The sequence below is a fragment of the Hymenobacter sp. APR13 genome, from assembly GCF_000737515.1.
Lineage (GTDB): Bacteria > Bacteroidota > Bacteroidia > Cytophagales > Hymenobacteraceae > Hymenobacter.
The window spans coordinates 3,257,772-3,315,442 of the sequence record NZ_CP006587.1; the positions used below are offsets into that span (position 1 = coordinate 3,257,772).

At 64.1% G+C, this 57,671-nt stretch carries 43 protein-coding genes (2 of these 43 cut by a window edge); 20 read left to right on the forward strand and 23 right to left on the reverse strand.

All coding sequences use genetic code 11. The annotated features are described in order from the left end of the window. Nucleotides 1–109, reverse strand: the beginning of a protein-coding gene (locus N008_RS13625; protein ID WP_044016736.1) for a helix-turn-helix domain-containing protein. 758 nt of this gene lie to the left of the window's left edge; the window shows 109 of its 867 coding nt (coding positions 1–109); the start codon lies at nucleotides 107–109; its stop codon lies off the left edge, out of view. 160 nt (nucleotides 110–269) lie between these two features. Then, on the reverse strand, nucleotides 270–725 hold the full coding sequence (locus N008_RS13630) for a hypothetical protein (RefSeq protein WP_044016739.1): 456 nt from the start codon (nucleotides 723–725) through the stop codon (nucleotides 270–272). Between the two features lie 65 nt (nucleotides 726–790). Here N008_RS13630 and N008_RS13635 point away from each other — a divergent pair, with 65 nt between their 5' ends. From N008_RS13635 to N008_RS13655, 5 genes are all read left to right on the forward strand, one after another. Further along, the gene (locus N008_RS13635; RefSeq protein ID WP_044016741.1) at nucleotides 791–2,008 is read left to right on the forward strand and encodes a helix-turn-helix domain-containing protein; all 1,218 of its coding nucleotides are present in this window, start codon (nucleotides 791–793) and stop codon (nucleotides 2,006–2,008) included. Between the two features lie 287 nt (nucleotides 2,009–2,295). Continuing rightward, entirely contained in the window at nucleotides 2,296–2,817 is a 522-nt protein-coding gene (locus N008_RS13640) for a hypothetical protein (protein WP_044016743.1), read from the forward strand. Nucleotides 2,818–2,893: 76 nt separating this feature from the next. Further along, nucleotides 2,894–3,448, forward strand: a complete 555-nt coding sequence (locus N008_RS21705; RefSeq protein ID WP_052381544.1) for a YceI family protein — start codon at nucleotides 2,894–2,896, stop codon at nucleotides 3,446–3,448. A gap of 80 nt (nucleotides 3,449–3,528) precedes the next feature. After that, a complete protein-coding gene (locus N008_RS13650; RefSeq protein WP_044016745.1) occupies nucleotides 3,529–3,870 on the forward strand; it encodes a hypothetical protein in 342 nt (113 codons plus the stop codon). A 244-nt stretch (nucleotides 3,871–4,114) separates the two neighbouring features. Next, nucleotides 4,115–4,456: a hypothetical protein gene (locus tag N008_RS13655; protein ID WP_044016748.1), complete on the forward strand. Its 342-nt coding sequence runs from the start codon at nucleotides 4,115–4,117 to the stop codon at nucleotides 4,454–4,456. Between the two features lie 153 nt (nucleotides 4,457–4,609). Here N008_RS13655 and ggt read toward each other — a convergent pair whose 3' ends face one another. Next, on the reverse strand, nucleotides 4,610–6,355 hold the full coding sequence (ggt, locus tag N008_RS13660) for a gamma-glutamyltransferase (RefSeq protein WP_044016749.1): 1,746 nt from the start codon (nucleotides 6,353–6,355) through the stop codon (nucleotides 4,610–4,612). Between the two features lie 165 nt (nucleotides 6,356–6,520). On the opposite strand from ggt, the gene N008_RS13665 reads away from it, so the two are divergent. After that, nucleotides 6,521–8,569: an alpha-amylase family glycosyl hydrolase gene (locus N008_RS13665; protein WP_156109319.1), complete on the forward strand. Its 2,049-nt coding sequence runs from the start codon at nucleotides 6,521–6,523 to the stop codon at nucleotides 8,567–8,569. Nucleotides 8,570–8,706: 137 nt separating this feature from the next. Here N008_RS13665 and N008_RS13670 read toward each other — a convergent pair whose 3' ends face one another. Further along, the gene (locus tag N008_RS13670; RefSeq protein WP_052381545.1) at nucleotides 8,707–9,180 is read right to left on the reverse strand and encodes a YdeI/OmpD-associated family protein; all 474 of its coding nucleotides are present in this window, start codon (nucleotides 9,178–9,180) and stop codon (nucleotides 8,707–8,709) included. A 132-nt stretch (nucleotides 9,181–9,312) separates the two neighbouring features. Further along, nucleotides 9,313–10,392, reverse strand: a complete 1,080-nt coding sequence (locus tag N008_RS13675; RefSeq protein ID WP_044016751.1) for a glycosyltransferase family 4 protein — start codon at nucleotides 10,390–10,392, stop codon at nucleotides 9,313–9,315. Between the two features lie 193 nt (nucleotides 10,393–10,585). On the opposite strand from N008_RS13675, the gene N008_RS13680 reads away from it, so the two are divergent. Further along, complete coding sequence (locus N008_RS13680) at nucleotides 10,586–13,021, forward strand: glycoside hydrolase family 31 protein (protein WP_156109320.1); 2,436 nt, start codon at nucleotides 10,586–10,588, stop codon at nucleotides 13,019–13,021. A 346-nt stretch (nucleotides 13,022–13,367) separates the two neighbouring features. Here N008_RS13680 and N008_RS13685 read toward each other — a convergent pair whose 3' ends face one another. After that, nucleotides 13,368–15,824 carry a reprolysin-like metallopeptidase gene (locus N008_RS13685; RefSeq protein WP_052381546.1) on the reverse strand — a complete coding sequence of 819 codons (2,457 nt, stop codon included), beginning with the start codon at nucleotides 15,822–15,824 and terminating at the stop codon, nucleotides 13,368–13,370. A gap of 375 nt (nucleotides 15,825–16,199) precedes the next feature. Then, a complete protein-coding gene (locus tag N008_RS13690; protein WP_044016754.1) occupies nucleotides 16,200–17,090 on the reverse strand; it encodes a hypothetical protein in 891 nt (296 codons plus the stop codon). A gap of 249 nt (nucleotides 17,091–17,339) precedes the next feature. On the opposite strand from N008_RS13690, the gene N008_RS13695 reads away from it, so the two are divergent. Both N008_RS13695 and N008_RS13700 read left to right on the forward strand, forming a co-directional pair. Further along, on the forward strand, nucleotides 17,340–18,320 hold the full coding sequence (locus N008_RS13695; RefSeq protein WP_044016756.1) for a fasciclin domain-containing protein: 981 nt from the start codon (nucleotides 17,340–17,342) through the stop codon (nucleotides 18,318–18,320). Between the two features lie 157 nt (nucleotides 18,321–18,477). Continuing rightward, nucleotides 18,478–20,043: an alpha/beta hydrolase family protein gene (locus tag N008_RS13700; protein ID WP_044016758.1), complete on the forward strand. Its 1,566-nt coding sequence runs from the start codon at nucleotides 18,478–18,480 to the stop codon at nucleotides 20,041–20,043. 148 nt (nucleotides 20,044–20,191) lie between these two features. On the opposite strand, the gene N008_RS21710 is transcribed toward N008_RS13700, so the two are convergent. From N008_RS21710 to N008_RS13720, 4 genes are all read right to left on the reverse strand, one after another. Beyond that, nucleotides 20,192–21,220 carry an esterase/lipase family protein gene (locus N008_RS21710; RefSeq protein ID WP_052381548.1) on the reverse strand — a complete coding sequence of 343 codons (1,029 nt, stop codon included), beginning with the start codon at nucleotides 21,218–21,220 and terminating at the stop codon, nucleotides 20,192–20,194. A 194-nt stretch (nucleotides 21,221–21,414) separates the two neighbouring features. Next, nucleotides 21,415–22,326 carry a T9SS type A sorting domain-containing protein gene (locus N008_RS13710; RefSeq protein ID WP_081910798.1) on the reverse strand — a complete coding sequence of 304 codons (912 nt, stop codon included), beginning with the start codon at nucleotides 22,324–22,326 and terminating at the stop codon, nucleotides 21,415–21,417. A 219-nt stretch (nucleotides 22,327–22,545) separates the two neighbouring features. After that, a complete protein-coding gene (locus N008_RS13715; RefSeq protein WP_044016763.1) occupies nucleotides 22,546–23,457 on the reverse strand; it encodes a T9SS type A sorting domain-containing protein in 912 nt (303 codons plus the stop codon). 230 nt (nucleotides 23,458–23,687) lie between these two features. Continuing rightward, nucleotides 23,688–24,530 (reverse strand): rhomboid family intramembrane serine protease, encoded by an 843-nt coding sequence (locus N008_RS13720; protein ID WP_052381549.1) that lies wholly within the window; start codon nucleotides 24,528–24,530, stop codon nucleotides 23,688–23,690. A gap of 432 nt (nucleotides 24,531–24,962) precedes the next feature. On the opposite strand from N008_RS13720, the gene N008_RS13725 reads away from it, so the two are divergent. Continuing rightward, nucleotides 24,963–25,649, forward strand: a complete 687-nt coding sequence (locus N008_RS13725) for an FkbM family methyltransferase (protein WP_052381550.1) — start codon at nucleotides 24,963–24,965, stop codon at nucleotides 25,647–25,649. 15 nt (nucleotides 25,650–25,664) lie between these two features. Here the strand turns inward: N008_RS13725 and N008_RS13730 are convergent, their stop codons facing one another. Further along, nucleotides 25,665–26,507 (reverse strand): hypothetical protein, encoded by an 843-nt coding sequence (locus N008_RS13730; protein ID WP_044016764.1) that lies wholly within the window; start codon nucleotides 26,505–26,507, stop codon nucleotides 25,665–25,667. Nucleotides 26,508–26,678: 171 nt separating this feature from the next. On the opposite strand from N008_RS13730, the gene N008_RS13735 reads away from it, so the two are divergent. The 4 genes from N008_RS13735 to N008_RS13750 all read left to right on the forward strand — a co-directional run bounded on the left by N008_RS13735 (nucleotide 26,679) and on the right by N008_RS13750 (nucleotide 31,025). Beyond that, nucleotides 26,679–26,972 (forward strand): hypothetical protein, encoded by a 294-nt coding sequence (locus N008_RS13735; RefSeq protein WP_044016766.1) that lies wholly within the window; start codon nucleotides 26,679–26,681, stop codon nucleotides 26,970–26,972. Between the two features lie 73 nt (nucleotides 26,973–27,045). After that, on the forward strand, nucleotides 27,046–28,368 hold the full coding sequence (locus tag N008_RS13740) for a serine hydrolase (protein WP_044016767.1): 1,323 nt from the start codon (nucleotides 27,046–27,048) through the stop codon (nucleotides 28,366–28,368). Then, nucleotides 28,365–28,979 (forward strand): M15 family metallopeptidase, encoded by a 615-nt coding sequence (locus N008_RS13745; protein ID WP_044016769.1) that lies wholly within the window; start codon nucleotides 28,365–28,367, stop codon nucleotides 28,977–28,979. The genes N008_RS13740 and N008_RS13745 overlap by 4 nt, the downstream gene beginning before the upstream one ends. Nucleotides 28,980–29,237: 258 nt before the next feature. Next, nucleotides 29,238–31,025: a glycoside hydrolase family 10 protein gene (locus N008_RS13750; RefSeq protein WP_044016771.1), complete on the forward strand. Its 1,788-nt coding sequence runs from the start codon at nucleotides 29,238–29,240 to the stop codon at nucleotides 31,023–31,025. A 140-nt stretch (nucleotides 31,026–31,165) separates the two neighbouring features. On the opposite strand, the gene N008_RS13755 is transcribed toward N008_RS13750, so the two are convergent. The 5 genes from N008_RS13755 to N008_RS13775 form a co-directional block, all read right to left on the reverse strand. Then, complete coding sequence (locus N008_RS13755; protein ID WP_156109321.1) at nucleotides 31,166–31,675, reverse strand: hypothetical protein; 510 nt, start codon at nucleotides 31,673–31,675, stop codon at nucleotides 31,166–31,168. A 16-nt stretch (nucleotides 31,676–31,691) separates the two neighbouring features. Continuing rightward, nucleotides 31,692–32,126, reverse strand: a complete 435-nt coding sequence (locus tag N008_RS13760; protein WP_044016775.1) for a Fur family transcriptional regulator — start codon at nucleotides 32,124–32,126, stop codon at nucleotides 31,692–31,694. A 156-nt stretch (nucleotides 32,127–32,282) separates the two neighbouring features. After that, on the reverse strand, nucleotides 32,283–33,572 hold the full coding sequence (locus N008_RS13765; protein WP_044016777.1) for a hypothetical protein: 1,290 nt from the start codon (nucleotides 33,570–33,572) through the stop codon (nucleotides 32,283–32,285). Between the two features lie 43 nt (nucleotides 33,573–33,615). Further along, a complete protein-coding gene (locus N008_RS13770; protein ID WP_044016779.1) occupies nucleotides 33,616–35,175 on the reverse strand; it encodes a SusD/RagB family nutrient-binding outer membrane lipoprotein in 1,560 nt (519 codons plus the stop codon). Nucleotides 35,176–35,275: 100 nt separating this feature from the next. Beyond that, on the reverse strand, nucleotides 35,276–38,401 hold the full coding sequence (locus tag N008_RS13775; RefSeq protein ID WP_044016781.1) for a SusC/RagA family TonB-linked outer membrane protein: 3,126 nt from the start codon (nucleotides 38,399–38,401) through the stop codon (nucleotides 35,276–35,278). 359 nt (nucleotides 38,402–38,760) lie between these two features. On the opposite strand from N008_RS13775, the gene nagB reads away from it, so the two are divergent. The 4 genes from nagB to N008_RS13795 all read left to right on the forward strand — a co-directional run bounded on the left by nagB (nucleotide 38,761) and on the right by N008_RS13795 (nucleotide 46,917). After that, on the forward strand, nucleotides 38,761–40,683 hold the full coding sequence (nagB, locus tag N008_RS13780) for a glucosamine-6-phosphate deaminase (protein ID WP_044016783.1): 1,923 nt from the start codon (nucleotides 38,761–38,763) through the stop codon (nucleotides 40,681–40,683). Nucleotides 40,684–41,022: 339 nt separating this feature from the next. Then, on the forward strand, nucleotides 41,023–44,217 hold the full coding sequence (locus N008_RS13785; protein WP_044016784.1) for a SusC/RagA family TonB-linked outer membrane protein: 3,195 nt from the start codon (nucleotides 41,023–41,025) through the stop codon (nucleotides 44,215–44,217). Nucleotides 44,218–44,256: 39 nt separating this feature from the next. Next, the gene (locus N008_RS13790) at nucleotides 44,257–45,588 is read left to right on the forward strand and encodes a RagB/SusD family nutrient uptake outer membrane protein (RefSeq protein WP_052381551.1); all 1,332 of its coding nucleotides are present in this window, start codon (nucleotides 44,257–44,259) and stop codon (nucleotides 45,586–45,588) included. A gap of 162 nt (nucleotides 45,589–45,750) precedes the next feature. Then, nucleotides 45,751–46,917, forward strand: coding sequence for an acyltransferase family protein (locus tag N008_RS13795; RefSeq protein ID WP_081910951.1), 1,167 nt, complete (start codon nucleotides 45,751–45,753; stop codon nucleotides 46,915–46,917). Nucleotides 46,918–47,048: 131 nt separating this feature from the next. Here N008_RS13795 and N008_RS13800 read toward each other — a convergent pair whose 3' ends face one another. From N008_RS13800 to N008_RS13815, 4 genes are all read right to left on the reverse strand, one after another. Then, nucleotides 47,049–48,677, reverse strand: a complete 1,629-nt coding sequence (locus tag N008_RS13800) for a 3-(methylthio)propionyl-CoA ligase (protein WP_044016786.1) — start codon at nucleotides 48,675–48,677, stop codon at nucleotides 47,049–47,051. 95 nt (nucleotides 48,678–48,772) lie between these two features. Further along, entirely contained in the window at nucleotides 48,773–49,462 is a 690-nt protein-coding gene (locus N008_RS13805; RefSeq protein WP_156109322.1) for a hypothetical protein, read from the reverse strand. Nucleotides 49,463–49,569: 107 nt separating this feature from the next. Beyond that, nucleotides 49,570–50,151 carry a beta-class carbonic anhydrase gene (locus N008_RS13810; protein WP_044016790.1) on the reverse strand — a complete coding sequence of 194 codons (582 nt, stop codon included), beginning with the start codon at nucleotides 50,149–50,151 and terminating at the stop codon, nucleotides 49,570–49,572. 87 nt (nucleotides 50,152–50,238) lie between these two features. Further along, complete coding sequence (locus N008_RS13815) at nucleotides 50,239–53,463, reverse strand: glycoside hydrolase family 3 N-terminal domain-containing protein (protein ID WP_231569713.1); 3,225 nt, start codon at nucleotides 53,461–53,463, stop codon at nucleotides 50,239–50,241. 323 nt (nucleotides 53,464–53,786) lie between these two features. Between N008_RS13815 and N008_RS13820 the strand changes: the two genes are divergently transcribed. Next, complete coding sequence (locus tag N008_RS13820; protein ID WP_044016791.1) at nucleotides 53,787–55,091, forward strand: carboxypeptidase-like regulatory domain-containing protein; 1,305 nt, start codon at nucleotides 53,787–53,789, stop codon at nucleotides 55,089–55,091. 116 nt (nucleotides 55,092–55,207) lie between these two features. Here the strand turns inward: N008_RS13820 and N008_RS13825 are convergent, their stop codons facing one another. Continuing rightward, the gene (locus N008_RS13825; RefSeq protein WP_081910802.1) at nucleotides 55,208–55,957 is read right to left on the reverse strand and encodes a superoxide dismutase; all 750 of its coding nucleotides are present in this window, start codon (nucleotides 55,955–55,957) and stop codon (nucleotides 55,208–55,210) included. A gap of 170 nt (nucleotides 55,958–56,127) precedes the next feature. Then, nucleotides 56,128–56,844 carry a 3-ketoacyl-ACP reductase gene (locus tag N008_RS13830; RefSeq protein ID WP_044016793.1) on the reverse strand — a complete coding sequence of 239 codons (717 nt, stop codon included), beginning with the start codon at nucleotides 56,842–56,844 and terminating at the stop codon, nucleotides 56,128–56,130. 267 nt (nucleotides 56,845–57,111) lie between these two features. Here N008_RS13830 and N008_RS13835 point away from each other — a divergent pair, with 267 nt between their 5' ends. Then, nucleotides 57,112–57,671, forward strand: the start of a protein-coding gene (locus tag N008_RS13835; RefSeq protein WP_044016795.1) for a DUF885 domain-containing protein. It continues 1,291 nt past the right edge of the window; 560 of the gene's 1,851 nt are visible here — the first part of the coding sequence; its start codon is at nucleotides 57,112–57,114; its stop codon lies beyond the right edge, outside the window.

The window sequence follows — 57,671 nt, forward strand, 5'->3', positions numbered from 1 at the left end:
GGCTGACGCCGGGGAAGTTGGCCACGTGCCGCTCCAGCCGCTCCAGGTACCACGGCCGCCGGCCCGGCCCCTGCGGAAACGACTGCAGCGTGAGAACGGGCAGAGACATAGGCGGGAAACAGGAGGGTTTTGAAGAAGGTGGAAAGGTACGTCATGCAGAGGCGCAGCCGACGCATCTCGCGTGCTGATGTTGAGTTGCGTTGACAACGTCAGCACGCGAGATGCGTCGGCTGCGCCTCTGCATGACGTTCTTTAGCCGTGTCTGCCGCCTACTCGAACCGCCGCAGGCGCTTTTTGCTGAGCTCGTAGCTGATGATGGCCGGGATGTAGAACGTGACGTCGGCCAGCAGCTTGGCCACCACGATGCCCGCTCCGAAGCTGCCCAGCCAGCGCGGCATGTAGTAGAGCAGCGCCGGTCGGATCAGCAGGCTGTCGAATACCTCGGCCACGCCAAATTCCACGGCCAGCGCCCGCACGTTCTGGCCCAGCGTGCGCCAGCGGTACGGCCGGCCGCTGGCCTGCAGCGTGCGGCGCGTCTGCCACACATCCTGCCCCAGTAGCCAGCCAAAGTACGCCACGTTGCCGGCCCAGGTGCCCGCCAGCGCGGCGCTTAGGCCGCTGCCGGTGGCGCGCAGGGACAGGGCCGCCGCCAGCAGCGTGGCCCCCACCGACAGCACCTCGGCGGGCAAGTAGCGGCGCAGCCATTCCCGAATCTTCTGTTTCATAAGCCAGTGGAAATAAACGGCTATTTTGGCGACCCGGCCCAACTACCGTCTTTTTTCCTGCCCGTATGCAGATACCGTTTACGCCTTTGGTAGTCGTGCTGCTGGCCGTGGTGGCGCAGGCTGTGTTTGCGGCCGGCCTGCTGTGGCTGGCCCCAGCCAACCGCCTGCCCAACCGCTTTCTGGCCCTGCTCATGCTGGCCATAGCCCTCTGGCTGCTCGACGGCTTCTTCCGCGAAGCCAACATCTACGGGCAAAATGCCAACTGGTATTTCGCGCCCATCTACTACTCGTTTGCCTTCGGGCCGCTGCTGTACTTCTACGTGCGCAGCCTCGTCAACCACGATTTCCGGCTGCAGCGGCGGCACGTGTGGCACTTTGCGCCAGTGCTGCTGCAGGCGGGGCTGTACTGGTGGCTGCGGCTGCAGCCGTACAGCACGCGCCTGTGGTTCTGGGAAGCCGTGCATCAGCCCTACACCTACCGGGTGGAGTTTATCGGCACCTGGGTTTCGCTCACGGTATATCTGGGGCTGAGTTTGCGGCTGCTGCAGCAGTACCGCCGCTGGCTGCCCGACAACTTTTCGGAGGTGTCGAAGCTGCGGTTGCAGTGGCTGCGGGTGCTGCTGGTGCTGGTGGGTGTGGTGAGCGCGCAATGGCTGCTGGAAGTGGTGCTGCGCGAGTTTTTCGGGCTGTATTATGCCTACGACTACTCCACCGAGCTGCTGGGTGTGGTGGTGTTTCTGGTAGGCGTGGTAGGGCTGCGTCAAGCCGATATGCGCGCCGTCCGCTTTGAGCCGGAACTGGCGGCCTTGGAGTTGCAGCCCGTTTTTACGTCGCTGCCCGTTCCCACGCTGCCTCAATCAGATGCGGCTCCGGTGGCCATGTTGGGTGCAGAAGCCGCATCCGACACTCCGGCTCTTTCGGCCCCGGCCGCTCCGGTGGCGGATGCGGCTGTGGTGGCGCGCATCCGGCAGGCGCTGGAACAGGAACGGCTTTACCTCAACCCCACGCTCACGCTGGCCGAGCTGTCGGCGCATACCGGCTTGGCCCCGCGTCTGATTTCGTTCACGGTCAACAACGGCTTCGGCCAGAGCTTCAACGACCTAGTGAACGGCTACCGCGTGGCCGAGGTGAAGCGCCGCCTCGCCACCTCCGACGCCCGGCGTCTCACGCTGCTCGGCATTGCCTTCGAAAGCGGCTTCAACTCCAAAACCACCTTCAACCGCATCTTCAAGCAGTTCACCGGCACCGCCCCGCGGGACTGGAATGCTGGGGTGGCGGAGTAGAGTTGATTGTCATTGCGAGGCCGAAGGCCGTGGCAATCCTTCCTCTCGTGGCAGACACTTTCCTTGCAGCAAAGCCCTCCGGCGTTAGTGTGCTACACTACTGTCAGAGGGCTTTTCGATTAGGGTTGCTTGTCTCACGGAGAGGAAGGATTGCTTCGTCGTGCCTCCTCGCAATGACAGCACCAACTGGCCCCACATCATGATGTGGGGCGTCCCGCGGCCGGATTCGGGGCGTTTGGGAGGCGCCAGCCCGCCACCTTTGGGTCATTCATCAACCCCGATGACCCATGAAAACGCTGCTGCTTCTGCTGGCCCTGGCCGCCCCGATTGCCCCGCTGCTGGCCCAGTCCACGCCCCCCGCCACCGCCTGGACCGACCACACCCGCGTGCTACCCGACAAGCTCCGGCAGGTGCCGGTGGGTGTCACGCTCTGGCACACGCCCAACCCCAACTACCCCGAGCCCAACCCCGACAAGCCCGGCGCCTACGTCTGGAAGCACAGCACTATGCTGCGCTCGGAGGTGGGCGAGCTGGAAGTGGTGGAGTGCGGCAGCTTTATCTGGTACGATGAAACCGGCTGGAAGCAGAATATGGTAGAGACGCCCGCGCAGTTTGCCGAGATATTCCAGTGCCCCGGCGGCCGCCTGCAGCCCGGCCGCACCTACATCTTCGCCAAAAACTACCGCTACGCTGACAGCGCCCGCCAGCTCTACGGCGGCGACGCCCTTTGGTACATCCTGGCCCGCGACAAAGCCGGCAAACTCTACAAAGGCCTCGGCCTGCTCGAAACCGAAGCCACAGTGCGCTAGCCCTGTGGTGCCACGAGTTGCCGAAGGCCTCGTGGTACCACTGCCCACTAGCTCACCCATATACTCCCCCGAAACCATGAAACTTCTCCTTGCCTTTCTGACCTTCTGCACGCTGGCCGCCACCCAGCCCGCCGCTACTTCCTACCAGCTGCTGCCCGCCGCCCTCACCTGGACCGGCTACGCCGAAGTGGGCACCTACGCTCCCAGCGGCACCGTGCAGCTCCGTCGTGGCAGCTTCCTCTACGACGGCCGCACCCTGCGTCAGGCCCGCCTCGAAGTGGACATGCGCACCATCGCGCAGGAGCAAGCCCAGCTGGCCGAGCACCTGCGCGGCGAAGATTTCTTTGATGTGGCGAAGTACCCGATGGCCGTTTTCGAGCTGCAGCAGCTTAGCCAGGGGCAGGCCCGCGGCCAGCTCACGCTACGCGGCGTCACGCGGCCCGTGCAGTTTCCGCTCACGCTGGAACGCCGCCCCGACGGCCGCCTGCGCCTGCGCGGCACCGCTACCCTCGACCGCACCCAGTTCGGCATCAACCACAACTCCAGTAGCTTCTTCCAGAACCTGGGCTCCTACGCCATCCGCAACGAGTTCCATCTGACATTCGACGTGCTGGCCGAAGCGGCGAAGTAGGAGCAGACTCGACTGGCAGAACGCCCGGCGGCGCCTTGCGTATCGTATAGCATCCTTCCACTTCCTAACCTCCCTACACTATGAACCACGCAGCCCGCATCGAAGAAACCATCCAGAACATCTACGACACCTTCTCGCACCCCGGCAAGCACCCTGTAGAGGCCGGCCTCGGCGCCATCGACAGCTGGATTCAGGCCCTCGACGGCCTCGGCGGCTCGGCGCTGCTGGGCATCCAGAGCGAGCTGCGCGATTTGCGCGCCCACGTGCAGAACGACGACCGCCCCGCCATGGCCGCCTCCCTGCAGCGCCTCGGCGAGCACACCTCCCTCACGGCCCGCGACCTGCACGACGGCACCGGCGACCAGCTGCGCCACCTCGGCCAGACGCTCATCACCGCCGCCGGCAACCTGAAAATGGCGTAGGTGGTTAGTGTTAATTTTCTGATAATAAAATAGATGAGTGTAAGATTCGGGCCGGCCTTGCTCCTGTGGGAGCGAGGCCGGCCTTGCCTTTGGCGGGCCAATCCCAACGCAGGGCCTGTTGCGGGCCGCACCATCGGGGGGCAGATATGTTTCAGGAATGCTTGTTCAAATAATTGATAATCAACATTAAAGCCTTGGGCAGGTAATAGGCCTGTTCAATCTCACCAACCAAACCCCTACTACCATGGATTCTACCTCATCAACCGGCACCACCCAACTCGACGCTACCCTGCAGGCCCTCGGCGGCGGCCTGAGCGCTGCGGCTCCGGCCGCCGGCGGCAACATCGACAGCTGGATTTCCACCCTGAACGGCGCCGGCAGCCCCGCGCTGAGCGCCATTGCCTCGGAGCTGGAAAACCTGAAAAGCGCCATCGGCAGCGGCGACGGCGGCCAGATCAGCCAGTCGCTGCAGACGCTGGGCGAGCACACCACCAAAGCCGCCGCCAGCGCCACGCCCGACGCTCAGGCCAAGCTCCAGCAGCTCGGCCAGACCCTGAGCTCGGCCGCTACGTCGCTGAAAGGCTAAGCGCCACTGCGTCAACACGCAAAAAAGAAGGCTGCTCCAATTACTGGAGCAGCCTTCTTTGTGTTTTTAGAAAATCCCGAAATGCTTTGGTTCTGCAGCTTGGCTTCACCTGTTGCCGCGTTATCAGGCTGAAGCGCCGCATTGGTTTTCAGGCTAATACCCGGCTGCCGTGTCGTCGCCGCGGGGGTCGGCGCCGCCTTCCAGCTTGCCGCCGGGCAGCACACGAATCACCTCGACGCGGCCCCAGGCGTTGCGCGGTTTCAGCACGTAGCCGCGGGCGCGGAGCGTGTCTTCGGCGGCGGGCAGCAGGGCGCCGGCTTCCACATCAATCTGGTCGGGCAGCCACTGGTGGTGCAGGCGCGGCGCGGCTACGGCCTGCTGGGCATTCATGCCGTAGTCGAGCACATTGAGGCTGGCCTGCAGCACGCTGGTGATGATGGTGCTGCCGCCCGGCGTGCCCACCACCAGGGCCAGCTTGCCGTTTTTGGTGAAGATGGCCGGCGTCATCGAGGACAGCATGCGCTTACCGGGCGCAATGGCGTTGGCCGTGCCGCCCACCAGCCCGTAGGCGTTAGGCACGCCGGGCTTGCTGCTGAAATCGTCCATTTCATTGTTCAGGATAAAGCCCGCCCCGGCCACCACCACCTTGCTGCCGTACGCCCCATTCAGCGTGGTCGTGCAGCTCACGGCGTTGCCCTGCGCGTCCACGATGTTGTAGTGCGTGGTCTGGTCCGACTCGTACGCCGGCAAGCCGGAGCCGGCCGCCACCTGGGCGCTGGGCGTGGCGCGGCGCGGCTGGGCAGTACGCATCCGCTCCTGGTTGTACTTTTTGTCGAGTAGCTGGGCCACCGGCACCTTGCCGAAATCCGGGTCGCCGAGGTAGGTGGCGCGGTCGGCGTACACGCGGCGCTGGGTTTCCGTAATCCAGTGCGTGGCCTGCGGCGAGTGCCAGCCCAAGCCGCGCAGATTCACGTTTGGATCCAGCATCTGCAGCATCTGCAGCATCTGCAGCATCTGGAGCAGCGCCACCCCGCCCGAGCTGGGCGGCGGAAACGTCAGCACGTCGTGGCCGCGGTACTGGCCGTGCAGCGGCGTGCGCCACTTAGGCTGGTAGCCGGCCAGGTCGGCTTTGCTGATGATGCCCTGCCCACGCTGCATTTCGGCCACGATTAAGTCGGCCGTAGCACCTTCGTAGAAACCGGCGCGGCCCTGGTCGCGGATGCGGCCCAGCGTGGCGGCCAGGTCGGAGTGCCGGATCAGGTCGCCGGCCACCCAGGGCGTGGGCCGGAGGTAGGAGCTGCCGGGTGTGAACCGGGCGAAATCGGCGCGGGTGCGGTTCAGGCCAGCCGCTTCCTTTTCGGTGAGCTTCACGCCCTGGGCGGCCAGGTCGACGGCGGGCTGCACCACCTGCGCCCAGGTCAGCTTGCCCAGCTTTTTGTGCAGCTCCACCATGCCCGCCACGGTGCCCGGCACGCCGGCCGCGCGGTGGCCCAGGGTGCTCAGGTCCGGAATGAGGTTGCCCTGCGCATTGAGGTACATGTCGCGCGTGGCGGCGGCGGGGGCGGTTTCGCGGAAGTCCAGTGCGCCTTCCTGGCCGTCGGCGCCGCGGTAGAGCAGGAAGCCGCCCCCGCCGATGTTGCCGGCCACGGGCAGCACCACGGCCAGCGCAAACTGCACCGCCACGGCCGCGTCGTAGGCGTTGCCGCCCTGGCGCATGATGTCCACGCCAACCCGCGTGGCCTCGGGGTGCGCCGACACCACCATGGCTTTATCGGCCACCACGGGCGTGCCGGCCGGAATGGGGGCGGCCAGCGTGGCAGTATCGGGGGCCGTCTGGGGCGGAGTGGTGGAGCAGGCCGCGAGGGCCAGCAGCGCCAGCGAGTGAAAAATACGCTTCATAAGCGGCAAGGTAAAGCAGATTGACTGGGGTTTGACTGGCATAGCGCGAACTTGCCGACGCGGGTTGCCGGCTGGCTGGCCCGGCCACAAAGTTCGCCCGGCAGTGGCCGCGCAACCCAACTTCGCGTTACATCAGTAGATTTGACCGAAATAAACTACCGCGCTATGGCTCCTGAAATGCTTGTTCCGGCTCTGAAAACGCCACATCTGCCGCTGGTGCAGCAAGATGCCTGGCTGACGCCCTACGAACCCGTACTGCGCCAGCGCCTGCAGCGCCTCGACGACCGCCTGCAGGAAATTCAAAGCGAATACGGCTCGCTGAGCAAGTTTGCCACTGCCCATCAGCAGCTCGGCCTCAACTACGATGCCCGCCGCCGCGGCTACTGGTACCGCGAGTGGGCGCCCGCCGCTGAGGCCCTGTTCCTCATCGGCGACTTCAACGGCTGGGACCGGGAGGCCACGCCCCTGCAGCGCCAGCCCGATGGCGTGTGGGAGATTTTCCTGGTCGACAAGCAGTATAAGGAGCACCTCACGCACGGCAGCCGCTACAAAGTGCACGTGCGCAGTGCCCACGGCGCCAAGGACCGCCTGCCCGCCACCGTGCGCCGCGCCGTGCAGGACGAGAACACCCACGACTTTGCCGCCCAGGTCTGGCGGCCGGAAACGCCCTTCGCCTGGACCGACCAGAAGTTCCGGGTACACAACCACGTCAAGGAGCCGCTGATTTATGAGGCCCACGTGGGCATGGCCACCGAGGAGGGCCGCGTGGGCACCTACCGCGAGTTTGCCGACCAGGTCCTGCCCCGCATTCAGGCCGGCGGCTACAACTGCGTGCAGCTGATGGCCGTGATGGAGCACCCGTACTACGGCTCGTTTGGCTACCATGTAGCCAATTTCTTCGCCGTGTCGTCGCGCTTCGGCACGCCCGAGGACCTGAAGTATCTCATCAACGAAGCTCACAAGCGCCACCTGGCGGTGCTGCTGGACGTGGTGCACTCGCACGCCGTGAAAAACGAGGCCGAAGGTTTGGCCGATTTCGACGGCTCCGGCGACCAGTATTTCCACGAAGGCCCGCGCGGCAACCACCCCGGATGGGACTCCAAGCTGTTCGACTACGCCAAGCCCGAGGTGCAGCGCTTCCTGCTCAGCAACCTGCGCTACTGGCTGGAGGAGTTCCACTTCGACGGCTTCCGCTTCGACGGCATCACCAGCATGCTCTACCACCACCACGGCGAGGGCGTGGCGTTCAGCTCCTACGACCAGTATTTCGGCCCCGAGGCCGACGACGACGCTATTCTGTACCTGCAGCTGGCCACCACGCTGGTGCACGAGCTGAAGAAAGGTGCCCTGCTGATTGCCGAAGACATGAGTGGCCTGCCTGGCCTGTGCCGCCCCATCAGTGAGGGCGGCATCGGCTTCGACTACCGCCTGGGCATGGGCATCCCCGACTATTGGATCAAGCTGCTCAAGCACACCCGCGACGAAAACTGGAACCTGCACGAGCTCTGGCACACGCTCACCAACCGCCGCGCCGGCGAAAAAACCGTGGCCTACGCCGAAAGCCACGACCAGGCGCTGGTCGGCGACAAAACGCTGGCTCACTGGCTGCTGGACAAGGCCATCTACGAGCACATGCACAAAGACGACCCCGACCCCATCACCGACCGGGGCGTGGCGCTGCACAAGCTGATCCGGCTGCTCACGCTGGCGCTGGGTGGTGAGGCCTACCTGAACTTTATCGGCAACGAGTTTGGCCATCCGGAGTGGGTGGACTTCCCACGCGAAGGCAACGACTGGAGCTACCATTTCGCCCGCCGCCAGTGGAGCCTCGCCGACAACCCCGACCTGAAGTTCCGGCAGCTGGCCGCCTTCGACCACGCCCAGCTGCATCTGGCCCGCAAGCAGCACCTGCTGGCGCACCCCGCCGCCCACCAGCTCAACATCGACACCGACAATCAGGTGCTGGTGTTTGAGCGGGGCCCGCTGCTGTTCGTGTTCAGCTTCCACGTGAGCCGCAGCATCCCCGACTACCACTTCTTCGTGCCGCACTCCGGCCACTACCGCATCCTGCTCAGCACCGACGCCCCCGAGTTCGGCGGCCACAACCGCGTCGATACGTCCCTGACCTACGAAACCTTCGAGGAAGATGGCATCGACAAGCTCAGCCTCTACGTCACGAGCCGCACCGCGCTGGTGCTGATGCGGGTGGGGTAGGATAGAAGCAAATAGACCGTCATGCAGAGGCGCAGCCGAAGCATCTCGCTCGTGTGGTAAATCAACCAGATTACTACACGAGCGAGATGCTTCGGCTGCGCCTCTGCATGACGGTCTTATTATGTTCAGCTAACCGCCTACTTCAGCTTTTTGCCGGTTTCGGCACCTTCCAGCACGTCCTGGATGCGGCGCTGGCGGGCTTCGGGCTTTTTGGCGCGCTCCACCCATTGCACATACTCGCGGCGGTGGGGGTAGGCCAGCAGGTCGAAGGCGGGGCGCAGGCCGGTGCGCTCCAGGGCGCGGGCCAGGTCGTCGGGCACCACGAAGCCGGGCTCGTCGGTGTCGGGCATCATCGTGACGTGCACGGGCAAACCCCAGGTTTTGCCGATGGTGTTGCGCAGCTGCTTGTTTACGGCCAGAATGTGGTGGCCGTCCTCGTCAAGCGTGAGCGGCAGGCGGAACGGAAAGCCGTCGAGGGTGCCGCGCACGTGCACCTGCCCGCGCTGCCCAAACACCTCGGGCACGCTGAACGGCACGAAGAGAAACACGCCGCCATCGGTCGGATGCAGCTCTAAAGTGGTATCAAAAACCTGTTCCTGCGAATCAGACATAGAGAAGGAGGGGAGATGCGGCGGCCAGCCAATACAAAAAGAAGCCGCTGGCCGCTCCGGGCGGCCAGCGGCTGCAAAGGTAGCGCTCTGGGCGCTAGTGCCGGCTATCTGCCGTCCGCCCAGCCAGCGCCGCTACGCCGGGGCCACTTCCTGCAGCGCCGTCAGGATGGCTTCGGCGAGGCGGGCCGGGTCCTGGGCGGCGGCGGCCGACAGGCGCCGGACCCGCTGCGGCGGCAGCTCGTGCAGCTCCAGCACCCGCAGGGCCAGGGCCGAGGAAGCCGCCAGCACCAGGTCGGCGCGGCGCAGCGCCAGGCGCTCCAGCTCCAGCACCCAGCCCCGGTCGGCGGCCGTGTTGCGGTCCTGGGCCAGGCTGTGCACGTGCAGCACCAGCGGCTTGCCGGTCAGCTGCCGCAACTCCAGGCCGGCCAGCCACGCCTGCCAGTCGGCGGCATAAATCACCGCAAACTCCTGGCTGGCGGCCAGCCGCGTGGCAAACCGCGCGTACTGAATCACGCGGAAGTTCAGGTCGGCATCGGAAACGGCCGGCGTGCGCAGGGCTTCCAGCGCAACCGTCAGCACCGACTGCGGGCCGACCGGCGTGGCCGCCGGGGCCGGCTGGATGGCTGCCACAGGAGCAGTGGGCGCAGGTGTTTCGGAATAGGGCGCTCCATCCTGATCCGTGGCTTCTGGCTCGGCGCCAGCCAGCTCCGTGAAGTCGAGGGCGGCGGCTTCCTGTGCGTCCGGCTCGGCCTCATCGGCGGCAAAGGCGTCAGCGTTGAGCAGGGTAGCGGTTTCGACGGTCTGGGCGGTATCTGCCGGAGTCGGTTCGGCTGCGGCGACTTGCCCCGGGGCTGCGGCCGGCGCGGCCTCGCTGCTGCCGATGTAGGGCGCCGCTGGCGTGGCCGGGCCAGTTGCATCCGTGCCCACCGTGCCGCCCAGGTAAGGCGCCATCGGCGACTGCCAGGTTTCCGGATGGGGGGCGTTGAAATGGGTGTCGGCTAGGGCCAGCTCTTCGGCGGTGAGGTTGCCCAGGCCGGTGGCGGTGGCGGGGGCCGGCAGGTGCATAGGCTCGGTCAGATGCGGCAGCAGCAGCGTGAGCGCCGCATGCGGGGCCAGCGCCGAAACCAGCGCGGCAGTAGTGGCCGGAGTCGCCTCCGCTCCGGCGGGCGCGTCCCAGCCCAGCATCAGTACCTTAAGCGGAGCAATAGTCATGGGCAATCAGGCAGAAAAAGGAAGAATAGCAAAACCGGTTTATTGGGGCTATAAAGGCGGTTTTTACGAATCAATAGCCAATGTTAGGCAAAATTCGCGGGATTCGTTTTTACCTTCGCAAGCTTAATGCAGGCTTCTCCGGCACGGCCGGATTTTTTTTTACCCGCCCGCTTTTCCCAGCCCGACCTTCCTCATGAACGAGCACAACATTCAGGAAAACAACTACATGCTGAACGACCTGGCCGCGAAAGCGAAGCAGGAGTTCTTTCCCGGCAAGGTAGTGGCCAGCCAGCAGGACGGCTCCGATTTCGTTTTCCGCTGCGACAACGGGGCCCTGCTCCGGCTGGAGGTCATCACCGATAAAGTTCTGCGCTTCCGCTATGCCTCGGAGGTGGGGTTTGCGCCCGATTTCAGCTACGCCTTCCCCAACGGCGTGCCCGCCCGCCAGGCGCCCGAGTTTCTGGAGTTCCGGGAGCGGCCCGACCATTACCGCATCACCACCGACCGCCTGATCTGCACCGTAGCCAAGGACGGCCTGAAAACCCGCGTGCTCGACCGTTCCGGCAACACGCTGGTGCAGGACGAGAAAGGCTACCACTGGGAGTACGACTACGACACCGGCAACGACATCGTGAAGATGAGCAAGCAGGTGCAGAGCGGCGTGCACTACTACGGCCTCGGCGACAAGCCCGACAACATGAACCTGCGCGGCAAGCGCTTCACCAACTGGGGCAGTGATACCTACGGCTACGTGAAGGGCTCCGACCCACTCTACAAGAACATTCCGCTGTACCTGGAGCTGCAGCAGAAGATTGCCCACGGCATTTTCTTCGACAACTCCTTCAAGGCCAGCTTCGACTTTGCCGCTGAGCGTGCCGACGTGACCAGTTTCTGGGCCCAGGGCGGCGAGATGAACTACTACTTCATCTACGGCCCCAGCCTGCTTGAAGTGACCGAGGAGTACACCCGCCTGACCTGCCCGCCCGAACTGCCGCCGCTGTGGGCGCTGGGCTACCACCAGTGCAAGTGGAGCTACTTCCCCGAAAGCAACTTCCGCGAAATTGCCAAGGGCTTCCGCGACCGGCAGATTCCCTGCGACGCTCTGTACCTCGACATCGACTACATGGACGGGTACCGCTGCTTCACCTGGAGCCCCACGCACTTCCCCGAGCCCAAGCGCATGGTGCAGGAGCTGGCCCAGGACGGCTTCAAAACCATCGTCATCATCGACCCCGGCATCAAGATTGACCCCAACTACCGGGTGTTTGCCGAGGGCCTGGAAAAAGACGTGTACTGCCGCCGCGCCGACGGCCCGCTGATGAAGGGCTCGGTGTGGCCCGGCCTCTGCAACTTCCCCGACTACACCCGCCCCGACGTGCGCGAATGGTGGGCCGGCCTGTTTAAAGGCCTGATTGAGGAAACTGGCGTGCGCGGCGTCTGGAACGACATGAACGAGCCGGCGGTGTTTGAGAAGGGCACCTTCCCCGATGACGTGCGCTTCGACTACGACGGCCACCCGGCCTCGCACAAAAAGGCCCACAACATCTACGGTATGCAGATGGCCCGCGCCACCAACGAGGGCGTGAAGCAGTTCAGCTACCCCAACCGGCCGTTCACCATCACGCGCAGCACCTACGCCGGCGGCCAGCGCTACTCCTCCGCCTGGACCGGCGACAACATCGCCTCCTGGGAGCACCTGTGGCTGGCCAACATCCAGTGCCAGCGCCTGAGCATCAGTGGGTTCAGCTTTATCGGCTCCGATATCGGCGGCTTTATTGATACGCCCGACGGCGAGCTGTACGTGCGCTGGGTGGCGCTGGGCGCCTTCCACCCGTTCTTCCGCACCCACTCCAGCGGCGACCACGGCGACCAGGAGCCCTGGAGCTTCGGCGAAAACTTCATGGAGCTGGCCCGCGGCTTCATTGAGTTGCGCTACCGCCTGCTGCCCTACATGTACAGCACGTTCTGGCAGTACGTCAGCCAGGGCACGCCCATGCTGCGCCCGCTGGCCTTCCTCGACCAGACCGACACCGACACCTACCTGCGCATGGCCGAGTTCAGCCTCGGCGACCACCTGCTGGTGTGCCCCATCACGCAGGCCGGCGCCGATGGCCGCTGGATGTACCTGCCCCGCGGCGACTGGTTCTACTACTACACCGACGAAGCCAAGAGCGGCGGCGCCGAAGTGTGGGCCGCTGCCGGCCTCGACCGGATTCCGCTGTTCGTGCGCGCCGGCGCCGTTATTCCAATGTATCCGGTGCAGCAGTACGTGGGCGAAAAGGTGATTGACGAGGTGACGCTGCACGTCTACTACAAAGCCAGCCAGGAAAGCAGCGTGCTCTACGACGACGGCGGCGAAGGCTACGGCTACCAGAGCGGCCAGAGCACCACCCGCCGCTTCACTGTCACGGGCACCGAAAGCGGCCTGCTGCTGCAGCAAGCCACCGAAGGCGACTATCAGCCGAGCTTCACGCGCTACCGTGTGGTGCTGCACGGCCTGCCCTTCCAGCCCGCCGCCTACAGCACCGACGGCCAGCCCGCCGAAGCGGTAGCCGTCACCCTCGAAACCGGCCTCACGCTGCCCGGGGTAGTCGTGGATGCCACGTTCACGGAGCTGGTGGTCGGGTAGAAAATCGGCTGTCAGTCATACAGATTGCGGATTTGGCTCCGGTCCGGCGGCTTTTTCAGCCGTCGGGCCGGTCGTCGAAAGTAACTGGCGCACGTCCGGCTGGCGGCGGATACCTCGTTCACCCCGCGACCAGCCCAACTGCTGCTAGAGCCGCCGAGCCGGAGCCTGGGCCAGTTACCAGAAAGTGACAGGCTTTCCGTTCTCTGAGCGGGAGCGGGAGGTGAGGCGCAACGCGAGAACCTAACGTATCCGTTTGCCCACAAACGACGACTTGCCGGCCCGGAAAGCAAAAGCGCGAACTGTACAGTTCGCGCTTTTGCTTTTTGATACAAGGAAAGTTCGCGGCTTACTGCACCAGCAGCCGCTGCGCCTGCCCGCCGCTGCGCACCAGATACACGCCCGGCGCCAGGCCGGCGGGCAGCTGCAGTTCCAGCGGTCCGGCGGGCGCGGTAGCCGTCAGCAGCACCCGGCCCGAGAGGTCGAGCAGCTGTACGGGCTGGCCGGCAGTGAGGCCCGCCACGGTCAGGTGGTCGTGGGCGGGGTTGGGCCACACCTGCAGCGTGGCGGTACGGGCACCGGCCACGGCCAGCACCCGCACCGGCGACAGGGTTTCGGTGCCGTCGAGGTCGGTCTGGCGCAGGCGGTAGTAGACGGTGCTGCTGCCGTAGGATGGCAGGCGCGGGTCCGCGAAACGGTAGGCGGTGGGAGCGGCGCTGCTGCCACGGCCGGCCACCCAGCCAATCTGCCGGAAATCGGTGCCGTTTGCCGACGCTTCCACCGCAAAGCCCCGGTTGTTCTGCTCCGAAGCCGTGGTCCAGGCGAGTTCGGCGGCGTTGGCCCGGGCCTCAGCCGTAAAGCTGCTCAGCACCACCGGCAGCGGCGCCACGGGGCCCGAAAGGGTCAGGTTGGCGTTACTGATGTCAAAAAACACGTTGCCGATGGCCTCAATCTTCAAGCGGCCCTGGGTGGTGGTGCTGGTAGGCAGCCGCACGGTAGCGGTACCGTTGTTGGGAGTACTGGCCAGGAGTTCGGTCGGAAACGTCTGGCCGCCGTCCGTGGAAAACAGGATGCGCACGGCCGCGCAGTTCACCGGCGCCTGGTCGGTGCCAAGTACGTCCCAGGTGACGGTATAGAGGCTGCCCGGTGCCACCGTCGCGGCCGTGTTGGCGGCAGTCACCCGGAAGGGCCCCGCATCGGCCACGTTCATCGAAACGTTGCCCGCCGCCACGCCGCCGCGGTTGTCGCGGGCCGTGAGGCGGAAGTTGAGCGTGCGGGTCACCAGCGGTAGTATTTCCCCCACCGACGCCGAGTTGCTCAGCACCGCCGACAGCATCGGGAACGTGCGGGCGGGGCTGGCTACGGGCACAAAGCTGCGGAACAGGGGCGGGCCGCTGGCATCGGTGGCGGCGCTGGCCAGGCTGGTGCTCGTACCCCGGTCGAGTTGCTCCCAGGAGTAGCTCAGGGCGTCGCCGTCGGGGTCGGAGCCAGTGCCGGCCAGCGTGAAGGGCGTACCCTGCGGAATGGTGTAGGTGCTAGGCGGCACCGTAACGCTAGGCGGCTGGTTGCCGGTGGCGCTCAGCGTGCCACAGGTCAGCTCCGGCAGAATGGCGCTAAGGCTGCCCGCGTGGAAAAACGGAATGCCGCCGCCCACGTTGTCGGGCGCACAGCGCGAGTCATACGACATGATGGTATTGCCGGCGCCCGGCTCGTAAGCCAGCTCAGGGCTGCGGTTGCCGCCGCCGCAGTTGCCCTGGTCGCCGTTGAAGGTGTGGTTGGAGCCAAGCTGGTGCCCGATTTCATGGGTCGTAACCGTCGCCATCAACGAAGCTGAGCCTCCAGTGGATGCCCCGCCGGCCTTATAGCCGCTGGTGCTTAGGCACACCACGCCCACATAAGCCACGCCCGAATAGCCGCCACTGCGGTAGCCCAGCACGTGGCCTAGGTCGTAGTTGGCAGAGCCGATGGCATTGTCGACCACCGTGCGGTTGGTGTTCATCAGCGCCGTCGGGCTGCTGTTATCATACGGATCAGCGGCTGCGTCCGTAAAAATCAGCGCGTCGGTGTTGGCCACTAACTGCAGGCGCAACGACAGGTCGCGCTCGTACACGGCGTTCAGCGAGTTTACCAGCGTTACCATAGTCCCCAGGGTGTTGTCTTTGGTGCCCCCACCCAGGCTCTGCACATATTCGCCGGTGGCGGCCATGGCCAGGCGCAGGGTGCGCCGCTGGCCTCCATAGGGAGCCGGAGCTGGCGGCGGGGTGCCACCGGCCGGCCGCCGGGCTTGCCCCGGTACCGGCAGGGCCCGGCAGTCGAATTCCGGTATCTCACCGAGGCGACTCTGGTAGCGGCCGGGCGTTTCGGCATCGGCCTCTACACTGACGACGCCGGCCGGCCCTAGTACCTGAGCGTGCAGGCCGGCCGGCGTCCATTCCAGGCGGGCCGTGGTGCCGGGCTCGTCGAGGCTACGGGCGGCGTAGGTGCGGATGCGCGGGTAGCGGGCGGCCAGCGCCGGCGCCATCACCGGCACCTGCGTCACGGCAAAGCGGTGCAGCTGGCCGTCGGGGTAGGGGATTTCCAGCGTCACGGCCTGCTCGGGGTGGTTTTCCGGCGGGGCAGTGGCTAGGCGGCGCGCCAGCCGGGTAGTATCCAAGCTATACCAGCGGGCCGGAACTGCCAGCGGGCCTCGAGCCGCCGGCGCGGCCACTTCCTGCCACAGTGCATCAGCAGCTGACTGCGCCTGGGCGGCACCGGCCGAAGACAGAAAGGCAAGCAACAGGGAGGTACTCCAATAGCGGTATTTCATGTTAGGCGGGTTGAGGACGAGAAGCCGAATCCAGCGTGCCAGCAACTTTCGAAGGCTGCTGTCTGGCAGAGGTACAACGCGAAATAATCATGAAAAATTTAACCACATAGATTGGAGTTGTATATGTAAATAGGTGATAGTCAAATGATATATAATATATTTATATCGCCGCTTGGTTTTATCATGCAATATTCTTGTAATGTTATCGGCCTTGTATTGGCTGAGTGCTACAGATTATTAACGGCTACAGTGACTTGGATTGTACCGGGATGCACCACCTGCTATACACGCCAACGGCCCCGGGCCGCTTCACTGGAAGCAGGCCTGGGGCCGTTGTGGAATTGGTCAGAGAAGAACCTTCGCCGCTCGGGTGCGCTAGAAGTTGTATGCCACGCCGCCCGACACGCCGGTGGACTTGCCTAGGTTGCGGCCGGCTACATACGTGGCCGCACCCACCGTCAGGCCGAAGCCTTTAGCCAGCGGACGGAACGCGCTGACGCCCAAACGCACGTAATCGACGCGGGTAGCGGGGAAGAAGCCCGTGAAGCCTGGTTGCAGAATATCGGTGCCACTCTTGTCCGACTTCTGGAAGGAAGCCAAGGCATCGACGTACAGTTTCGGACCGGCATAGCCTACTTTAGTTTCGGCCACGAAGGCGTTGGGGGCGCTGTTATCGCGCAGGCTGTAGCCGGCCTGGCCGGTCACGAACACGCCCGACAGCGTTTTGAGGTGCACTACGCCCTGGCCTGACACCTTGCGCGCGCCGTTGCCAATGGCAATAATATAGCCCAGCCCGCTTTCCGACTTATAGTCGCTCACGGGCGTGCTGCCGCTCACTACGCCCAGTACGTCCAGCACATTAGTACCGATTTCGGCAGAAAACAGTTTGGCTTTCAGCAGCAGCGTAATGTCCTGCAGACCGGCGCGCTTGTTCACGTAGCCCTGCTCGCGCAGCACCTGCTCATCGGCAAACCCCTTCGACTGGATGTAGGGCAAGCTTACCACGGCTTCTAGCTTGTCGGTGATGCCATAGCTGCCATATAGGTTCACGGAACTAACCTCTACTCGGTCGAAGATGGGCACCCGGTTGATTTTTTCCGGGGCGAGGTACACGCTCTGGTAACGCTCCAGCGTGCCCGAAACTACTACAGAGCCATGGCCCTTGCCGGGCAAAAATCCGCTAACCAAACTCTGGGCGCGGCCCGCCGAAGCCGTAGCGAAGCTCAACAGGGAGAAAGCAAGTAAAAAACGGTAGGTGTGTTGCATAAAAGGGCAGTGTTAAAAGGCAAAACTACGGAAACTCTTCAGGAAATTGTTCTAGACAGCTACCTTTGGGGTAGACTTTGCAGGGTGTTTCATTTTGGGAAAATGCGGTAGCATCGTAATAATCAGCTTTACGTATCCATTGCCCATAACGGATTTAGGATTAAGTAAATCCGGTTGCATTTTTTTTCGTTACTGAAATGCCTGCGGGTTTCATTTGTCCTAATAACCCTTATCTACACCTCATTGCTCATGAAAAGAATCGTACCCACCTGGTTTGCCGGCTTAGCTCTGAGCGCCCTGGTTTTGGCAGGATGCCAGAAAAACGATGAGCTCGACCCTACCATTGCCGGAGTAGCCGTTACGAACCCTGATTTCCAGATTTTGGAAGACGCAGCAATCCGTGGCGACGTTGTGTCAATTTTGTCCAATAAGAACCCCGGCGATCCGCAGGGCAATTTCACCGTGTTTGCGCCCACCAATGAAGGCTTCGGCCGGCTGGGCCTGAACGCGGCCTCCGACCTGCTTACCCTGCAGCAGCCGTTTCTGCGCAGCACCCTGCTCTACCACGTAACCGGCGGCACGCTCAGCGGTGCTAACCTGCAGGCTGGTTTGGTTTCGCCATCGGCGCTGGGGCCGGGCCGCCGCATTATCAGCCGCGGCGGCAGCCTCTACGTCAACGGCTCGCGCATTGTGGCCACCGACGTGCGCGCCTCCAACGGCACCATCCACGCCGTGGACAAGGTGCTGCTGGCCACCGGCGCCGACATCGTGCAGTCGGCCGTGGCGCTGAAGGATGCGCAGGTGTTTACCCGGCCTGAACTGAGTTTTCTGGTGGAAGCCGTGCTGTACTGCAATCTGGCCGGGGCCCTGTCGGCCACGCCCGGCAGCGCGCCGCTCACCGTTTTCGCCCCTACCGACCAAGCCTTTAAAGACCTAGGCGTGGCCCTGAACGTACCCCTGAACGTGCCGGCTGATATCCGCAAGCTCCCACAGGCCACCGTTACGGCCGTGCTGCTCAACCACGTAGTGCCCGGCGGCCAGTTCACGCCCGAACTGCCCGAAAACAGCAACGTCACTACGGCCGGCGGCCGCCTGGCGCTGGGTGCTTTCAGCAACGGTACGCTCTCGGTGAAAGGCGCCAACAATGCCACGCCGGCCACCATGGTCATCCCGGATGTGCAGTGCACGAACGGTGTGGTGCACGTCATCGACCGGGTGTTGCTGCCCTAAGGCAAGTGCATTAACCGAGCAGAACTACTGGTTCGGCGGCTGACTGCGGCTGCCGGTCCAATAGTGGTTTCAGGCTGGCCGGCCGCTGCCGTATTTGCCGGCCAATACGCGTCGCTGGCCAGGGGCCGGCCGGGTGTCCTGCTTATTTCCTGTTCTTATGAAAAAGTTGGTTTTCGGCTCTACGTGGGTCGGATTTGTGCTGCTATTGTTTTTGCTTCTGCTGATTGGGGCCAATGCCCGGGGTCAGGCTCCGGCTGCCGTGCGCCATTCGTTGGAAGGCCAGTGGAAAGGTGCTCTGACGGTACCCGGCGGCAGCCTGCCGCTGGCCATCACCGTCACGGAACTGGCCGATGGCAACCGGTTTGCTGTGCTCGACGTGCCCATGCAACGCGTCAACCGGGAGCCGATGACCGTTACGCCCCGCGGCGATACGCTGACGTTTGAGGCCGAGCAGGCTGGCTGCCGCTTTGTAGGCCGCCGCTCCGCCGACGGCCAGCAGCTGCTGGGCGTGTGGCAGCAGCCCGGCTATTCTACGCCGCTCACGCTGCTGTTTGTGCCGCCGGCCGTGCCGCAGGCTCCTAAGGCCTTCAAGTTCCCGCCGCCCTACCGCGTAGAGGAAGTAACAGTGCCCAACGACATCGACCACCTGCAGCTGGCCGGCACCCTGACGGTGCCTGCCGGCGAGGGGCCGTTTCCGGCCGTGGTGCTGCTCTCCGACCAGGACAGCCAGAACCGCGACGCGCAATACGGTGACTTCGCTCTGTTCGGCAATCTGGCCGACTACCTCACCCGCCGCGGCGTGGCTGTACTGCGCCTCGACGACCGGGGTATCGGTAAATCGGGCGGCGACTCGGCCACGGCTACCGTAGCTGCCCGCCTCCACGACGCCCAGGCTGCCCTGAGCTTTCTGCGCAGCCGGCCACTGATTGATGTGGCTCATCTGGGATTGATTGGGCACGGGCAGGGCGGCAACGTGGCCCTGCTGGCGGCAGCGCAACCATTGCCCCCCAATTTCACGGTGGCCCTGGCTGCCGCCGGCTTGCCCGGCACCGACTTGCTCTCGGATCAGCGCCCGTCGCTGCTGCTGCGTGCCGGTGCCGCCGATACGGCCCTGCTGAGTCTGGCCCGCCGCCAAGATGTGGCGCGCCAGCAGGCCCAGGTCCAGGCTGATAAGATGCGGGCTTCGGGCTCCAACTCGGCGCAGGTGGCTACGTTTCTGGAGCAGCAGCGCCTGCGCCAGAAAGTAGAAGACAAAAAGCGCATGGATGCCCAGCGCAAACGCCGCCGTACTATGCTCGACATCATTGCCAACAGCCCTGATGTTTCGCAGGCGCAAGCCATCGTGGCGAATATGGTGCGGCAGGATGTGCCCGGCTTGCCGCCGGAAGCGGTGCAAACGGCCGTGGCGCGCCTCACCTCACCCTGGTACCGCGACTACGTGAAGCTGGACCCGCGCCCGGAACTAAGCAAAGCCCGGGGCGCCGTGCTACTGCTGCATGGCACCGCCGACGACATGGCCGAGGCCCAAACCAACCTGGAATTGCTCGGCAAGGGCCTAAAAGCCAATGCCCGCGTGACCACCCAAAAAATTGAAGGCGCCAACCACTTGTTCCAGGCACCCACCACCGAGTGGCCGCTGGTAAATGGTCAGCCCCGCCCAGTGGTGTCCACGGCTACGCTCGAAACCCTACACTCCTGGATTATGGCCCGCGCGAAAGAGTAGCCTAACCTTCATTTCGCGGGTTACCACCTATAATCAAAAAAGCCGCCCAAATTCCCTTCTACAAGGGAAGGTTTGGGCGGCTTTTTTGTGAGCTTCTACAAGCGTAGCATAGCGTTCCGCAGAAATCAATAGGCTTCTAAACTCCTTATTACAGCCGGTCGCGCAGGTACTGGTATACTTCGGGGTTGGAGAGGAGCGTGCCGTGGTGCAGCTTTGGGAACACGCGGGTGCTGATCTGCTGCTCGGGCGGCAGGGCGGGGTCGCCGAACACGCGGCCCAGGGCGCTGCCAGCCCCTACGAGGCCGTCGCCGAAGTAGTCGTGCAGGGCGGAGTTGGCCGATTTCAGCAGCGAGCCTACCAGCACGTGGTAGCGCACGCCAGGCAGCGGCGGCACCAGCGTGCGGGGCGGAAACAGGTCGTCGGCGTGCGGGTCCTGCCAGTCGGCATCTACCAGAATGGCGTGGCGCAGGTCTTTGATGCCGTTGCTGCGCTTATCAATGAGGCCGCTGATAAAGCGGGTAGGGCGCAGGTTGATTTTGCGCAGCACCACCGACGTAAAGTGGCTGTTCTGCTCCAGAAACGAGCCGTCGTTGGGTACGCCCAGCAGAAACACATCCTGCAGGTGCGTGAGCCAAGAAACGCCCGTTTCCGGCGTTGTAGCCAGCGCCGCATAATAGCCCGCCGACCGGATGACCAGCCCGCCCATACTGTGCCCTACCAACGAGAGCCGGCCGATGGCGTCGGGGTAGGCCGCGAGCAGCTCCGTGAGCAGGGCGTGCAGCAGCTGGCCATTTTGGGAGATGTGCAGGCCGGTGTTGTAGCGCACGTAGAGGCACACGGTGCCGGTTTCCTGCTGCAGGCGCGGGCCATACCGTAGCCCGCCTTCGCCGGAGCCGGCCTGCCAGATCACCTCGTCGCCCATGAGGCCGTGCAGAAACACCACCACCTTGCGCGGCCCCTTGGTACCGGGCGTGAGGCCCAGCGCCGATACCGGCACGTCGGCGGCGTGGCGGCGGAAGCTCATCCGAATGGCCCGGCGGTCCTGGCGCTCGGCCAGCTGGTCGCCGAAGGCCCCGTTGAGCACCGGCAGCGTGAAATGGATATTTTCCTGCCCCGTGCGGTAGAGGAAGCCGGCCGTGTTGAACGGTACCGTAGCGGCCCGGCCTACCGCGCGCACGGCCCGCCGCCAACGGGAAGGTGGCGCCTCTGCCGCAGTTTCTTCGGCTGGTGCTGCGTCTGGTGGGAGCGGGTCGGTCAGATCTGGAGTGTCTGCAGGGAGCGGGGTAGTATCGGAGGTGGCATGACTAGCAGCCGTTGGGTTAGAAGGGGAAGCAGGAGCAGCTGACGGGTCAGGCAGGAGGGGTTTTTCAGTCACGGAATCAGGAGTTTGCGCAGCAGCGGGCCATCGGGAGAGCTGAGGTGCAAAAGATACACACCTGCTGGCATTCCGCGTAAATCTACGCGGCGGCCGCTGGCTTCGTTGAGGGGCGCGGCCGGCTGCTGCCGCACCAGCTGGCCCTGGGCGTTGAATACCTGGTAGGGGGCGGTGGCCACAGTGGGCTGCTGCACCGAAGCCAGCGCAAACTCACCCGACATGCTGGGGTTGGGGTAGACACTTAGCACGGCCTGCGTTGCTGCCGGAGCCGAAGTGGCCGCTACCGCGCCGGTAAGCCCAATGTCATCCACCCACAGCGACGAACTAGCTACCACACCCCCGGTGCCACACAGGAAAAACAGCCGCAGCGAGTCTGGCGCCAGGCCTGCGCCGTAGCTTATCGGCAGCGAAAACTGGCCGTAGCCGGCCCGCGCCGGCAGAATGGCGGCACCGGCCCCTACCACCTGGGCGGTAGGGCCGCCGCCCCGGGTGAGGGCCACGTACACGCCGGCCGAGTCGTTGGCGGAGAGCGTGAGCTTGTACCAGAACTGCAGCGTAGCGGGCCGCCCCGTGAACGGAATGCCGCCGATGCCGAAGGTGTTGGAATTGACGAAGCGCGAGCCCAGAATCAGAAACGACGGAAACGGCACCCCGAATACGGTCTTGCTTTCCAGCTTGGCCGCGAAGCTGCCGGAGTTGCGGTCGGTACTTTTCGTGACGGTGCCCAGAGTCAGGGGCAGGCCCTGGCCGGAGTAGATGGCGTCGGTGGTTAGCCAGTTGGCAGGGTATTCGGCGGCGCCCTGGGTAATCCAGCTTTCCAGGCCCCCGTTGGGCACGCTCTGGGCCAAAGCCGGCCCCGTTCCGATAAAAAGAAACAGCCAAAGAGCAGTAAAGCGTAGCGTTTTCATAGCCGGGCAGACAGTAAGGTGCGAACAGACCAGACGGCCTTTCCGCCGGCCTGCTATAAAGATACCAACTGCGCAGACAAGGATGAGTCACATAAATAGGTGATAGGCAAATGGTTGTGTCTGAATGACGACCCTGATTACCGGGCAAAAAAAACCTTCCGCCGGCAGTTGCCGACGGAAGGGAAGTACTATGTGCGGGTCGAGCGTAACGCGGCGTGCTTAGCGGATAAGTTTGCGCGTAACAGGGCCCTCGGGCGTGTTGAGTTGGAGCAGGTAGACGCCGGCTGGCAGGCCGCGCAGCTCTATCGGACGGCCGCTGGCCATGCTCAGTGGAGCCGCCGTGGCGGTGCGTACCACCCGGCCAGTGGCATCGGAGATGGTGTAGGGAGCAGTAGCCACCGCTGGGTTTGCCACCGACGACAGCCGGAATTCGCCGTTGGGGCTAGGGTTAGGATATACCGTGAGGGCCGCGTCGAGGGCCGGGTTTTTGGCTGCCTGCACGGTGCCGGTCATGCTTACGTCGTCAATGAACAGCGAGGTGCCGGTGGTGATGTTGTTTGCCAGGCCAGAAGCGAAAACCATCTGCAGCGTATCCGGCGTATCGGCACGGCGGTAGGTGAGGGGCAGAGTTACCAAGGTATAGCCGGCCTGAGGCGCCAGAATCTGGAAGGCATCAGCTACGATTTCAGGGTTGCCGTTGACCGTTTTGAAAAGCGCCACCTGAACCCCAGCCGAGTCAGCTGCCGGGCCAGTCATTTTGTAGTAGAACTGCAGGTTGGCTGGCCGGTTGGTATAGGGAATACCGCCACCAAGCGTATTGGTGTTGCCAATGCCCGTGCCGAGCAGCAGGACGCCGGGGAAATTATCCTGAAAGTTCTGCGTCTCCAGCTTGGCTGCAAAACTGCCGCCGCGCTTGTCCGTGGACTTTACCGTGGTGTTGGTGGAAAAAGGCAGCGGCCCCACCAGCGCCGAAATGATGTCGTCGAACGTCAGCCACGATTGGGGCGACTCGAAAAGCCCGCGTTGGGTCCAGGTTTCAAGCGTGCCATTCGGCACCGCCTGCTGCGCTACCGCGCCGTTGGTGCTAAAAAGAGCCAGAATACCGGCCGCAATGGGTAATAGAGATTTCATAGAAAAGAGGGAAAAGGTGAATGAGTAACAGGTAATGCCAATGAATTACAAATTCCTAAGCGGCTTACGTTGCGCCAAAATTATGCCGTGCTCCTGCTTAATCAATAAAAGTTCCGGGTTATAAAGAAAAGTTTTCGCGGTGCTAGTGCCTGGATAAGTAATTGGGGATATGATAAAAATGGCGGCTCTTTGTGTTGCGTAGAGACAGAATAACAAAGAATTCATTCTGACTAGCGGTGTGCACGGCGTTGCAACGTGCTCAATATGCCCGCAACCAGGCCGGTAGCCAGCCCCCCGATATGGGCAGCGTTGTCGGTACCGGCCGGGCCGGCCAGGCCCCCCACCAAACTACCCAGCGCAAAGTACAGCAGCAGCCCCATCAGGCCGGCGCGCTCCTGGCGGCTAAGTGCGGCCCCACGCTCCAGAAGTAGTGCCAGCACCAGCCCGTACAGTCCGAAAATGGCGCCCGAGGCCCCCACGGAGTTGACGCCTTGGGTGTGCCACCACAAGCTAGTCAGGCTGCCGCCCACGCCACTCAGCAGATACACCAGCAGCCACCGGATGCTCCCGGCTTTGGCCTCGGCCATCAGGCCCAGCAGCAGCAAAGCGCTCAGGTTGAGGAAAAGGTGGGCCGGTCCGCCGTGCAGAAACGTACCGCTGAGCAGCCGCCAGGGTTGCTTCATCACCAAGCCCGAGAAATTGGAGCCCCACGCAATAAGGTCGGCCCCGGCAGGTGCCAGCAGGTTTACGCCTCCCAGAACGCCCATGGCGCCATACGCCAGCAGATTGGCTAGCAGTAGCAGCGGCGTAGCGAAATACCCGCGCCTGGGCCGGAAGATACCTTGCGCCAGTCGGCCCATTTGCCGGAGCGTGCCACCGGCCGGCTCGGCGGGCGGCGCGGGCGGTGGGCTAGCCACCGCGCCCGGCAGCTCCGCCGGAATCAGGCCGCGGCGCTGCAGCTCCTGCACCGCTGCTGCGCCTACCGCCGGGTAGCGGCTAGCCTGCCGGGCCAAGTGCAGCAACTCGGCGTCGGTTTTGTGCGCGAAAGGATGTTCAGAAGCCGGGGTTTCCATAAGCTAGAACTCAGAAGCTCAATGCCATCAAGAACCAGCCCACGCCCGAAGCCAAGGGCGTAATCTGTCAGAACCGACCAACGGTGTGGAGCAGACGCGTATCCGCAACGCGCTGCGCTATGTGGATAGAGGTGTCTTTATGGTAATTATTTCTATAAAATATTATCTTTTTAAGGAATTGGCAGGAGGAAAATTTAACTATATTTAGGCTTTTATAACCTGCTTACCTGCCTCCCCACCACGCCTTTTTGTCATTTATTCTTAATGTCGGTTTCCGCTCTTTTGCGAGTTCAGGCACAACAGCGCCTGGCTACCCCTTTGTACCGCAATGCACGCTCCAGGGCCCTGTTCACCCAGGCTGGAGTAGCGCTTAAGGAAAGCCGCGCGAGCTTTCGACAGTTCTTTTCGTGGTCGAGCCCGGTTTCTTCGGGTTTGCGCAGCCTGAAATACGTGCTGGTAGCCCTGCTGCGCCTGCCGCTGGGGCGCAGCGTGCGGCTGAGCTACGGCTACACCGGCGAAGACCGCCTGATTGAGTCGCTGCTCAAGCCCCTGGTGACCTACAATGGGTTCTACGTGGAAGTAGGCTGCAACGAGCCCCGCTTCATCTCCAACACGTTTCTGCTGTACCGGCGCGGCTGGCGCGGCATCTGCATCGATGCCAACGAAAAGCTGATCCGCAAATTCGGCCGCATCCGCCCCCGCGACCAGGCCGTGTGCGCCTTTGTGTCGCACGAGCCCGAGCCACTGACGTATCTGGAGTTCAGCAACAACGTGCTGTCGACGGCCGACCCACAGTACGTGCCGCAGTATCTGGCGCAGGGCGAGGAGATTGAGCGCACGCGGCAGGTGCAGCCCCGCACGCTCACGGCCATCCTGCACGAGTGCCACGCGCCAGCCCGCTTCGATTTGCTCACGATAGACGCCGAGGAGTTCGACCTTTCCGTGCTGGAATCCCTGGATTTCGCGGTCTACCGGCCCCGGCTGGTGATGGTGGAGGCCGAGGATTTCGACCCGCTGCATCCGCTGCAGCACCCCATCAGCACGTTTCTGCTGGCCCGCAATTACCGCTTCAAAGGCAGCATCCTCAAGAACCTGTACTTCCTCGACGAGGCGGCTTAAGCCAGAGCAGTTGATTTACAGCGTACCGCGCCGCAGACGGGCAGTCCACTTGTCGCGGCTGAGCAGGGCCTCCCGCATCACCGTGGCCGAATCCTGCAGCCTGACGAGCTGGGGCGTGTAGATGGGCAGGCCATTGCCGTAGCGGCCACTCAGGTTCTGCAGCAGATCCATGCGCAGGTAGGCGGCGCGGCGCATCAGCTCCACCCGCTCGGTGAGCACGGGCGTCAGCTTGTGGTCGTAGGCCAGGGCTTTGTTGAGGCGGTGCCACTCTTCCAGCACGGTGCTGGCCTGGCCGGGCAGGGTGGCGTCGGGCTGGGTGTTGCGCAACTGCCGGAGCAGGTAGGTGCTCTGGTTTTCGGCTTTCCAGTAGCGCTCGGCCAGCAGCCGGTACTTGCGGGTGGCCACGGTGTCGCGAGTGCGCTCGGCGGCCGGCAGCTGGCGCAGCTCCTGCGCAATCTGGGTGCGCGTGAGCGAATCGAAGGCCGGAATCAGGCGGGTTTGCACGGTTTCCAGCACGGGCGGACCGGCTTCTTTCCGGGCCTGTTCGGCGGCCTGGCGGCGGGCTGCCTGTTGGTTTTGCCAGTAGATCAGGCCCCCCAGCAGCAGCGCCACCAGCACGCCTATCCACAGGGCCGGGCGCTGCCATACAGCCGGCGCCGGCTCGTCTTCATACACCGGCAGATGGCGGCCCATCGGCTGCGACTCGGTGGTCGGGTCGGGGCTGATGCCGCGCCGGCGCAGTTCCTGGCGGGCCGTATTCACCAGATCGGCGTGGTACAACCCGGGGTTGCGCACCAGAAAGAGCAGCTCGGGATCGGTTTTCTGATGGATAAATTCGAAATCGGAAGCAGAAGACATGTCGGGATAAAAGCAGCAGAGGGAATAATCGGCCTTCAAGTTGGCAAAAAGGCCCCGGACTACCATACGCGTGGCCCAACGCCGGAGGCGGCCGGCGCGTATAGGCAGGCAGCGGGGCGCGCCAGCCGGTGGCCCCGTGCCTGCTACTATCCTTCCTTAATTTCCCCTCCCATGAGCGCCGACCAAACCCCCGATTCCGACCAGAACGCCCAGACCACGCCCAACGCCGCTTCCGAGCAGGAAGGCCGCCAGCTGAGCACCGGCGGTAAAATTCCGTCGCAGAACGACGCCGACGCCCAGGCCAGCGGCAACCCCGAAGCCACCAGCACCCAGCAGAACATGGGCGACGGCAGCGGCATCCGCGGCGACTACGGCAATGCCAGCCAGACTAACGGCGCCGAAGGCACCTCGGAAGCCAACGACGAGGGCGCGCCCAAAAAGAAAAACGACCAGTGGGCTGAGTAACGCCCGTACCGCGAAAGTCTGTTTCGCGGCAGCAAGCGGCCCTCATGCGGCGGAAGATTTTATCTTTCGCCGCATGAGGGCTTTTGTTTTTTCGCTGACTGCCGCCGCTGCGCTGCTGGTGCCGGCCGGGCCGGCCACGGCCCAGCGCGGCCGCAACCCGCTTACGGAGCTGCTGCAGGCCGATACGGCCCATTTCGGCCGCATCCTGCGCGACCCGGCCGCCTACCGCGTGCAGATCCTGTACACCCAGATCAACCGCGACGGGCGCGGGCGGCCGCACTTCCGCACGTTTCGCTACGGGGCGCCGGCCACCCAGTATTTCTACCCAGCCAGCACCGTGAAGCTGCCCGCCGCCGCGCTGGCCCTGCAGAAGCTGCGCACCCTGCGCGCCCAGGTACCGGAACTGAGCGCTGCCTCGCCGCTGCGCATCGACACGGCCTTTGCCGGCCAGACCGTTGTGCTGCGCGACACCACGGCCCGGAGCGGGCGGGCCAGCATCGGGCAGTACATCCGCAAGGTGCTGCTGGTGAGTGATAATGACGCTTTCAACCGGCTCTACGAGTTTGTGGGGCAGCAGGAGCTCAACGAGCAGCTGCGCCGCCGCGGCCTGCCCGAAACCCGCCTGATTCATCGGCTGTCCGTGGGCGACCAGGAGCCGGGCTCGCGCCACACCAACCCACTGGCTTTCTACGCCGATACCACCCTAAGCCGGCCGCTCTACGTACAGCCCGCCGCCTACAACGCCCAGCCGCTGCCGCCGCTGCCCGCCACCGATTTCCGCATCGGGCGTGGCTACATGCAAGGCGGGCGTGCCGTGGACGGGCAGGGAAACACCGTGCTGGTGCCCGAGCCGCTGGATTTGGGCAGCAAGAACTACTTCCCGCTGGCAGAGCAGCAGCAGGTGCTGCGGGCTTTGCTGTTCCCGGAGGCCGTGCCGGCCCGCCAGCGGTTTGCGCTGGCCGAGGCCGACTACCGCTTCCTGCACCGCTACCTCTCCATGCTGCCCCGCGAAAGCCAGGCCCCGCGCTACGACGTGGCGCACTTCCCCGACACCTACGCCAAGTTTCTGCTGGGCGGCGGCGGTATCGCGCCGCTGCCGCCGGGCGTGCGGGTGTTCAACAAAATCGGGCAGGCGTATGGCTTTTTGATTGACAACGCCTACGTCGTGGACCTGGAGCGCAACGTGGAATTTCTGCTCTCGGCCGTCATCTACACCAACTCCGACGGCATCCTCAACGACGACAAGTACGACTACGACACCATCGGCTTCCCGTTTCTGCGCGACCTGGGCCAGGCCGTGCTGCGCTACGAGCAGCAGCGCCCCCGCCGCCACACCCCCGACCTGAGCCGCTTCCGCCTCGATTACCGAGCCACCACTACCGACGACGCCCCATGAGTGAGCTGACTCCCGCCGGCCCGCGCGTGCTGAGCGCCGCCGAGTACCGCCAGCTGGTGCAGCGCCACCCCGACCACGCTCTGGTGAACCTGGCGGAGGTGGTGCCGGGCCTGCAGCTGGATATCCGCTACGCCACGCCCCACAACCTGCTGGGCGAGCCGCTGTACGACCGGGCCGCCGCGTTGCTGGCCCGGCCCGCCGCCCTGGATCTGGTGCGGGTGCAGGCTGCCCTGGCCCGGCACGGCGCCAGCCTGCTCGTGTACGACGCCTACCGGCCCTACCGCGCCACGGTGCGCCTCTGGGAAAAAGTGCAGGACGAGCAGTACGCCGCCCCGCCCTGGCGCGGCTCCCGCCACAACCGTGGTGCCAGCCTCGACGTGGGCCTCGTGGATCTGGCCACCGGCCGCCCGCTGCCCATGCCCACCGATTTCGACGACCTGACGCCCGCCGCCCACACCGCCTACGAGCCCGTTTCGGCCCCGGCCCGCCGCCACCGGGCTTGGCTGCTGGCCGCCATGAGCGCGCACGGCTTCGTCAATTACCCGGGCGAATGGTGGCACTTTGACCATCACCGCTGGGCAGAGTTCGACTTGCTGGACATCCCACTGTAGGGGCGCGTTGCACGCGCCCGCTGGCCCTGCCGGTCCGGCGGCTTTTTGGAGCCTTCGGGCCGGTCGTCGCAAGCTGATGTTGCGTCACCGGGGCAGCGTTACCGTTCGGGCGGCGACCGGTCCGACGGCTGGAAATAGCCGCCGGACTGGAACCGGCGGCACGGGCTGACCTGTGCCGGCATGGCAATCCTGTCTGCTGCATACCAATCCGGCCGCTTATGTGCGTAATTTGCAGGCTGATTCCCTGTTTTCGTGCTGATGTTCCGATTGTTTGCCGCTGGCCGCCTCGCTCTTTTCCTGCTCCTGACTTCCGGCCTGCTGGCCGCCTCGTGCCGCCCCGCCACCGCCGCCGATACGCCGCCCAAGCGCGAGCTGCGCGGCGTTTGGATTGCCACGGTGGAGAACATCGACTGGCCCAGTGCCCGTACCCTCTCGCCGGAGCAGCAGCGCCGCGAGTACATCCGCATGCTCGACGCCCAGCAGCGCAACGGCATCAACGCCGTGTTTGTGCAGGTGCGGCCCGCCTCGGATGCCTTCTATCAAAGCAGCCTGGAGCCCTGGAGCAAGTGGCTGACCGGCACCCAGGGCAAAGCACCCAACCCCGCCTACGACCCGCTGCCCTTCCTGATTGAGGAAGCCCACGCCCGCGGCATGGAGTTTCACGCCTGGTTCAACCCCTACCGGGCCACCATGGACACCGTGACGCGCCGGCTGGCCGCCAACCACCCGTACCGCCAGCACCCGGAGTGGTTTATCCGCTTTTCGGGCAAGCTACTCTACAACCCCGGCCTGCCGGAAGTGCGCCAGTACATCAACCGCGTGATTCTGGACGTAGTGAGCCGCTACGACATCGATGGCGTGCACTTCGACGACTACTTCTACCCATATCCCGAGGCCAACCAGACTATCCACGACGAGGACGCCTTCGCCCGCTTCAACCCCGACAACCTGAAGCTGGCCGACTGGCGCCGCCAGAACGTGAACCTGCTCATCCGCGACCTGCACGCCTCCATCCAGGGCACCAAGCGCTGGGTGAAGTTCGGCATCTCGCCCTTCGGGGTGTGGCGCAACCAGGCCACCGACCCCAACGGCTCAGCCACCAAGGCCTTCCAGGGCTACGATGGCCTCTACGCCGACGCGCTGGAGTGGGTGCGCCAGGGCTGGGTCGATTACCTGCTGCCGCAGCTGTACTGGAGCTCCAATTTCAAGGTGGCGCAGTATCCGGTGCTGGTGGAGTGGTGGGCGCGCAACGCCAACGGCCGCCACCTCTACATCGGGCACGGCGCCTACCGCATGCTGGAAAACACCAAGGCCGACACCACCTGGCGCAACCCGCGCGAGCTGCCGCGCCAGATTCGCTTCAACCGCACGTTCCCGGCCGAAGTGGGCGGCAGCGTGTTCTTCAGCGCGAAGTCGTTGCTGGCCAATGCCCTGCATACTACCGACTCGCTGCGGCAAAACCTGTTCCATTATCCAGCGCTGGTGCCCACCATGCCTTGGCTGGACGCCGTGCCGCCCCGCCCGGCCCAGGGCCTGACGCTTACGGCCGCGCTGCCCGCCAACATCCTCACCTGGCAGCCCGCCCCGCCCGCCGCCGACGGCGACCTGGCAGCGTACTACGTTATCTACCGCTTCGAAGACGGCGATACGCCGACCCCCAACGACCCACGCCGTATCCTGACCGTAGTGCGCCCCCGCACCGGCGGCCTGCTGGCCTACACCGACACCGCGGCCCGCATCGGCCACGCCTACGCCTACTACCTCACGGCCGTGGATAGGCTGCACAACGAAAGCCGCCCCGTGAGCGTGCGCAGCACCGGCCGCCCCGGCGAAATAATCCTGGCCCAAGCTCCCACCGAAACGCCCGCGCCACCGGCTCCGGTGTCCACCGCCCCAACCCCGGCGGCCCCGGCCGTAGTGGTACCCACGCCGCGTCCGGCCGCCTCGCGCCCTGCCGCTTCCGCCGGCCCCGTCACTAAGGTGAAAACGAAAGTCAAGCCCAAGAAAAAGCGCGGCTTCTTCAGCCGGCTGTTTGGCGGCCGGTAGCAGGTGTTTGCTGCTAAACGATGTAGAGACGCAATATTTTGCGTCTCGTCGTTGAACGATGCTGTCAGACGATTAACGTAACAACATCAGCAACGACGAGACGCAATATTTTGCGTCTCTACATTGTTCTTACGAATCCATTACTTTTTCACCGTCGGGAGCCGCTCGTATTCCAGCTGCTCGAAAATCTGTAGCTCAGGCTGCCAGATGGGCGTTTGGATGAGCAGCTTGCGGCGCGTGAGCTCCAGCAGCAGCTGCCCGTTGAAAAGCGGCTCATCGGTGGTTTGGGCGCTACGGGTATAGAGCTGGTTGCGGCGTACGGAGTACGTGCCCTGCTCGGTGAGCACCAGGCGGCCACCGCGGGTGGTGGTATACGTATAGGTGCTGTCGGGGCGGAATTCCACTACCAGCGTCAGCTCACCGTTGGTGATGCCGATGTTGGTTTCGGCGGCCGGGCTGTGGAAGAGCTTTTCCTGCAGTGAGTCCGGCAGGGTGGCGGGGGCCTCGAAGGCAATCTGGCGCAAGCCCCACCGGCCTGTGAGCGGTGCCTGGGCCTGGGTTGCGCCGGCTGCAGTCAGAAGTAAAAGCAGCGTCATCGGCCACCCAAACCACGTCAAGCCAGGCTGCGAAACAAAACAGGAAGTCGACATAGGATAATGACGTAAACTAAGCGGCCGGCCGGCACTGGCTGCACACGCCCGACATGAGGTAGTCGCTGCGCTCGGCCTGAAACCGGCCCGGCAGCACCACCGGCGGAATGGAAACCTGGTTGAGGCAGTACGTGTGCTGGCAGGCGGTGCACTTGAAATGCACGTGGTTGTCGTGGTGCGCGTGCTCGGTGCAGCCGGTGGCGCAGGCGGCGTAGCGGATGATGTCGGTGGCGTCGATGACGCGGTGAATGACGCCCTGCTGCTCGAAGGTGCGCAGGGTGCGGTAGAGCGTAATCCGGTCGATGCCGGCCTCGCCCAGCGCCTGCTCGATGTCGTTGCTGGAGAGGGCGTAGGGGCGGCTCAGCAGCACCTGCAGCACCTGCCGCCGGATGGGAGTAGCACGCAGTGCGTGGCGGGCCAGGGTTTCATTGATGCGGGCGGTAAGAGGCATAAGCAAAATTACGGATTCAGGCAGACTTGGGCTGCCTGCCTGCAGCGGCTGACGGCCACGCCAACGGCCAATACGCACAGAACCGGCGTCATTAATAACGCAAACAGCCCGCCGGAAGTACCAGCGGGCTGTTCAGGAAGACGTAACGAGCCAGGGCTAGAGCGCGCGGTACTCAAACACCACGCGGGCCGTGGAACCCGCCGTGCTGGGCTTCACGCCCACTATGCGCAGGAGCATGGGCTCGGCCCCGCGCACGCGCACAGCGAACAGCTCGCCGGCGGCTACGGTGCCGGGCAGGGCGGTGGTGCCGGTCAGCGAAGCCGCGTTCTGGTACAGCAGCGTGCCTACGGTATTGGCCGAAGCCGTGTTGTAGTAGCCGGTGGCGGCCGTGGCTACCGGAATCCGGTAGTAGACGGTGGTGTTAGCCGAAGACAGGCTGACCGTAGTGCCGAGCACGCCGCTGGCAAACAGGTCTTTGGTGGCGGCCGGCGCGCTGGCAAGCACGTTGGCGCCCAGGCGCAGGTCGTAGGCTACCGAGTCCTGCGGCGCGCTGGGGCCTGCCGTGACGCGGCCGGTGCGCACCCGGCTCAGGGCCGTGGGCGCCACTACGTTGAGCGGAGCCGACGTCACCACGGCCGAGTCGGGGCCGGAAAAGGCTTTGAACACGAACGTCACGGCCTGGCCCTGGGCGCCGGCCGGCACCCGTACGTCCACGGTGCGGGCGTTGGCCGCGCCGGTGCTGGGGTTGAGGATGGAACTGGCCCGCACGCGCCGGCCCGTACCGATGCGGTAATAGGTGGTCAGGCTGTCCACGTTTTTAAACAGCGTAGTGGTCGACGGTGGAGTAGGGGCCACGCCGATACCGCCTTCGTTCAGCACCAGGTTGTATCCGATGATATCGTTTACGGTTTGTGCCGTGCCCGCCAGGTTGTTGCGGAAGGTGGTGATGGTGGTAGGCGAGGCCGTGGTGCCGAAGCGCAGGGTCGGCCGGGCCGCCACGTTGTAGGTGAAGCGCTGGCGGCGGGTGGCCCCGTTCTCAAACGTCGTCGTCACGTCCACCCGCACGGCCGTCTGGTTGGGCAGGTTCGGCACGGTGTAGGCAATCGGCTGGGCCGTAATACCCGCCCGCGAGTCGAAAACCGGGTTGGTGGGCGGCAGCGTGCTGACCACGGCGGAGTCGGTCCGGCCAATCACCTGGAACACGGTAAAGTCGCGCACCTTGTCGGCGGCGTTGAAGCCTACCAGCAGGTTCACCACCTCGCCGGGGGCGTACTTGTTGCGCAGGCCCGCCGGCGCGGCCCCAATCGTGGAAAAGCCACCATCGCCGGTCAGCGCGTAGGGCGGCTCGAAGTCGTCGTCGCAGGCGGTGGCGGCCAGGCCGGCCAGGGCCAGCAGCAGGGGCCAGGGGCGCCGCACCAGCGCCCGTATGTTAGAAAACAGGTTCATAGAAAAAGCACATCAGAAGGAGGGAAAAGACACCAGCGCCGCACTACCGCTGGTCCCACCACACGGGGCGGGTGGCGTAGTCGGGGTCGAGGCCACCGATGGCCTGCACATTCTGCGGGTTGTACTGGGTTTCGGTGAGGGCCGGCAGCAGGCGGCGCGGGAACCGGCGCTGAGCGGGGTCAGTGGGAATCGGGTTGAAGATGGGGTTCACCCCGTTCGGGAAAGCCAGGTTCACGTAGATATCGGAGCGGAAATCATAGCGCCGCATATCCGACCACGCCTCCGGGTTCAGGAACAGGGCAATGTATTTCTGCTCCATGATGCGCTTCAGGTCCAGCTGGGCTTCGTTCTGGGCCACGGCGGCGCTGTTGAGGTAGCCGTCAATCTGCTGCTGAGTGAGGATGGGGAACGTAACCGTGAGGCCCTGCGAGGCAAACGTGCCGCCGCCCCCAATCTTGCGGATGTGGGCCTCGATGCCCTGCCGGTAGGCGCGCAGCGCGCGGGCCCGGTCGCCGGCCAAAAAGGCCGCTTCGGCCTCAATGAACTTCAGCTCGTGGTAGGTAATGATTTCGTGGTAGCCTAGGTCGCGGGCATACCAGCCGGAGTAGAAGTCGGAGGCGTTCTGCGTCTGGGCAATGGGCGTGCCGCCCGACACGCCGGGATTGGTGCCCACGCTCACGGGCGTGGCCATCACGGCAAAGCGCGGGTCCGTCACGCCTGGGTAGGTGGCGTTGGCGGCGCTGCCGTTGAGGTAGCGCAGCAGGTTCACCGAGAAGGTAGCGCCGGCAAAGTTGGCGCGGGCCGTGCCGAAGATGCTGGTGCTGCCCGTAATCGGGGGCACGGGCACTTCCATCTGCAGCTGCGCGTCGTCGGCCGAGGACGTGAAGGCCTTATCGACGGCGGCCAGCACGGCCTGGGCGCTGTAGGTGCTTTTTTTGGTGAGGTGCTGAAGCTGGCGAGCCCGCAGGGCGTAGGCCAGCTTCACCCACTTGGTGGCGTCGCCGCGGTACAGGATGTCGCCGCTGGGGCTGGGCACGGTCACGTAGAGCGGGCGCACGTTGGCCGAGGCCGGCTTCAGCATTTCCTGCTCGCCCTCGTCCAGCAGCCGGAAAATGGTGGCGTAAATCTGCTCCTGCGGGTCGTACTTGGGCGAGAAGTTGGCCGCCCCCTGGAAGGCCTCCGTGAACGGCACGTCGCCCATCATGTCGGTGAGGTGCGCCAGCGACATAGCCTGCGTGATTTTGGCCGCGCCCACGTAAGCCGGCGAGCCTTCCGCTTCGGCCGCCGTAATGGCGGCGCGCAGGTTGCCCGACACGTAGAAGTAGAAGTAGTTGAAGGTGTTGTTGCCGTTGCCGGTGGCAAAGTAGTACTGGTCGGTGCTGGAGGCCGGGGCCCGGCGCACAATCTGCTGCGTGATGTAGGGCGTCACCAGCGAGGTGAACATCTGCTGCTGGAAGGCCTGGGAAATGCCGCCGGGCAGCAGGAAGTTGGGTGTCGAGCTGATGGGGTTGTTGGGGTCGGTGTTCACGTCGAGGAAACTCTCGCACGAGCTCAGCGCCCCGCCACCAACCAGCAGACCCAGAAGGAGAAGATATTTTTTCATTTGTGTTTTATGTTTAATGGCTTAATTGTTAGATGGTTACTCCTTGCGACTGCTCGTCGAACGGCCAACCATTTAGCAATGCAACCATTCAGCCATTCAATTAAAAATTCACGCGCAACGCCATGTCGACGCCGCGGGTAGCGGGCGTGCTGCCGTAGTCAAAGCCCCCCGAGCCACCGCCGCGCACCCCGGCGCCGGCCGCGGCCGTTTCGGGGTCGGCCCCGGAGTAGTTGGTGAACAGCAGCAGGTTGCGGCCCGTTACGCTCAGTTCCACGCCTTTCACGAAGCTCTTGCCCAGCAGCGTGGCTGGCAGGCGGTAGGCCAGCGTGGCGTAGCGCAGGCGGGTCCAGGAGCCGTCTTCCACGAAAGCCCAGCCGGTGCCGCCCACCTGGTTGATGAAGTAACCCTGCGTCAGCTCCACGGGGCGCGTGTTCGGCGAGTACGACCCGTCGGCGGCGCGCACCACGCCCTCGATAACGGCCGTCTGATTTCGGTCCAGGGTTTTATTGCTCAGGCCCGAGCGCACGGCTATCCACTCGTTGCCGTTCACCACGTCGCCGCCCTTGCGGAAGTCCAGCATAAAGGTCAGCGACAGGCCTTTGTAGGCCAGCGTGTTGGTGAGCTGGGTGGTGAACTGCGGCGCCCGGTCGCCGGCGTACACAAACGTGCCCGCCACCACCGACGGATAGCCGGTGGTAGGGCTGATAATCACCTGCCCGAAATACGGCGAGTTGGGGTCCGTGACGCGGGCGTAGTCCTGCACGCCGATGGACGTGATGGGCCGGTTGGGGAAGGCGCTTCCCCGGGCCACGTCAATTACCCACGAATCCGACTGGTTGACCTCCGTCAGGAAGCTCGGCAGCTTTTTAGCGCGGTTCTCATTGTGGAAGAAGTTGGCCAGCACGTCCCAGGTGAAGCCCGAAGCCGTCTGCACGGGCCGGCCGTTCAGGGCAATTTCCACGCCCTTATTGGTTACGGTGCCGCCGTTAATGTACTGCAGAATGTAGCCGGAAGCCTGGCTGACGCGGGGCGCAATCAGCTGGTCGCGGGTTTCAGAGTAGTACACGCCGGCATCCAGGCCCAGGCGGCCTTTCAGGAACTGGAAGTCCAGGCCAGCCTCATAGGAGCGGGTGCGCTCGGGCCGGAGCTGCGTATTCGAGCCGAAAAAGCCCTGGCGGAAGCCGCCCCCGATGTAGGTGCTCTGGGCCAGCGGCGACTCCACGCGGTAGGGGCCGGTGTCTTTGCCTACCTCGGCCACGGCCAGCCGCAGCTTGCCGTAGTTCAGCACTGAGCTGTTGTCGAGGCCCAGCGTGCGCGAAAACTCGTAGCCCAGCGTGGCCGAGCCGTACAGGAAGCCCTGCCCGTAGTTTTTGCCCTTGCTTGGCCGCGGCAGCGTCGACGACATATCGTAGCGCGCACTCACCTCCATGGTCACCTGCTTAAACAAATCCAGGTTGACGCGGGCGAAGTTGCCCACCAGCCGCCGCAGCGAGTTGGTGGTCAAGGCGCCGCGGTTCACGGTATTGTTGATGGAGTTGAAGTTGGGCGAGCGGAACACCAGCCCGATGATGTCGGTGGTTTCGCGCAGGCCTTGCTCCACGGAGTTGCCCAGCAGCAGCGAGCCGCTGATATTCTCGTTGAACGAGTGCGATAGAACCGCCGTCAGGTTGGAGTTGAGCAGGCGGTTCTGGGTAGTGGTTTCCGAAATGCCGCCGTCCTGGTTGTTGGGCTGCGAGGTGCCGATGGCCCGGATGGAACGCACCCGCTCGGTGTAGTAGTCGGTGCCGAGGTTGTAGTTGATGGTTATCCACTTCACCGGCTCGTAGGTCACCTGGGCGTTGCCGATGACGCGGTTGGTGCGGTCCGTGATGGGGTTGCGCTCCACAGTGAAGTAGGGGTTGTCGGCGTCGGAGCTGCCGATGCCGCCAATCAGGCGGCGGCGCGTGCCGTCTGGGTTGAGGTAGTTGCGGGCGTCGTCGTTGCGGGGCCAGGTCAGCAGGCTCACCATGTAGCCGCCCGAGCCGCCAAACAGGCCGGGGCCCTGCAGCGGCCGCCGTCCGCCCGAGTTCAGGTACTGCGCCGAGCCCTGGGCCCGGATTTTCGGCGACACCTGCAGCGTGCCCGACAGGCGCACCGTGCTCTTGTCGAACTCCGAGTTGCGGGCCACGCCGGTCTGATCGAGGTGCGAGGCCGAAAGCAGGAACGACCCTTTTTCGGTGCCGCCGGTCACGGTCAGGTAGTTCTGGAAGTTATAGGCCGTTTTGTAGAAGTCGCCCAGGTTGTCGTACACTGTTTCGCCGGGCGCAAACTGCGGCCCCCACGAGCTGCGCGTATTTGGGTCGAAGATGCCGTTGGCGCCCTGCTTGTACACGCCCTGCAGCTTGGGTAGGCGGTTCACCTCGTCCACCGACACCTGCGTGCGGTAGTCCACCGTCACCACGCCCGATTTGCCTTTCTTGGTGGTGATGATAACGGCGCCGTTGGCGGCCCGCAGGCCGTAGAGCGCCGCCGCGGCCGGGCCCTTTAGCACGGTCATGGTTTCCACGTCCTCGGGGTTGATGTCGGCGGCGCGGTTCTGCGACGACACCGAGCGGCCCAGCAGCCCGTTGAACGCCGACCCGCCGCCCGGCGCCGTCGACTCCACAAACGAGGTGTTGTCCATGATGATGCCGTCAATCACGAACAGCGGCTGGTTGTCGCCGTCCAGCGAGTTGCCGCCCCGGATAACGATGGAGGCGCCTTCGCCGGCCCCGCCGCCCGAGCTGGTCACCTGCACGCCCGCCACCTTGCCCTGCAGGGCATTCACGATGTTGGGCTGGCGCGAGTCGATGATGTCCTTGCTGGTTACTTCCTGGGCGCCGTAGTTCACCTGGCGGCGCTCCTGCTTGATACCAAAGGCCGTCACGATGACGTCGTTCAGGGCCGTGGTATTCTCCTTCAGGCTGATATCCACGGCGCCGTCGGGCCCGACGGTGCGCTCCTGGCTGGTGTAGCCGATGAAGCTGAAGCTGAGGGTGCTGCCGGGTGCCGCCTGCAGCGAGTAGCGGCCGTCGGTGCCGGTGCTGGCGCCGTTGGTGGTGCCTTTCACAAGCACCGTTACGCCGGGCAGGGGCGTGTTGCTGGCGTCCGTCACGATGCCCGTGACCGTGCGCAGGTTCTGCTGGGCGTGGGCCGGCAGGGCTGCCGCCACACTCAGTACCGGCGCTAGCAAGTAGAGTCTGTTCATAGAGGAAAGAGGTGTGGGAATGAGTGAGAGAATGGGACAAAAATATCGGCCGGAATTACGCTGCCACCAGCAGCGTAATTCCGGCCGGAGCTAGACCAGGCAAAAATTCAGCAGACAACAAAACAGTGCGCTAGCCATCGGAAAAGCGTGTGTGGAAGAGATTTTTGCAGTAATTCCGGAGCAGATAGATCGAAAAAACCGGCGATTAGAAAAAAAGTCGGGATTAAATCTAGAAAGCTGCGCAATAGCAGCCAACTATATATGGTATTTTATTTAGTAGAATTTTGACTTTGAATGCTGCAGCTAAACACACATTTTTCCGTGCTTTCTCTGTCCATCTCTCACCCATAGTCTCTTCCATGTCTGCTGCCCGCCCCACCGCCCCGCGCGTGCCCGTCCGCATCTTCCCCGATTCTGAGCAGGCCTCCGTGCAGGTGGCCCGCGAGCTGGCTGCCTTCATCCGGCAGCGTGCCCAGGAGGGCCGCCCGGCCGTGCTGGGCCTGGCCACGGGCTCGTCGCCGACGCGGGTATATGAGGAGTTGGTGCGGCTGCACCGTGAAGAGGGGTTGAGCTTTCAGAATGTCGTCAGCTTCAACCTCGACGAGTATTTCCCGATGGCGCCCGACTCGCTGCAGAGCTACGTGCGCTTCATGCGCGAGTACCTGTTCGACCACATCGACATCAAGCCCGAAAACGTGCACATTCCCGACGGCACCGTGCCCGCCGACCAGGTAGCTGAGTTCTGCCGCCGCTACGAAGAGCAGATTCGCGAGGCCGGCGGCATCGACTGGCAGCTGCTGGGCATCGGGCGCACCGGCCATATCGGCTTCAACGAGCCCGGCTCCGGCGCCGCCTCCCGCACCCGCCTCATCACCCTCGACCACATCACCCGCACCGACGCCGCCTCCGACTTTTATGGCGAGGAAAACGTACCGCGCCGCGCCATTACCATGGGCGTGGGCACCATTCTGGAAGCCCGCCACATTGTGCTGCTGGCCTGGGGGGAAGGCAAAGCCGCCGTCATCAAGCGCATGGTGGAAGGCGAGCCCACCGATACCGTGCCGGCCACCTACCTGCAGCACCATCCCGCCGTACAGGCCGTGCTCGATGAGGCCGCCGCCGCCGAGCTCAGCTCCCGCAAAACGCCCTGGCTGGCCGGCCAGCCCTGCAACTGGCACGAAGCCGCTCAGGTGCGCAAGGCCGTGACCTGGCTGGCCCGGCTGGTGGAAAAGCCCATCCTCAAGCTCACCGACGAAGACTACAACGAAAACGGCCTCTCTGACCTGCTGGCCGCTGCCGAAGGGCAGGCCTACAGCCTCAACATTCGGGTGTTCAACGAGCTGCAGCACACCATCACGGGCTGGCCCGGCGGCAAGCCCAACGCCGACGACACCCACCGCCCCGAGCGGGCCGCGCCCTTCCCCAAGCGCGTCCTCATCTTCTCGCCTCACCCCGACGACGACGTAATCAGCATGGGCGGCACGCTGTTGCGGCTGGTCGACCAGGGCCACGAGGTGCACGTGGCCTACCAGACCTCCGGCAACATTGCCGTGTTCGATGACGAGGCCATCCGCTTCGCCGATTTCGTGGCTGACTACGACGAGGCGTTCCGCTTCGATGACCAGCCGGCCGAAACGCTCTACCAGCGCGTAGCCGACTTCCTGAAGAACAAGCAGCCCGGCCAAGTCGATTCCGACGAGGTGCAGCAGATCAAGGGCCTGATCCGGCGCGGCGAAGCCAAAAGCGCCCTGCGCTACGCCGGCCTCGACCCCGAAACCCGTGCCCACTTCCAGGATCTGCCATTCTACGAAACTGGCCGGGTGCGCAAAAAGCCGCTCGGCGAAGAAGACATCCAACTCACCATCAACCTGCTCAACCGCCTGCAGCCCCACCAAATCTACGCCGCCGGCGACCTGAGCGACCCGCACGGCACGCACCGCGTGTGTCTGGCGGCCATCTTCGAGGCGGTGCGGCGGCTGAAAGCGGCCGGCACGCCGTGGCTGCAGGACTGCTGGGTGTGGCTCTACCGCGGCGCCTGGCAGGAGTGGGACGTGGCCCAGATTGAAATGGCCGTGCCGCTAAGCCCGCAGGAGCTCACGCGCAAGCGCCGCGCCATCTTCAAGCACCAGAGCCAGAAAGATCGGCCGCTGTTTCCGGGCGCCGACCAGCGCGAGTTTTGGCAGCGCGCCGAGGAGCGCAACCGCACCACCGCCCGCCTCTACGACCAGCTCGGCCTGCCCGAGTATGAAGGCATCGAAGCCTTCGTGCGGTGGCATTTCTAACCGATTTTTCGGGCAGCTGACCTGCTCGGGGTGGCTGCGAAGTTGAAAAAATTAACAGCCCGTCATGCTTCGCTGCGCTCTGCATGAAGCTCCACTGCTTTTTAAACAGCTTCTCCCTCAAGCCCCGGCGTGTCCTTCCTTGAATTATCCGGATTCAGGCCGGGGCAAGTCGGGGTTTGGCGCTTATGGAAAAGCCCATGAAACCAGGCGCTGCAGGTCTGTAAGCAAAGATATAACGCTAAAAGGCAGTAGTGTTTTAGTTGTAATTATTTACAGGAATAATAGTATATATTTCCTGAGTGTTACGCCTCACTTCCCACTCTTTTTTTCTTCTCACCTATGCAAAACTCCTACTCTTTTGCCCGGCTGGCCCGCTCGCTGGGCGGGCCGCTGCTGAGCGTGCTGGTCGCCGTGCCGGCGCTGGCCCAGGATGGCACCCGGCAGCCCTACACCCTGCAGGGCCGCGTCACGGATGAGCGGGGGCAGGGCCTGCCCGGCACCACGGTGCTGCTCGGGGGCACCACCCTCGGCACCGCCACCAACACCGATGGCAACTACACGCTGCCCGTGCAGGTGGCGCCCGGCACTTATACGCTCACGTTTTCCACCATCGGCTACCGCACCCAGAACCGCACCGTCACGGTGGGCAGCAGCGCCAGCGTCACCACCGATGTGTCGCTGGCCGAGTCCAGCCAGAACCTTGATGACGTGGTGGTGATTGGCTCCACCATCAGCGTAAATAAGCGCGAGCTGGGCAACGCCATCAGCACCGTAACGGCCCGCGACTTGGTGCAGAGCGGCACCGGCGGCGCGCTCAACGCCTTGCAGGGCAAGCTGCCCGGCGCCCAGATCGTGCAGAACTCCGGCGACCCTTCCGGCTCTATGTCGGTGCGGCTGCGCGGGATTCACTCGCTGCGGGGCTCCTCCGATCCGCTGTACGTGATTGACGGCGTGATTGTGAGCAACAACAGCACCAACGTGTCGCAGCTGGCGGCGGGACCGGATATCGGGTCGGCCAACGCCGGACAGAACCGCCTGGCCGACCTCAACCCCAACGACATTGCCAGCATCAACGTGATAAACGGGGCGGCGGCGGCGGCGCAGTACGGCTCCAGGGCTTCCAACGGCGTGGTGCTCATCACCACCAAGCGCGGCGTGGCGGGCGCGGCGCGGGTGTCGGTGTACACCAGCTTCAACATCAACGAGCTGCGTAAATCATTGCCGGTGAACACCTACGGCAAGCAGTTTGGGTTTGCGGGGCTGCGGCTCTACACCATCGGGGCGCCCACGCCCCAGCAGCTGGCCGCCAACCCCGGCACCACCACCACCGGCATCACGCGGGCCGGCGCCACCACCCAGTTGGCCACCAACCTCGTGGACGTGCCGCGCTACGACTACTTCAACGACATCTTCCGGACCGGCTACGGCACCGACAACGGCGTGTCGGTGGCGGGCGGGGCCGAGCGGACACAGTACCTGGTGTCGGCGGGCTACCTGAAAAACCAGGGCATTATTGATGGTACCGACTTCACGCGCTACAACCTGCGGGCCCGGGTAGAGCAGCGCTTCGCCAGCTGGGCGCGGGCTTCGGCGGGCATTGCCTACAACAACAGCTTCTCCAACGAGAAAGCCAACGGCAACGTGTTCTACAGCCCCATCAACTCCATCAACATCACCAACAACATCTACGACATCAACCAGCGCGACGTCAACGGCAACCTGCAGGCCGTGGAGCCCACCCGCGTCAACCCGCTGTCCACCATCGAGGACATGAAGTTCACGCAGCGCATCAACCGCACCATCAGCGACCTGCAGGTGAACCTGACGCCGTTTGCAGGCTTCTCGCTCGACTACATTCTGGGCGTGGACACCTACTCGCAGGCGGGGCAGAATTACATCCGGCCCTACCCGTACCAGGCCACGGCCGGGCTGCCCCTGGCCCGCTATCCGCTGGGCTTCGCGGCCAACGCCAACAACAACGTGCTGCAGCTGAACTCCGACGTGAACCTGGGCTACGAGCGGCAGTTCACCGAAAACCTCAAGCTGACAGTGCTGGCCGGCTACAGCTACCAGTATCTGCGCAGCGAGCTGGTGCGCACTCAGGGCCAGAACCAGACGCCGTTCATCTCCACGGTCAGCGGCTCGGGCAGCACCACGGTGGCTTCCGCCTACGGGCTGGACCAGTTTGATCTGAGCGGAATTTTCGGGCAGGCCACGGTCGGGTTCCGCAACCTGGCCTTCCTGACGGCCGCCATCCGGCGCGACCGGTCGTCGAAGTTCTCGCCTTCCGAAACCAACCAGTACTACCCCAAAGTGAGCGGCTCGCTGGTGCTGTCGGATCTGGGCTTCTGGAAAAATGCCGGCTACGCCACGGCCTTCAACTCGCTGAAGCTGCGCGCCAGCTATGGCGAGGCCGGCAACCTGAACGGCATCGACAGCTACGACCGGTTCTACCAGTTTACGCCGGTGGCGTTTCAGGGCCGGGCCACGTTTCTGCCCAACGCCCGCCTGGCCAACCCGCGGGTGCGGCCCGAGCGCGTGGCCGAGCTGGAAGTGGGCGCCGACCTGGGCTTCCTGAACGACCGGCTGGGCCTGGGCGTGACGGTGTACGACCAGAAAACCACCGACCTGGTAGTGGACCGCACGATTGCGCCCTCGCGTGGGGGCTCGTCCATTGTGGAGAACGTGGCCCGGCTCAATAACAAGGGCGTGGAAGTGCAGCTGAGCGTGTCGCCGGTGAAAACCACCGATTTCAGCTGGGACTTTACGGCCATCTACAGCCGCAACCGCAACAAGATTGTAGACCTGGTGGGCTCGTCGGCCATCCTGATTGACAACGTGACGGGGGCGCCGGTGTATCTGCTGAACGGGCAGCCGGCGGGCGTGTTCTACGGCTCGGCCTACGCCCGCAACGCCGACGGCTCGCTGCTGCTCACGCCCCAGGGTTTCCCGCAAGATGAGCGCACCACCGGCCAGAGCACCGGCGCGGTAGGCTTCACGCCGGCCCGCAACTCCGACGGCCAGCCCAGCTACGCCCAAGGTACCAGCATTGCCAACGTGATTATCGGCGACCCCAACCCCGACTGGACCGGCTCGTTCAGCACCAACTTCACCTACAAGCGGCTGGGCTTGCGCGTACTGCTCGATGCCGTGCAGGGCGTGGACGTGTTCAACGCCGACTACCGCACCCGGCAGGGCGTGGGCCTCGGCGACCTGGCCGAGAAAGAGCTGCGCGGCGAGCTGCCCCGCGGCTACATCTTCAGCGTCTACAACACTCAGGAGTTTCGGGTAGATGACGGCTCCTACGTGAAGCTGCGCGAAACGGCCCTGACCTACACGCTGCCCACCGTCGGCAAGTTCATCAGCAACCTGAGCGTGTCGGTGGTAGGCCGCAACCTCTATTCCTGGGACGACTACAAGGGCTTCGACCCCGAAACCAGCGCCGGCGGCTCGTCGGATCTGCTGCGGGCCATCGACTTCGGCAACGTGCCGATTCCGCGCACCTACCAGCTGCGGCTGGCCGGCACGTTCTAGGCCCGGTGGTCTTTTTTCTCCCTCACTTCGATTCACGTCATGAAAAAGATACTGGTTTCGCTGGCGGCCCTGACCGTGCTGACGGTCAGCAGCTGCGACAAAGAATACCTGAACCCCAGCACCGCCAGCCAAGAGCAGGTGCTCACCAACTCCGACGGCCTGATTACGGTCTGCAACGGCCTGCAGTCGCGCTTCACCACGGGCGGGGCCCTGAGCCCGCTGTACAACACCGTGGCGGCCGGGGGCCTGAGCACCCGCGAGCTGACGGTGATTAACGTGGGCAACATCGAGGAATTCAACGTGAGCCTCGGGGCCGGCAACGTCACCAACCTCAACGGCGTGGTGCGCAACGTCTGGACCCAGAGCCAACTGGTGCGCGCCAACGCCGACTTGGTGCTGGCCAACGCCGGCAACGCCGCCGACCCCGGCACCCGCAGCGGCATTGTGGCCTACGCCAGCATCTTCCGGGCGCTGGCCATCGGCACGGTGGCGCAGTATTTCGAGCAGCTGCCCATCACCACGGCTACCAATGCGCCGTTTGTGCCGCGGGTGCAGGCCTTGCAGTCGGCGGTGGCGCAGCTGGAAACGGCGGCTACCCAGCTGGCCGCCAACCCGGTTTCCGCCGATTTCAACAGCAAGATTATCGGCGGCATCAACCTCCCGAACACCCTGCAGGCCCTGATTGCGCGCTACAGCCTGCAGGCCGGCGACTACGACAAGGCCCTGGCGGCCGCCGCCCGCGTCGACCAGGCTAGCCGCTCATACTTCACGTTCGACGAGCTGGCCCGCAATGCCGTGTCGGAGGTGGCCTTCGGCAACCGCAACGTATTCGAGCCCACCGACGTGAACCTGGGCCTGACCGGCGCGCTGGCGCCCGAAGCCAACGACCGGCGCATTCCGTTTTACACCCGCGCCAACCCCACGGCCACCCAAAACCGCGGTACGGGCTTCTACACGGCCAGCGCCGCGCCGGTGCCAGTGTACGTGCCCGGCGAGATGCTGCTGATCCGGGCCGAGGCCTACGCCCGCAAAAATGACCTGCCCAACGCCGTAACTGAGCTGAACCGGGTGCGCACCAGCACGGCCGCGGCTACAACACTCACCGTAGGCAGCACCAGCTTCCCCACGGCTCCTCCCGGCGCCGGCCTGGCGGCTTACAGCGGCGCGCTTGCGCCGGACGCCGTGTTGCTCGACATCTACCGCAACCGGCAGGTGGAGCTGGCCTTCCAGGGCTTCCGGCTGGATGACAGCCGCCGCTTCGGCCGCCCCGGTCCGGGCACCACCGGGGCTGAGCGCAACCGCAACTTCTTCCCGTATCCGCGTACCGAGCGCGAAAACAACACCAACACGCCCGCCGACCCGGCTATTTAGGCCGACCCAGGTGCGGAACGCAAACGGCTGGCTTCTGCTTTGGGCGGAGGCCAGCCGTTTGCGTTCCGCACCGGCCAAAAACCCGAAAAAATGCTCGTTGCGTGGCCGCATTTCCTAGCTTTGGGTATTCTCGTTCCTCTGACTTTCGCTGCCAATCCCGCCATGCAAACCACCACCCAGGCTGCCGTAGAAACCACCGGCACTGTGCCGCTGGCCGAGTCCTCGCAGCCGGCCCGCCTCATCAGCCTCGACGTGTTCCGCGGCCTCACCGTCATGGCCATGATTCTGGTGAATAACCCCGGCGACTGGGGCCACATCTACGCGCCGCTGGAGCACGCGCACTGGCACGGCTGCACGCCCACCGACCTGATTTTTCCGTTCTTTCTGTTCATCGTGGGTGTCAGCATCGTGTACGCGCTGGACGGCGCGCGGCGGCAGCCCGAAACCCATGGCCGTACGATGGTGCGCATCCTGAAACGCTCGGCTATTCTGTTTGGGCTGGGGCTGCTGGGAGCGTTGTATCCGAAGTTCGAGTTTGAAACAGTGCGGATTCCGGGGGTGCTGGCCCGCATTTCGTGGGTGTTTCTGGTGTGCGGGCTGCTGTTTCTGAAAACCACGCGGCGGCAGCAGATCGGGCTACTGGCCTTCGTGTTGGTGTTCTACAACGTGCTGCTGCAGGTGGTGCCCGTGCCTGACTACGGGGCCGCCAACCTGGAAGCCGGCACCAACCTCGGCGCTTGGCTGGACCGGGTGGTGTTCACCGAAAACCACCTCTGGAAAAACAGCCGCACCTGGGACCCCGAAGGCCTGCTCGGCACGCTGCCCGCCATCGGCACCGGTTTGCTGGGCATGCTGACGGCGCAGTGGCTGCGCCACAAGGACGTGGAACAGGCCACCCGCGTGGCGTGGCTGTTCGTGGCGGGCGGCGCGGCCGTGTTGTTGGGCCTGATCTGGAATGGCTGGTTTCCGATCAACAAAAGCCTCTGGACCAGCTCCTACGTGCTCTATACCGGCGGCCTGGCCATGATGGCCCTGGCGGCCCTCTACTGGCTGACGGACGTACAAAACCACCGCGGTTGGTGGACCAAGCCGGCCCTGGCCTACGGCGTGAATGCCATTACCGTGTTCTTACTCTCGGCCATCGTCTCCAAAACCCTCAACCTCATCAAAGTCGGCGACATGATGCTGCGCGCCTGGCTCTACAACACGTTTTTCACGCCCTACTTCAGTCCCATCAATGCCTCGTTGGCCGGCGCGCTGGTGTGCGTGCTGATCTGGCTAGGCGTGCTGTGGGTGATGTACAAAAAGGGCATAATTATTAAGGTATAAGTAAGGAAGCCTGTCATCCTGAGCAGCGCGAAGGACCTTATCACGCATGAACGAGCCTCGTCTGGGCTTATCGTTCATGCGTGATAAGGTCCTTCGCGCTGCTCAGGATGACAGGCTTTTCGGGTAACGCGCTATCCTGGAAATGAGTATCCCGCGAAATCCTGGCGAAGCTTGGTTTTGAGAAGCTTACCAGTGGCGGTGTGGGGCAGCTCGGTCACGAATTCCACCGCTTCCGGAATCCACCAGCGGGCCACTTTGCCGTCGTAAAAAGCCAGCAGCTCCTCGGCCGTGATGGTGGCCTCGGGCTTGCGCACCACTACCAATAATGGCCGCTCGCTCCACTTGGGGTGGGGCACGCCGATGACGGCCGCCTCGGCAATGTGCGGGTGCCCGATGGCCAGGTTTTCCAGCTCGATGCTCGAAATCCACTCGCCGCCCGACTTGATGACGTCCTTGCTGCGGTCGGTAATCTGCATGAAGCCGTTGGGGTCGATGGTGGCCACGTCGCCGGTGCGGAACCAGCCGCTGGCGGTCAGCTCGCCGGGGTGCGGGGTGCGGAAGTATTCGGCCACGATGAACGGGCCGCGCACCAGCAAGTCGCCGAATGCCACGCCGTCGTGGGGGAGGGGCTGACCGGCGTCGTCCACAATCTGCATATCCACCCCGAAAATGGCGCGGCCCTGCTTGGTCTGGATGGCAAACTGCTCGTCGGGGCTGAGGCTGAGCTGCTGGGTTTTGAGGGTGCAGACCGTGCCCAGCGGCGAGGTTTCGGACATGCCCCAGGCGTGCCGGATTTCCACGCCCAGCTCCTCATCAAACGCCTTGAGCAAGGCCGGCGGGCAGGAAGCGCCGCCCACAATCATGCGCCGCAGGGTAGTGAACTGCAGCTTTTTCTCGCGCATAAACGTCAGCAGCCCAAACCAGATGGTGGGCACGCCGGCCGTGAAGGTCACGCCTTCCGTTTCGTAGAGTTCGTAGAGGCTGGCCGCGTCGAGGCCGGGGCCGGGCAGCACCAGCTTGCAGCCGTTGAGCGGCGCCGCGTACGGAATGCCCCAGGCGTTGACGTGGAACATGGGCACCACGGGCAGCACCGTGTCGCGGGCCGAGCAGTTAAAGCAGTCGGGCAGGGAGGCGGCGTAGCTGTGCAGCAGCGTGGAGCGATGCGAGTAGAGCACGCCCTTGGGCTGGTCGGTGGTGCCGGAGGTGTAGCACAGCGAGGAGGCCGTATTCTCGTCGAAGTAGGGCCACGCGTACTCGTCGTTTTCGGTAGCCAGCAGGTCTTCGTAGCAGCGCAGGTCGGGTAGGCTGGTGGTTTCGGGCATGTGGGCCCGGTCGGTCATCAGCACCCAGTTTTCCACCTTGGGGCAGATGGGGGCCAGTTTTTCCACCAGCGGCAGGAAGGTGAGGTCGAAGAACAGCAGCCGGTCTTCGGCGTGGTTGATGATGTAAACCAGCTGCTCGAAAAACAGGCGCGGGTTGATGGTGTGGCACACGGCCCCGCTGCCCGACACGCCGTAGTACAGCTCCAGGTGGCGGTGCGTGTTCCAGGCCAGCGTGCCCACCCGGTCGCCGCGCTGCATGCCCAGGCGGGCCAGGGCGTGGGCCAGCTGCCGGCTGCGGCGGCCCAGCCCGGCGTAGGTGTAGCGGTGCAGGCCGCCCTCGGCCAGCCGGCTCACGATTTCGGTGTCAGCGTGCCACTTTTCGGCGTGTTCGAGGAGGCCGGCGATACGTAGCGGCTCCTGCATCATGAGTCCTAGCATGGGAGGTCAGTTGGTGGGTTGGCAGGGCCATAAGCTACAGAGAAAACCGCGGCTCCGCTACCGTAGCTCCCGTTTTGCCGAATTTTATGCAGCGGTTAGGGCAGCCGGTACCACAGCGCATTACCTTCCTCAAAGCCGACGACTCCGAAGCCTTTAGCGTAGTAAACGAACCGGGCCGGCTTGTTACGGGGAAACCCAGACGGATTACCCGATAGGTATGGATCGTTGGGGATGCGCAACACAGATGTATAGTCAATGCCACCCAAACGGAGCATGGGAAGCAGCAACGTAAAACCTGATAATGGCCGGCCGGCAATTACATCATCATACGGCAGGTCGCTGCTGAATCCATAGTCCCAAATGAGATAGGCGTAGCCCGGTTGATCAATATCACCCGCACTTATACTCAGCAGCGAATGAGCGGAGGTATCCGGTATGGAATCAGGACGGGTAGGCGTGCTGGTAGGAGTGGGGCTATAACGAATCGTATCTGTCCGGCGGACGCGCACCTCAATCGACTGGCTTTTGACGCGCTTTCGCGGCCCAAGGTATACCGGAGCACTGCCGCCCAGGGAATATTCTTCCGGCTTATCCTCCACGTCGTCGATAACAAAGGTTCGCACCTTGCTGGAATTGGCCTGCCCGAACCGCAGTATGTTGCCGGGGCGGTAGGGCTGCCATGCCAGCTGCTCGGCTGAAAGCTTGAATTCCTGAGCCGGTTCTTTGGCGCAGCCCGACGCCAATCCTAGCAGGGCAAAGGCGGGCAACAGATACGTGTGTTTCATAGTCATTGAATTATAGTAGGATAGAGCCGCAAGTAGGTGAATAAGTTGCACAAAAAATGCCCCGGCCAGCTGGTCGGGGCATTTGCAAGACTGGTCGGAAGGACTGGTTACTTCGCCTGCCCGATTTGCGTGGCGGCGGGCACCTCCAGAAGCTGGCCGCTTTTCACGTCGTAGATGTAGCCGTACACCGGAATCGTGGCGGGCACGAGCGGGTGCTGGCGGATGCGCTGCACGTCGTCGATGACGCTTTGCTCCAGGTTTTTGAAGGTCAGGAAGGCAATGTTGCGGGCTTCCGCCGAGCCGGGGCCCTGGCCTACGTCGTGCCAGCCGGTTTCGTCCACGGTGGCCGTTTCGAGGCTGCTAGCCAGCAGGTCGCGCATGATGTCGTCGGTGAAGAGCAGCATGCCGCAGTCGGTGTGATGGATGACGAAGAACTCTTTGGTGCCGAGCAGCTTGTAGGAAATCACCAAAGAGCGGATGGCGTCGTCGCTGGCGCGGCCGCCGGCGTTGCGGATGACGTGGGCGTCACCTTCGGCCAGGCCGGCGTACTTGGCCGGGTCAAGGCGGGCGTCCATGCAGGTGAGGATGGCAAAGGCGCGGGCCGGCGGCAGCGCCAGCGCGCCTTTGTCGCCGAACTCGGCCTGATACTGCTTGTTGGCAGCGAGAACTTCCTGTAGAATCTGGCTCATGGCGGGCGCGTTAGGGGGTGAAAGATGAGGTGCCCCACTACAAGAGCCGTTGCGCCAGAATTGTTGCGCCTGCGCCAGCTTCCGCGGTTATTCTTCCACCGTCGTTTCCACGGCCTGCCGCTGCACCGGCCGTACGCTTTCCAGCGCCACCTGCAGCACGCCGGAGCGCACGCTCCGCTCCGTGATTTTGTTGTTGCGGCGCGTAGGGTTCACGCGGTTGGTAAGCACCACGCAGGTCAGCTCCTCCTTGGGGTCGACCCAGAAATAGGTGCCCGTGAAGCCGGTGTGCCCGTAGCTCTGCGGCGACGCGCTTTTGGCCGAATTAACGGTCGGGTTGGCGGCGGGCCTATCGAAGCCGAGGGCGCGGCGGTTGTCGGGGCAGAACTGGCACTTGGTGTACTCCTGCACGGTTTCGGCTTTCAGCAGCTGCTGGCCGCCGTACTTGCCGTTCCAGGCGTAGAGCTGCACCACTTTGGCCAAGTCGTTGGCATTGCCGAACAGGCCGGCGTGGCCCGAGAGGCCGCCGAGCAACGCCGCGCCTTCGTCATCGACGGTGCCGTGCAGCAACTGCTTGCGGAACAGCGAGTCGTACTCGGTGGGCGTGATGCGGCTGAGCGGGAAGCGGCGTGTGGGGTTGTAGCCCAGCGTGGTGGCGCCCAGCGGCCGGTAGATTTCGTCGGTGATGAACTGGTTGAGGGGCTTGCCGCTGGCGGCCTGCACGAAGCGCGGGTACAGAATAAACGACAAGTCGGAGTAGACGTAGCCGGGCTTCTCGTTCAGCGGCGACTCGGCAATGGCCTTCGTTATCAGCGCCGGGAAATCCTGGCGGGCCCACAGGCCGGTGGCGGCCCGCAGCGGGAAGCGCGCCGACGAATCGGGGCGGAAGTAGCGGCGGCTCAGCTCCGAGGGCTTCGTGAGCGACACTTCCTTGGCCTCCGGGCTCTTGCCGAGCAGCGAGTTAAGCAGGCCACGCGGCTTGGTGTAGTCTTTCCAGAACGGAATCCAGGCCTTGAGGCGGGCCTGGTGCGTGAGTACGTCGCGCAGCTTCAGGTCCTGCTTGTTGGTGCCGCGCAGTTCCGGCAGCAGCTCACCCATGGTCATGTCGGGGTTGAACTTGCCCTGGTCCTGCAGGCGCATCAGGGCCGGCAGCGCGGCCGATACTTTGGTCAGCGAAGCCAGGTCGTAGAGGTCGGTGTTGCGGACGGCGCGGCTGGGCCGGCCGGCCTGGCTGGGCGCATCAGCAAAGGAGTGGGTGCCGTAGCTTTTGCGCAGCACTACCACCCCGCGCCGGGCAATGACCACCTCGCCGCCGGGGAAAGCCTTGGCCGCCACGGCGCCGTTCATGATGGAGTCCACGCGGGCTTCGAGGTTGTTGTTCATGCCCACGGCCTCCGGGAAGCTGTAGCGCAGCCGGGTGCCGCCCTGCGTGGTCAGGCCAGCGCCGTAGCTGTACTTGTCGCTCACGGTTACGGGTAGCTTGCCGCTGGCCGATATACCCCCAAAAATCACCTCGGCGGCCACGTCCTGCGCGTTTTTGCTTTCCTGATAGGCCAGCACCACGGCATCGGCGCGGTCCAGGTCCCGGATTTTGGCCACGGCATAGGCATTGCCGAACACCGACACCACCAGCTTTTGGCCCTGGCTGCCCAGCTCGCGCAGCAGCACGTTGGTTTCCGAGGTTACCCCGAAGTTGGTAGCCGGCAGGCGGCCGAGGTTGTTCACGCCGATGAGCACAGTGTTAAAGCCTTTCAGCGTTTCGCGCATCTGCGTCAACTCGTCGAGGCTGGGGGTGGCCGAAATCCAGAAGTGGCGGGCCGGGGCGTAGTCGGCTACCATGCGCTGGAAATCGGTGGTGTCTTTGGTGCCGATGGTGAGCGTGGCCAGGCGCAGCGTGTCGAGGCGCTGCAGCGGCAGCAGGTTGCGCTGGTTGCGCAGCACTGTTACGCTCAGCTCGGTGAGGTGCTGGCTCAGGTACTGGGCGTGCGGCGTGTTGAGGTCCTGAGTGATATTCTGCAGGTCGATGGGGCGGTACCGGTCGAGGCCGGCCCACTGTTTCAGAGCCAGCATCTTGCGGCAGCGCGCATCAATGGATTCCTGGGTGAGCTGGCCGGCGTTGATGGCGTCGCGCACCATGCGCAAAGCCAGCGGAATGTTCTTGCTGAACTCCAGAATGTCGTTGCCGGCCTGCAGGGCGCGCACGTCGGCGTCGCCGGGCGGGTACTTCGAAATCACGCCCTTCATGTTCATGGCATCCGTAAACACCATGCCCTCAAAGCCCATCTTCTGCTTCAGCAAACCCGTCGTAATCGGCCGGGAAAGGGTGCTGGGCATGCCGGTGGTGTCGAGGGCCGGAATGTTGAGGTGGGCCACCATCATGCCGCCGAGGCCGCGCGCCATCAGGCTGCGGAACGGAAACAGCTCCAGCGTATCAATACGCTTGCGGTCGATGCGCAGCAGGGGCAGGGCCAGGTGCGAGTCGGTGTCGGTGTCGCCGTGGCCGGGGAAGTGCTTGGCGACGGCCAGGATGTTGGCATCCTGCATGCCCTTCATGTAGAGGTAGCTTTTCTCGGTCACGCTCTGCCGGTCTTCGCCCCAGCTGCGGTAGCCGATGACGGGGTTGGCGGCGTTGTTATTCACATCGACCACCGGCGCGAAGTTGACGTGCATACCCAGACGCTTGAACTGCGCGGCCACCTCGGTGCCCATGTCGTACATCAGCTGGTTGTCGCGGATGCCGCCCAGGCTCATCTGGAACGGGAAGCGCTGCACGCTGTCGAGGCGCATGCCCACGCCCCACTCGGCATCCATGGCCACCAGCAGCGGCACTTTGGTCTGGCTCTGGTAGCGGTTCAGCAGGCGCGACTGGCGCACCGGCCCGCCCTGGAAAAACACGATGCCCCCGATGCCATACTGCTGAATCAGGGCCGTGATGGAGTCTTCGTCAATACGCTTACGGTTGGAGTAGGCGGCCACCATAAACAGCTGCGCCACCCGCTGGTCGGGCGTGAGCGTGGCCATCACCGAATCAACCCAGCGCGAGCCGGCCATCTGGGCGGCAAAGGGCACGGCTTGGTTGCGGGATTTGGCTGGCGTTTTTGCCGCGGCAGCTCCCGTTTTGCGGGCGGGTGCTACCGTGGCTGGGCGCGGGGCCACCCGGGGCGCCGGCCGCTCGCGTCGGGCCGAAGCAGCGCGCTGAACGGTGGTGCGGGCAGGTTTCTTCTTGGACTTTTTGCGGCTCTGGGCAGCAGAGTCGGCCGGACTTAGCAGGGCCAGCAGCAGCCACAGAAACGAGAGAGAGCGGAGAACAAACAAGATAGTAGGCGATAAGCAGAAGGTGGAAGGCGAATTTAGCGCAATTGACAGCATGTGCGAGCCGGTAGTTGCCTGGGTAACCCGGATTATGCCTCCTGTCCTGGCACCTGCTTCGGAAGAACAGGTGGCGATTTGCGCCCTCGTAGGGCAACCTGCAAAGTTTGCGCTACGGCCACCGTATAATGCTGATGACGGCAGCCAGCCGAAAAATCCGGTGCGCCAACCGAAGAGTGGGCCTACTTTTGCAGGTGCCGTATATGCTTGCGGGCCGTGGCGGCGTTAGCGCCGTAGCGGTTTATCTTTTCACCTCAATCCCGGCCGTTTTGATTCTGCGTTCCTTTCTCTCTTTTCTGCTTTCCTTTAGCCGCGTGGCACGGCCCGCCGGCCTGCTGCTGGCGGCGCTGCTGCTCACCCAGGCCGCCCAGGCCCAGGTGCAGCTGCGCGGCACCGTCGTCGATAAAGACACCCGCGAGACGCTGCCCTTTTCCAGCGTAGTGGTGCGCGGCACCACCCGCGGCACCACCACCAACGCCGACGGCGAGTTCACGCTGTCGGTGCCCAGCCTGCCCGTGACGCTGCTGGTGTCGGAGCTGGGCCACCTCAAGGATACCATCCGGGTGACCAGTGCCGCCGGGCCGCTGCAGCTGGCGCTGGCCACGGCGGCTGTGGCGCTGCCCGAGGTGAAAGTGGGCAGCTACCCATTTCAGCTCGTCGACCGCGCCTACCGCCAGATGCGGGCCGGCTACCGCCAGAAGTTCTACGGCAAGGCCTTCTACCGCCAGATTACGCGGGTGGCCGGGCAGCCCACCGAGCTGCAGGAAGTGGTCTGGAACGTGAAGTCCAGCAACGCCCGCATCGAGGGCACGGCCATTGCGCAGGGCCGCTACGCCGCCGTGCCCAGCATCACCAACTTCAGCAACTTCTCGCTCTACACCCGTTCCTACGGCCTGTTCGATGCCAACGCCGACACCACCCGCTCGCTGGCCCTGCTCAGCCCCAACGTGGTGCAGAACTACCTGCTGGAGCTGAAAGGCATTGTGGCCTCGGGCCCTGACAGCACCAAGGGCGGCATTGCCGAAATTACCTTCCAGACCCGCCCCGAGCTGACCAAGTACAAGTCGGAAGGCACTATCTGGATTGATATCGACAGCTACAAGGTGGTGCGCTACCACATGACCTCGCCCAACTTCACGGGCTCCACGTCCAACCCCACCCAGAAATTCCGCGACACCCAGCTGGAAATCGAAATGGCCTTCCGCAACGACGACCCCGCCGTGGTGGTGGCCCCGCTGGAATACATGAAGGTGAACCTGACCGCCAATCTAACCAGCCCCGGCAAGGCGGCCACGCCGCTGGCTGTGTCGTCGTTCACGTTCTTCTACGACACCAGCACCACGCCCACTACCATTCCCTACGCCCGCGTAAGCGTGGAAGACCGCGACCTGGCGGCCATCAAAGCCCTGAAATACGACCCTGAGTTCTGGGCCAACAACCCGGTGGTGCAGCGCACCCCCGTCGAAGACGAGGTTATTGCCTCCTTTGAGAAGCGCGGCGCCTTCGGCACGATGGTGAAAAAAGCCGCCCCCAAACCCGACGTGCGGATCCGCGACGGCCGGATTATTCGGTAAAGCAGAACGTCATGCAGAGCCAGAGGCGAAGCATCTCGCTAGTGTAGTAATTTACCACACTAGCGAGATGCTTCGCCTCCGGCTCTGCATGACGTTCTGTTATGAAAGCCCTAAGTCTAGCCTTTACGCGACTCGTCGTAGCGGCTGGTTACTTCGCCCCAGTTTACTACGCTCCAGAAGGTTTTGATGTAGTCGGGGCGCTTGTTCTGGTGCTTGAGGTAGTAGGCGTGCTCCCACACATCGAGGCCCAGCAGCGGCGTGCCGCGCTGGATGCCAGCCACGTCCATCAGGGGGTTGTCCTGGTTGGGCGTGCTCGTTATCATCAGCTTGTTGGCCTTTTTGTCATGGATCAGCCAAGCCCAGCCGGAGCCGAAGCGGCCGGTGGCGGCCTTCGTGAATTCCTCGGTGAACTTCTCGTAGGAGCCGAAATCCTTGTTGATGGCCGCCGCGAGGCCGCCGGTAGGCTGCCCACCGCCCTTAGGCGAGAGAATCTGCCAGAAGAAGGAGTGGTTCCAGTGGCCGCCGGCGTTGTTGCGGATGGCGTCGGGCTGCTTGCTGGCCGAGGCCAGCAGCTGCGCCAGCGTCAGCTTTTCCTCGGGCTTGCCCACCACGGCTTCATTCAGCTTCGACACGTACGTTTTGTGGTGCGCGTCGTGGTGGATTTCCATGGTTTTGGCGTCGATGTGCGGCTCCAGCGCATTGAAGGCGTAGGGCAGCGCCGGCAGCGTGAAGGGGCCGTCGGCCATGGGCGTGGCGCGGGCTTCGCGCAGCAGCTTTTCTTCGTGGGCAGCGGCCAGCACGGCGGGGCTTACCAGGGCGCCAACCATCGTCAGCAGGCCGTTTTTCAGAAAATCTCTCTTAAGCATGGCGGAAGGGGATAGAGGAATGGTAGGATAGGGGAGTGTACCCGTACGGCGGGGCTGGGGTTGCGTGTCGTCTGTCATTCCGAGCGGAGCGAGGAATCTCGCCAGTGTAGTGATTTACCACACTGGCGAGATTCCTCGCTCCGCTCGGAATGACAGACGACGTGTAAACCCTACGGATTCGTGCTCCACATGCCGGCTTCCTTGATGAAGATGCGGCGGTTGAGCTTGAGCTGGGCTACCATGAACTCGGCCAGGTCTTCGGGCTGCATCACCTTGTCGGGGTTGCCGTCGGTGAGCTTGTTGCTGATGGCCAAATCCGTAGCGACGGTGCTGGGCGTGAGGGCCGACACGCGGATGTTGTGCTTGCGCACTTCCTGCATCAACGACTCGGTGAGGCCGAGCACGGCAAACTTGGAGGCGCTGTAGGCGCTGGTGGTGGCGGCGCCGCGCTGCCCGGCGGTGCTGGCCACGTTGATGATGTCGCCGGTTTCGCGGGCAATCATGCCCGGCAGCACGGCGCGGGTGGCGTAGTAGGTGCCCAGCAGGTTCACCTGAATGATATGCTCCCACTCGGTGGGGTCCATGTCCACGAGCTTGGCAAACGTGCCGATACCGGCGTTGTTGATCAGGATATCAATGGAGCCGAGGGCCTCGGTGGCCTGCGCTACGGCGGCTTCCACGGCGGCGCGGTCGGCAATGTCGGCGGCCAGCACTACGGCTTTCACGCCGAGGGCCTCTATTTCTTTGGCTACGTCCTGCAGCTGCGCTTCGGTGCGGGCCAGCAGGGCCACGTGCACGCCTTCCTGGGCCAGCGCTATTGCTACGGCGCGGCCGATGCCTTTGCCTGCGCCCGTTACCAGGGCGGTTTTTCCGGCTATTGATGCCATACTGTTGGGGTAATTGAAGGTGAAGGTGTAAAACTATCCGAGGCGGCAAAGGTTGCGAGTGGCCCGGTGTGGTGCCACGACGCTTTGCAGTCGTGGCACCACTATCGTTGCACGGCGCGGATCCGAATCGAGCAACGGTAGTGGTACCACGAAGCCTTCGGCAATTCGTGGCACCACACCACGCAAACGGCGCCTCGGTCAGCCTCTGTACGCAAATCCGGATAAATGCGTGATATTTCCGCCTCCAATTCCACTCCTTCGCTCCGCATGAAAAAAATCGTTCTGACGGGTCTGCTCCTGAGCACGCTGCTCAGCGCCTGCAACCAGACACCGCCCAAAACCGGGGAGGCCGCTGCCGTTACCAGCCTGGCCGACATCAAGGAAATCAGCCAGCTCTTCGACGTGTACTGGGAAGAGCAGGCCAAGCTGTTCCCGCTGGAAGCCACCACCCAGGGCGACAACCGCTACAACGACCAGCTGCCCAACGACGGCACCGAGGCCTTCCGCCAGAACCTGGCCGCCACCTACCAGAAGTACCTGGACGCGCTGCAGAAGTTTGACCGTGAAACGCTGTCGGCCAACGACAAGGTGAGCTACGACATCTTCAAGTACGACCTCGAAAACAAGCTGGAAGGCCTCAAGCTCAACACCTGGATGATGCCGTTTCAGCAGTTTTGGGGCTTGCCTATCACGATGGGCCAGTACGGCTCGGGCGAGGGCGTGCAGCCCTTCAAAACGGCCAAGGACTACGACAACTGGCTGGGCCGCGTGCGGGGCTTCTCGGTGTGGGCCGATACGGCCATCAGCAACTTCCGCGCGGGCATGCA

Bases quoted from the DNA above. Each gene is read 5' to 3' on its own strand.
- N008_RS13630 (WP_044016739.1), bottom strand. From the start codon at position 725: ATGAAACAGAAGATTCGGGAATGGCTGCGCCGCTACTTGCCCGCCGAG.
- ggt (WP_044016749.1), bottom strand. From the start codon at position 6,355: ATGAAGCGTATTTTTCACTCGCTGGCGCTGCTGGCCCTCGCGGCCTGC.
- N008_RS13700 (WP_044016758.1), top strand. From the start codon at position 18,478: ATGAAAAAGTTGGTTTTCGGCTCTACGTGGGTCGGATTTGTGCTGCTA.
- N008_RS13785 (WP_044016784.1), top strand. From the start codon at position 41,023: ATGCAAAACTCCTACTCTTTTGCCCGGCTGGCCCGCTCGCTGGGCGGG.
- N008_RS13735 (WP_044016766.1), top strand. From the start codon at position 26,679: ATGAGCGCCGACCAAACCCCCGATTCCGACCAGAACGCCCAGACCACG.
- N008_RS13640 (WP_044016743.1), top strand. From the start codon at position 2,296: ATGAAAACGCTGCTGCTTCTGCTGGCCCTGGCCGCCCCGATTGCCCCG.
- N008_RS13715 (WP_044016763.1), bottom strand. From the start codon at position 23,457: ATGAAATCTCTATTACCCATTGCGGCCGGTATTCTGGCTCTTTTTAGC.
- N008_RS13830 (WP_044016793.1), bottom strand. From the start codon at position 56,844: ATGGCATCAATAGCCGGAAAAACCGCCCTGGTAACGGGCGCAGGCAAA.
- N008_RS13680 (WP_156109320.1), top strand. From the start codon at position 10,586: ATGAACGAGCACAACATTCAGGAAAACAACTACATGCTGAACGACCTG.
- N008_RS13825 (WP_081910802.1), bottom strand. From the start codon at position 55,957: ATGCTTAAGAGAGATTTTCTGAAAAACGGCCTGCTGACGATGGTTGGC.
- N008_RS13805 (WP_156109322.1), bottom strand. From the start codon at position 49,462: ATGAAACACACGTATCTGTTGCCCGCCTTTGCCCTGCTAGGATTGGCG.
- N008_RS13750 (WP_044016771.1), top strand. From the start codon at position 29,238: ATGTTCCGATTGTTTGCCGCTGGCCGCCTCGCTCTTTTCCTGCTCCTG.
- N008_RS13685 (WP_052381546.1), bottom strand. From the start codon at position 15,824: ATGAAATACCGCTATTGGAGTACCTCCCTGTTGCTTGCCTTTCTGTCT.
- nagB (WP_044016783.1), top strand. From the start codon at position 38,761: ATGTCTGCTGCCCGCCCCACCGCCCCGCGCGTGCCCGTCCGCATCTTC.
- N008_RS13795 (WP_081910951.1), top strand. From the start codon at position 45,751: ATGCAAACCACCACCCAGGCTGCCGTAGAAACCACCGGCACTGTGCCG.
- N008_RS13810 (WP_044016790.1), bottom strand. From the start codon at position 50,151: ATGAGCCAGATTCTACAGGAAGTTCTCGCTGCCAACAAGCAGTATCAG.
- N008_RS13655 (WP_044016748.1), top strand. From the start codon at position 4,115: ATGGATTCTACCTCATCAACCGGCACCACCCAACTCGACGCTACCCTG.
- N008_RS13775 (WP_044016781.1), bottom strand. From the start codon at position 38,401: ATGAACAGACTCTACTTGCTAGCGCCGGTACTGAGTGTGGCGGCAGCC.
- N008_RS13755 (WP_156109321.1), bottom strand. From the start codon at position 31,675: ATGTCGACTTCCTGTTTTGTTTCGCAGCCTGGCTTGACGTGGTTTGGG.
- N008_RS21705 (WP_052381544.1), top strand. From the start codon at position 2,894: ATGAAACTTCTCCTTGCCTTTCTGACCTTCTGCACGCTGGCCGCCACC.
- N008_RS13690 (WP_044016754.1), bottom strand. From the start codon at position 17,090: ATGCAACACACCTACCGTTTTTTACTTGCTTTCTCCCTGTTGAGCTTC.
- N008_RS13650 (WP_044016745.1), top strand. From the start codon at position 3,529: ATGAACCACGCAGCCCGCATCGAAGAAACCATCCAGAACATCTACGAC.
- N008_RS13800 (WP_044016786.1), bottom strand. From the start codon at position 48,677: ATGCTAGGACTCATGATGCAGGAGCCGCTACGTATCGCCGGCCTCCTC.
- N008_RS13790 (WP_052381551.1), top strand. From the start codon at position 44,257: ATGAAAAAGATACTGGTTTCGCTGGCGGCCCTGACCGTGCTGACGGTC.
- N008_RS13675 (WP_044016751.1), bottom strand. From the start codon at position 10,392: ATGACTATTGCTCCGCTTAAGGTACTGATGCTGGGCTGGGACGCGCCC.
- N008_RS13665 (WP_156109319.1), top strand. From the start codon at position 6,521: ATGGCTCCTGAAATGCTTGTTCCGGCTCTGAAAACGCCACATCTGCCG.
- N008_RS13670 (WP_052381545.1), bottom strand. From the start codon at position 9,180: ATGTCTGATTCGCAGGAACAGGTTTTTGATACCACTTTAGAGCTGCAT.
- N008_RS13765 (WP_044016777.1), bottom strand. From the start codon at position 33,572: ATGAACCTGTTTTCTAACATACGGGCGCTGGTGCGGCGCCCCTGGCCC.
- N008_RS13740 (WP_044016767.1), top strand. From the start codon at position 27,046: ATGAGGGCTTTTGTTTTTTCGCTGACTGCCGCCGCTGCGCTGCTGGTG.
- N008_RS13720 (WP_052381549.1), bottom strand. From the start codon at position 24,530: ATGGAAACCCCGGCTTCTGAACATCCTTTCGCGCACAAAACCGACGCC.
- N008_RS13635 (WP_044016741.1), top strand. From the start codon at position 791: ATGCAGATACCGTTTACGCCTTTGGTAGTCGTGCTGCTGGCCGTGGTG.
- N008_RS13710 (WP_081910798.1), bottom strand. From the start codon at position 22,326: ATGAAAACGCTACGCTTTACTGCTCTTTGGCTGTTTCTTTTTATCGGA.
- N008_RS13760 (WP_044016775.1), bottom strand. From the start codon at position 32,126: ATGCCTCTTACCGCCCGCATCAATGAAACCCTGGCCCGCCACGCACTG.
- N008_RS13745 (WP_044016769.1), top strand. From the start codon at position 28,365: ATGAGTGAGCTGACTCCCGCCGGCCCGCGCGTGCTGAGCGCCGCCGAG.
- N008_RS13730 (WP_044016764.1), bottom strand. From the start codon at position 26,507: ATGTCTTCTGCTTCCGATTTCGAATTTATCCATCAGAAAACCGATCCC.
- N008_RS13770 (WP_044016779.1), bottom strand. From the start codon at position 35,175: ATGAAAAAATATCTTCTCCTTCTGGGTCTGCTGGTTGGTGGCGGGGCG.
- N008_RS13695 (WP_044016756.1), top strand. From the start codon at position 17,340: ATGAAAAGAATCGTACCCACCTGGTTTGCCGGCTTAGCTCTGAGCGCC.